The 56,416-nt window shown below is 69.3% G+C and carries 51 protein-coding genes (1 of these 51 cut by a window edge); 25 read left to right on the top strand and 26 right to left on the bottom strand.

All coding sequences use genetic code 11. The annotated features are described in order from the left end of the window. Both M8C17_RS11360 and M8C17_RS11355 read left to right on the top strand, forming a co-directional pair. On the top strand, positions 1–35 hold the 3' end of the coding sequence (locus M8C17_RS11360) for a right-handed parallel beta-helix repeat-containing protein (RefSeq protein ID WP_252416404.1). The gene continues 2,563 nt to the left of window position 1, outside the view; only the last 35 of its 2,598 coding nucleotides appear in the window; its start codon lies off the left edge, out of view; it ends in the stop codon at positions 33–35. 109 nt (positions 36–144) lie between these two features. After that, the gene (locus M8C17_RS11355) at positions 145–2,760 is read left to right on the top strand and encodes a right-handed parallel beta-helix repeat-containing protein (protein WP_252416403.1); all 2,616 of its coding nucleotides are present in this window, start codon (positions 145–147) and stop codon (positions 2,758–2,760) included. A gap of 239 nt (positions 2,761–2,999) precedes the next feature. Here M8C17_RS11355 and M8C17_RS11350 read toward each other — a convergent pair whose 3' ends face one another. Beyond that, a complete protein-coding gene (locus M8C17_RS11350) occupies positions 3,000–3,779 on the bottom strand; it encodes an SDR family NAD(P)-dependent oxidoreductase (protein ID WP_252416402.1) in 780 nt (259 codons plus the stop codon). 128 nt (positions 3,780–3,907) lie between these two features. Between M8C17_RS11350 and M8C17_RS11345 the strand changes: the two genes are divergently transcribed. Further along, positions 3,908–4,546, top strand: a complete 639-nt coding sequence (locus tag M8C17_RS11345; protein ID WP_252416401.1) for a TetR/AcrR family transcriptional regulator — start codon at positions 3,908–3,910, stop codon at positions 4,544–4,546. A 488-nt stretch (positions 4,547–5,034) separates the two neighbouring features. On the opposite strand, the gene M8C17_RS11340 is transcribed toward M8C17_RS11345, so the two are convergent. Next, positions 5,035–5,970 carry a cyclase family protein gene (locus M8C17_RS11340; RefSeq protein WP_252416400.1) on the bottom strand — a complete coding sequence of 312 codons (936 nt, stop codon included), beginning with the start codon at positions 5,968–5,970 and terminating at the stop codon, positions 5,035–5,037. A gap of 166 nt (positions 5,971–6,136) precedes the next feature. Between M8C17_RS11340 and M8C17_RS11335 the strand changes: the two genes are divergently transcribed. After that, a complete protein-coding gene (locus M8C17_RS11335) occupies positions 6,137–6,448 on the top strand; it encodes an NIPSNAP family protein (protein ID WP_252416399.1) in 312 nt (103 codons plus the stop codon). 108 nt (positions 6,449–6,556) lie between these two features. On the opposite strand, the gene M8C17_RS11330 is transcribed toward M8C17_RS11335, so the two are convergent. The 4 genes from M8C17_RS11330 to M8C17_RS11315 form a co-directional block, all read right to left on the bottom strand. Then, positions 6,557–6,925 carry a YciI family protein gene (locus M8C17_RS11330; RefSeq protein ID WP_252416398.1) on the bottom strand — a complete coding sequence of 123 codons (369 nt, stop codon included), beginning with the start codon at positions 6,923–6,925 and terminating at the stop codon, positions 6,557–6,559. 206 nt (positions 6,926–7,131) lie between these two features. Continuing rightward, positions 7,132–7,995 (bottom strand): TIGR03620 family F420-dependent LLM class oxidoreductase, encoded by an 864-nt coding sequence (locus tag M8C17_RS11325; protein ID WP_252416397.1) that lies wholly within the window; start codon positions 7,993–7,995, stop codon positions 7,132–7,134. A 154-nt stretch (positions 7,996–8,149) separates the two neighbouring features. Beyond that, entirely contained in the window at positions 8,150–8,674 is a 525-nt protein-coding gene (locus M8C17_RS11320; RefSeq protein ID WP_252416396.1) for a hypothetical protein, read from the bottom strand. 141 nt (positions 8,675–8,815) lie between these two features. After that, positions 8,816–9,283 carry a cupin domain-containing protein gene (locus M8C17_RS11315; protein WP_252416395.1) on the bottom strand — a complete coding sequence of 156 codons (468 nt, stop codon included), beginning with the start codon at positions 9,281–9,283 and terminating at the stop codon, positions 8,816–8,818. A gap of 111 nt (positions 9,284–9,394) precedes the next feature. Between M8C17_RS11315 and M8C17_RS11310 the strand changes: the two genes are divergently transcribed. Then, positions 9,395–9,871, top strand: coding sequence for an Rrf2 family transcriptional regulator (locus M8C17_RS11310; RefSeq protein ID WP_252416394.1), 477 nt, complete (start codon positions 9,395–9,397; stop codon positions 9,869–9,871). Between the two features lie 72 nt (positions 9,872–9,943). Here the strand turns inward: M8C17_RS11310 and M8C17_RS11305 are convergent, their stop codons facing one another. Further along, on the bottom strand, positions 9,944–10,786 hold the full coding sequence (locus M8C17_RS11305) for a PhzF family phenazine biosynthesis protein (protein ID WP_252416393.1): 843 nt from the start codon (positions 10,784–10,786) through the stop codon (positions 9,944–9,946). Between M8C17_RS11305 and M8C17_RS32285 the strand changes: the two genes are divergently transcribed. After that, entirely contained in the window at positions 10,751–11,050 is a 300-nt protein-coding gene (locus M8C17_RS32285) for a hypothetical protein (protein ID WP_374558264.1), read from the top strand. The genes M8C17_RS11305 and M8C17_RS32285 overlap by 36 nt on opposite strands. Before the next feature lie 44 nt (positions 11,051–11,094). Here the strand turns inward: M8C17_RS32285 and M8C17_RS11300 are convergent, their stop codons facing one another. Then, entirely contained in the window at positions 11,095–12,213 is a 1,119-nt protein-coding gene (locus M8C17_RS11300; RefSeq protein WP_252416392.1) for an NAD(P)/FAD-dependent oxidoreductase, read from the bottom strand. On the opposite strand from M8C17_RS11300, the gene M8C17_RS11295 reads away from it, so the two are divergent. Further along, a complete protein-coding gene (locus M8C17_RS11295) occupies positions 12,154–12,969 on the top strand; it encodes a TetR/AcrR family transcriptional regulator (protein ID WP_252416391.1) in 816 nt (271 codons plus the stop codon). The two genes, M8C17_RS11300 and M8C17_RS11295, sit on opposite strands and share 60 nt — an antisense overlap. 17 nt (positions 12,970–12,986) lie before the next feature. Here the strand turns inward: M8C17_RS11295 and M8C17_RS11290 are convergent, their stop codons facing one another. The 3 genes from M8C17_RS11290 to M8C17_RS11280 all read right to left on the bottom strand — a co-directional run bounded on the left by M8C17_RS11290 (position 12,987) and on the right by M8C17_RS11280 (position 15,425). Beyond that, on the bottom strand, positions 12,987–13,952 hold the full coding sequence (locus M8C17_RS11290) for a CU044_5270 family protein (RefSeq protein ID WP_252416390.1): 966 nt from the start codon (positions 13,950–13,952) through the stop codon (positions 12,987–12,989). A gap of 18 nt (positions 13,953–13,970) precedes the next feature. Further along, a complete protein-coding gene (locus tag M8C17_RS11285; RefSeq protein ID WP_252416389.1) occupies positions 13,971–14,540 on the bottom strand; it encodes an RNA polymerase sigma factor in 570 nt (189 codons plus the stop codon). A 78-nt stretch (positions 14,541–14,618) separates the two neighbouring features. Beyond that, positions 14,619–15,425 (bottom strand): inositol monophosphatase family protein, encoded by an 807-nt coding sequence (locus M8C17_RS11280; RefSeq protein WP_252416388.1) that lies wholly within the window; start codon positions 15,423–15,425, stop codon positions 14,619–14,621. Positions 15,426–15,531: 106 nt separating this feature from the next. On the opposite strand from M8C17_RS11280, the gene M8C17_RS11275 reads away from it, so the two are divergent. The 3 genes from M8C17_RS11275 to M8C17_RS11265 all read left to right on the top strand — a co-directional run bounded on the left by M8C17_RS11275 (position 15,532) and on the right by M8C17_RS11265 (position 16,717). Continuing rightward, complete coding sequence (locus M8C17_RS11275; protein ID WP_252416387.1) at positions 15,532–15,924, top strand: hypothetical protein; 393 nt, start codon at positions 15,532–15,534, stop codon at positions 15,922–15,924. Positions 15,925–16,041: 117 nt separating this feature from the next. Further along, positions 16,042–16,329 (top strand): hypothetical protein, encoded by a 288-nt coding sequence (locus M8C17_RS11270; RefSeq protein ID WP_074310625.1) that lies wholly within the window; start codon positions 16,042–16,044, stop codon positions 16,327–16,329. A 175-nt stretch (positions 16,330–16,504) separates the two neighbouring features. Next, complete coding sequence (locus M8C17_RS11265; RefSeq protein WP_252416386.1) at positions 16,505–16,717, top strand: DUF1737 domain-containing protein; 213 nt, start codon at positions 16,505–16,507, stop codon at positions 16,715–16,717. A 178-nt stretch (positions 16,718–16,895) separates the two neighbouring features. On the opposite strand, the gene M8C17_RS11260 is transcribed toward M8C17_RS11265, so the two are convergent. Further along, positions 16,896–17,681, bottom strand: coding sequence for an ATP-grasp domain-containing protein (locus M8C17_RS11260; protein ID WP_252416385.1), 786 nt, complete (start codon positions 17,679–17,681; stop codon positions 16,896–16,898). Positions 17,682–17,959: 278 nt separating this feature from the next. Here M8C17_RS11260 and M8C17_RS11255 point away from each other — a divergent pair, with 278 nt between their 5' ends. Continuing rightward, positions 17,960–19,291 carry a low temperature requirement protein A gene (locus tag M8C17_RS11255; RefSeq protein WP_252416384.1) on the top strand — a complete coding sequence of 444 codons (1,332 nt, stop codon included), beginning with the start codon at positions 17,960–17,962 and terminating at the stop codon, positions 19,289–19,291. Between the two features lie 34 nt (positions 19,292–19,325). Here M8C17_RS11255 and M8C17_RS11250 read toward each other — a convergent pair whose 3' ends face one another. Then, positions 19,326–20,261 (bottom strand): hypothetical protein, encoded by a 936-nt coding sequence (locus M8C17_RS11250; RefSeq protein ID WP_252416383.1) that lies wholly within the window; start codon positions 20,259–20,261, stop codon positions 19,326–19,328. A 347-nt stretch (positions 20,262–20,608) separates the two neighbouring features. Between M8C17_RS11250 and rph the strand changes: the two genes are divergently transcribed. From rph to M8C17_RS11235, 3 genes are all read left to right on the top strand, one after another. Then, a complete protein-coding gene (gene rph, locus M8C17_RS11245; RefSeq protein WP_252416382.1) occupies positions 20,609–23,206 on the top strand; it encodes a rifamycin-inactivating phosphotransferase in 2,598 nt (865 codons plus the stop codon). A gap of 100 nt (positions 23,207–23,306) precedes the next feature. Then, positions 23,307–23,930: a hypothetical protein gene (locus tag M8C17_RS11240; RefSeq protein ID WP_252416381.1), complete on the top strand. Its 624-nt coding sequence runs from the start codon at positions 23,307–23,309 to the stop codon at positions 23,928–23,930. Positions 23,931–24,034: 104 nt separating this feature from the next. After that, positions 24,035–25,471, top strand: a complete 1,437-nt coding sequence (locus M8C17_RS11235) for a serine/threonine-protein kinase (RefSeq protein WP_252416380.1) — start codon at positions 24,035–24,037, stop codon at positions 25,469–25,471. A gap of 90 nt (positions 25,472–25,561) precedes the next feature. Here the strand turns inward: M8C17_RS11235 and M8C17_RS11230 are convergent, their stop codons facing one another. Continuing rightward, positions 25,562–26,539 carry a glycoside hydrolase family 11 protein gene (locus M8C17_RS11230; protein ID WP_252416379.1) on the bottom strand — a complete coding sequence of 326 codons (978 nt, stop codon included), beginning with the start codon at positions 26,537–26,539 and terminating at the stop codon, positions 25,562–25,564. Between M8C17_RS11230 and M8C17_RS31860 the strand changes: the two genes are divergently transcribed. Further along, positions 26,538–26,666: a hypothetical protein gene (locus M8C17_RS31860; RefSeq protein ID WP_256482527.1), complete on the top strand. Its 129-nt coding sequence runs from the start codon at positions 26,538–26,540 to the stop codon at positions 26,664–26,666. The genes M8C17_RS11230 and M8C17_RS31860 overlap by 2 nt on opposite strands. Before the next feature lie 397 nt (positions 26,667–27,063). Here the strand turns inward: M8C17_RS31860 and M8C17_RS11225 are convergent, their stop codons facing one another. The 3 genes from M8C17_RS11225 to M8C17_RS11215 all read right to left on the bottom strand — a co-directional run bounded on the left by M8C17_RS11225 (position 27,064) and on the right by M8C17_RS11215 (position 30,077). Next, positions 27,064–28,323: a nucleotide disphospho-sugar-binding domain-containing protein gene (locus tag M8C17_RS11225; RefSeq protein WP_252416378.1), complete on the bottom strand. Its 1,260-nt coding sequence runs from the start codon at positions 28,321–28,323 to the stop codon at positions 27,064–27,066. 139 nt (positions 28,324–28,462) lie between these two features. Next, the gene (locus tag M8C17_RS11220) at positions 28,463–29,401 is read right to left on the bottom strand and encodes an NADP-dependent oxidoreductase (protein WP_252416377.1); all 939 of its coding nucleotides are present in this window, start codon (positions 29,399–29,401) and stop codon (positions 28,463–28,465) included. Between the two features lie 37 nt (positions 29,402–29,438). Beyond that, on the bottom strand, positions 29,439–30,077 hold the full coding sequence (locus tag M8C17_RS11215; RefSeq protein WP_252416376.1) for an HD domain-containing protein: 639 nt from the start codon (positions 30,075–30,077) through the stop codon (positions 29,439–29,441). 408 nt (positions 30,078–30,485) lie between these two features. Between M8C17_RS11215 and M8C17_RS11210 the strand changes: the two genes are divergently transcribed. Together M8C17_RS11210 and M8C17_RS11205 are read left to right on the top strand one after the other, a co-directional pair. After that, the gene (locus M8C17_RS11210) at positions 30,486–31,475 is read left to right on the top strand and encodes a GlxA family transcriptional regulator (RefSeq protein WP_252416375.1); all 990 of its coding nucleotides are present in this window, start codon (positions 30,486–30,488) and stop codon (positions 31,473–31,475) included. A 282-nt stretch (positions 31,476–31,757) separates the two neighbouring features. Next, positions 31,758–32,453: an alpha/beta hydrolase gene (locus M8C17_RS11205; RefSeq protein WP_252416374.1), complete on the top strand. Its 696-nt coding sequence runs from the start codon at positions 31,758–31,760 to the stop codon at positions 32,451–32,453. Between the two features lie 79 nt (positions 32,454–32,532). On the opposite strand, the gene M8C17_RS11200 is transcribed toward M8C17_RS11205, so the two are convergent. After that, a complete protein-coding gene (locus M8C17_RS11200; RefSeq protein WP_252416373.1) occupies positions 32,533–35,298 on the bottom strand; it encodes an AAA family ATPase in 2,766 nt (921 codons plus the stop codon). Between the two features lie 302 nt (positions 35,299–35,600). Between M8C17_RS11200 and M8C17_RS11195 the strand changes: the two genes are divergently transcribed. Next, positions 35,601–36,827, top strand: a complete 1,227-nt coding sequence (locus M8C17_RS11195; protein ID WP_252416372.1) for an MFS transporter — start codon at positions 35,601–35,603, stop codon at positions 36,825–36,827. An 81-nt stretch (positions 36,828–36,908) separates the two neighbouring features. Here the strand turns inward: M8C17_RS11195 and M8C17_RS32145 are convergent, their stop codons facing one another. Beyond that, positions 36,909–38,414, bottom strand: coding sequence for an LPXTG cell wall anchor domain-containing protein (locus tag M8C17_RS32145; protein ID WP_252416371.1), 1,506 nt, complete (start codon positions 38,412–38,414; stop codon positions 36,909–36,911). Between the two features lie 223 nt (positions 38,415–38,637). Between M8C17_RS32145 and M8C17_RS11185 the strand changes: the two genes are divergently transcribed. Further along, positions 38,638–38,934: a DUF6582 domain-containing protein gene (locus tag M8C17_RS11185; protein WP_252416370.1), complete on the top strand. Its 297-nt coding sequence runs from the start codon at positions 38,638–38,640 to the stop codon at positions 38,932–38,934. A 16-nt stretch (positions 38,935–38,950) separates the two neighbouring features. On the opposite strand, the gene M8C17_RS11180 is transcribed toward M8C17_RS11185, so the two are convergent. The 3 genes from M8C17_RS11180 to ligD all read right to left on the bottom strand — a co-directional run bounded on the left by M8C17_RS11180 (position 38,951) and on the right by ligD (position 41,943). Next, the gene (locus tag M8C17_RS11180) at positions 38,951–40,276 is read right to left on the bottom strand and encodes a carbohydrate-binding domain-containing protein (protein ID WP_252416369.1); all 1,326 of its coding nucleotides are present in this window, start codon (positions 40,274–40,276) and stop codon (positions 38,951–38,953) included. A 178-nt stretch (positions 40,277–40,454) separates the two neighbouring features. Further along, entirely contained in the window at positions 40,455–40,910 is a 456-nt protein-coding gene (locus M8C17_RS11175; protein WP_252416368.1) for a hypothetical protein, read from the bottom strand. 70 nt (positions 40,911–40,980) lie between these two features. Then, entirely contained in the window at positions 40,981–41,943 is a 963-nt protein-coding gene (ligD, locus tag M8C17_RS11170; protein WP_305884687.1) for a non-homologous end-joining DNA ligase, read from the bottom strand. A gap of 423 nt (positions 41,944–42,366) precedes the next feature. Here ligD and M8C17_RS11165 point away from each other — a divergent pair, with 423 nt between their 5' ends. Next, positions 42,367–42,849: a trans-aconitate 2-methyltransferase gene (locus tag M8C17_RS11165; RefSeq protein ID WP_252416367.1), complete on the top strand. Its 483-nt coding sequence runs from the start codon at positions 42,367–42,369 to the stop codon at positions 42,847–42,849. Between the two features lie 129 nt (positions 42,850–42,978). Continuing rightward, the gene (locus M8C17_RS11160) at positions 42,979–43,434 is read left to right on the top strand and encodes a DUF4383 domain-containing protein (protein WP_252416366.1); all 456 of its coding nucleotides are present in this window, start codon (positions 42,979–42,981) and stop codon (positions 43,432–43,434) included. A 111-nt stretch (positions 43,435–43,545) separates the two neighbouring features. Here the strand turns inward: M8C17_RS11160 and M8C17_RS11155 are convergent, their stop codons facing one another. Then, the gene (locus M8C17_RS11155; RefSeq protein ID WP_252416365.1) at positions 43,546–44,061 is read right to left on the bottom strand and encodes a hypothetical protein; all 516 of its coding nucleotides are present in this window, start codon (positions 44,059–44,061) and stop codon (positions 43,546–43,548) included. Between the two features lie 152 nt (positions 44,062–44,213). Here M8C17_RS11155 and M8C17_RS11150 point away from each other — a divergent pair, with 152 nt between their 5' ends. Next, positions 44,214–44,927 carry an ANTAR domain-containing protein gene (locus M8C17_RS11150; protein WP_252416364.1) on the top strand — a complete coding sequence of 238 codons (714 nt, stop codon included), beginning with the start codon at positions 44,214–44,216 and terminating at the stop codon, positions 44,925–44,927. 80 nt (positions 44,928–45,007) lie between these two features. Next, the gene (locus M8C17_RS11145) at positions 45,008–45,763 is read left to right on the top strand and encodes a GAF and ANTAR domain-containing protein (RefSeq protein ID WP_252416363.1); all 756 of its coding nucleotides are present in this window, start codon (positions 45,008–45,010) and stop codon (positions 45,761–45,763) included. 67 nt (positions 45,764–45,830) lie between these two features. Here M8C17_RS11145 and M8C17_RS11140 read toward each other — a convergent pair whose 3' ends face one another. The 3 genes from M8C17_RS11140 to M8C17_RS11130 form a co-directional block, all read right to left on the bottom strand. Next, on the bottom strand, positions 45,831–46,619 hold the full coding sequence (locus M8C17_RS11140; RefSeq protein WP_252416765.1) for an RNA polymerase sigma factor SigF: 789 nt from the start codon (positions 46,617–46,619) through the stop codon (positions 45,831–45,833). Positions 46,620–47,143: 524 nt separating this feature from the next. Continuing rightward, entirely contained in the window at positions 47,144–48,337 is a 1,194-nt protein-coding gene (locus M8C17_RS11135) for an endo-1,4-beta-xylanase (protein ID WP_252416362.1), read from the bottom strand. Between the two features lie 375 nt (positions 48,338–48,712). Then, positions 48,713–50,101: a serine hydrolase gene (locus tag M8C17_RS11130; protein WP_252416361.1), complete on the bottom strand. Its 1,389-nt coding sequence runs from the start codon at positions 50,099–50,101 to the stop codon at positions 48,713–48,715. Positions 50,102–50,173: 72 nt separating this feature from the next. Between M8C17_RS11130 and M8C17_RS11125 the strand changes: the two genes are divergently transcribed. Together M8C17_RS11125 and M8C17_RS11120 are read left to right on the top strand one after the other, a co-directional pair. After that, positions 50,174–50,587, top strand: coding sequence for a VOC family protein (locus M8C17_RS11125; protein WP_252416360.1), 414 nt, complete (start codon positions 50,174–50,176; stop codon positions 50,585–50,587). A gap of 205 nt (positions 50,588–50,792) precedes the next feature. Further along, the gene (locus M8C17_RS11120; protein ID WP_252416359.1) at positions 50,793–56,402 is read left to right on the top strand and encodes a GH92 family glycosyl hydrolase; all 5,610 of its coding nucleotides are present in this window, start codon (positions 50,793–50,795) and stop codon (positions 56,400–56,402) included. The last annotated feature ends 14 nt before the right edge of the window (positions 56,403–56,416 follow it).

The raw sequence follows: 56,416 nt of genomic DNA, 5'->3' as shown, positions 1-56,416 counted from the left end.
ACCAAGCGGGTGTCTTCATCAAGCCGCTGTACTGACCGATCCGGTCACGGCGGCCACGCTTCTCGTCGGGGCGTGGCCGCTGTGTCGCGGAGGCCGTTAGGCGACTACGCCAAATTCGATCATCTTGCTTGCGGGGAGCGCTTTATGAACATCCGACGCTGGGCGTGGTTCGCGGTCGTAGCACTGATCGGCGGGGCGGCTCTGGCTGGGCCGACGGTACCGGCCGCAGCCGGTACCGCGCCGGCCGCACCGGCGGCCACGGCCGGTGATGAGCTGCACGTCAGCGAATCCTGGTGTCAGGGAATTGGCGACGGCAGCGTCCAACGGCCGTTCTGCACCATCTCGGAGGCGGCCGCAGTGGCCGGCCCAGGCCAGACGGTCCTGGTGCAGGAGGGGGATTACCACGAGAAGGTCCGGTTTACCCGGTCCGGCACGGAGTCCGCGCCCATCACCTTCCGGGCGGTGAACGTCAACTACCGGATGGCGCGGGTCGGTGCGTTTGGCGTGGCCGCCACGGCCGGTGCAAGCAGCCAGTCCATTCTTGACCTCACCGGTGTGCATGACGTGACAGTGGAGGGTCTAGTCCTCTTCGGGGTCGGATATGCCGACGCCGTCACGGTGCGGGATTCCGAGCGGGTCCGCCTTGACAAGCTCACCGTCCAGACCGGCAGCTACGGCCCCAGCGGTGTGCGGATCAGCGGCACGTCGAACCGGGTGACCCTGAGCCGAAGCTACATCTACAACCCGATCGGCGCGTCGGTGGCCATCGATCCGGGCGTCACCGACACGACGGTCACCGCCACCCAGCTTGACGGGTCCGGCCTGGTCGCGGCGGACGCGCCCGGCCTCACCCTCACGGGCAACACGTTCCACGTCGACTGCCGCCGTGGCATCGATCTGGCCGGCAGCTCGTCGGGTGCCTCAATTCGCAACAACATCGTCGTCACGACCCGCCAGCGCCATGTCTGCAAAACTCCGGCGGACGCCGTCGGCATCCGGTTGTCCGCCGCGTCGGCGGCGGGAACCAGCACCGACTACAACCTGTTCGACCCGACCAGCGGCGGGGCGCCCTACACCTGGGCGGGCACCGAACACCCGACCCTCGTCTCGTTTGTCGCGGCGACGGGGCAGGGCACCCACGACCTCTCGGCCGATCCGAAGATCGTCTGGGCCGGCGGAATGCACCGGATCTACCTGGAAACCACAGACGGTTCGCCGGCCCGGGACTCGGCTGATGCGAATGCCCCCGGTGTCCTGGACACCGACATGCTCGATGGGTCATTCGCCGACGATCCAGCCGTCGGGAACACCGGCACCGGAAGCGGATACCGTGACCGGGGAGCAGTGGAGGCTCAGGGGCCGGTCACCCAGGACCCGCTCCGCGTCGAGCGCAAGGTCGGCGGAGGCCCGTTCGACGTGGTCGCGCGGTCGGGTGTGCACTCCGCCTGGCCCGTCGAGAGGGTGCGGACCCAGTACGCCTTTCTCCTCGACGGCGAGAAATTCTGGCGGGTGAGCACCTCCGCCGCAGCGGAGTACACGCTGCGGCGGGCGGGTAACGCCTGCGTGCAGGTGCAGGCATCCCAGACCGATTTCCGGATGCACAGGTCTTACGAACAGCCGGTCTGCACCCAGGTCGGCGCGCGTTACGTACCGGTGGCGCCCACGCGGGTTCTGGACACCCGGGCCCGGATCGGGGTGCCCGACATCCGGCCGGTCGCCGCTTTCGGGCGGGTCGAACTGCCGATCGGCACCCTCGGTGGCGTCCCGAACACGGATATCAGCGCGGTCGTGCTCAACGTGACGGTGACCCAGCCGACGTCCGTCGGCTTCCTGAGTGTCTTTCCGGGCGGCGACGGCAGCGACGCGTCCAGCGTCAACTTCGTGGCGGGGGAGACGGTGCCGAACCAGGTCACCGTACCCGTCCGCAACGGGTCGGTCATGTTCTACAACGCCAGCTCGGGCACCGTCCATCTGGTCGCCGACCTCCAGGGCTTCTACGCCGCGACCGGTTCCGGCTACGCATCGACACCACCGACGCGGGTCCTCGACACCCGGGACGGCGGAGGAACCCCCGTCCCGGCCAAGGGCACGAGAGCCCTCGACCTATCCGGCCGGGTGCCCGCCACCGCGACCGCAGCAGTGCTCTCCGTGACAGTCACCGCGCCGACCACCAGCGGTGTGCTCACCGTCTATCCGTACGGATCGGCGGCGCCTACCGCGTCCAGCCTCAACTTCGTGGCCGGGCAGACCATCCCCAACCTGGTTACCGTGCCGGTGATGAACGGTCAGGTCAGCATCTTCAACAACAGCTCCGGTACCACCCACGTCATCGCGGATCTGGCCGGTTGGTTCAGCCCGGACGCGACCCACACGTTCGTCCCGATCACGTCGAAGCGGATCGTCGACTCCCGCTACGGCACCGGTCTTTCCGGCCGGGCTCCGGCTCCTCTCGCCCCTCGGGAGACCGTCCGGTTCGCGCCGTTCCGCAGCGATGTCGTCTGCAACCCGGCCTGCCCTGCCCCCGCCGCGCTGCTGGGCAACGTGACTGTCACCGCGTCGACCACGCCGGGCGTGCTCACCCTCTACCCCGGTGGTGGGCAGCGGCCCACCGCCTCGAACGTCAACTTCGTCGCCGGGGAAACCGCGTCGAACGCCGCCGTGGTCGCCGTGGGCTCCGGCGTCGACCTCTTCCACAACAGCGGGGGTACGTCCCACGTCATCGTCGACCAGTCCGGCTACTTCATCGCCGCCGCATCGTGACCTGATCTCTCCGTCTTCAGATCTACCTACCACGGCCATCGGGTAGAACGCCCATCCCTGCTCAAGGAATGGCGGGGCCGCCTTCATCATGCGGTCCGCAATGATCTGCGGGGGATGCCGTCGACGACGGCAACCCCCGCATCGTCGGGCGGGGTCACAGCGAGCCGGGCGCTGCGGGCACCCACAAAACCCCCGCTGTCAGGGCCTGGCTCGCGAAACACCCAAACCGTCTCCAAGTTTCATGCGGCTTCCTTCTGTAAAGCGGGGCCGAGGAGCAGTCCGCCGTCGATGACGTACTCGGCGCCGGTGACGAAGGCCGCGTGCGGCGAAATGAGAAACAACAGCAGCGCAGTGATGTCGGCGGGCTGCCCCAGCCGGGGGACGGCGAACGGCTCGGGCGAGTAGAAGTCGGCGATCGGGGCGGCGCTGCCGGCCGCCGGCTCGGTGATGAACGGGGTGGCGACAACGCCGGGGTGGATGGCATTGACGCGGATGTTGTCGCGGCCCAACTCAAGGGCAGCGGTCTGAGTGAGCCCTCGGACCGCCCACTTGCTGGCGACATAAGGCGCGTAGAAGGCAGTACCGCCGATGCCCATGGTGGAGGCGATGTTGACGATTGCTCCTCCCCCCGCGCGCCGCAGCGCCGGTGCGGCCGCCTTGATGCCGAGGAAGGTGCCGGTGAGATTGATGTCGAGGATGCGAGCCCACGTAGCCCGGTTGGTGGACTCGATGAGGGCCGGCGGGTTCTGCACCCCGGCGTTGTTGACCAGGACAGTGAGCGCACCGAAGGCCTTCTCGGTCTCCGCGACGGCGGCGGCCCACGACTCCTCCTGGGACACGTCGAGGCAGACGAAACGCGCCCCATCTCCCAACTCGGCGGCGAGGCCAGCACCACGCTCGGCATTGATGTCGCCGATGACGACGTTGGCGCCTTCGGCATGCAAGGCGCGAACGTGGCTGGCTCCCTGCCCGCCGGTGCCGCCGGTCACGAGAACGGTCTGATTGGCGAAGCGGGACAACAGATCCTCCGAGTACGTACGAGGGACGACAACCCGTAGAACCGGGTGGTGAGTCGCGCGACTCACCACCTTGACGCTACGCCGCCGAGAGTGGTGAGTCAACCCACTCACCTCGCTATGATGGGCGCATGACCCCAACGCCGTCGGCCTATCACCAGCGCGTGGCGCAGGAGAAGCGCGCGCTCATCGTGCAAGCCGCTACTGAGCTTTTCCTGCAGTTGGGCTACGACCGGGCATCACTAGCGCGTGTTGCCGAGAGCGCCGGGGTGTCGAAAGCGACGCTGTTCAAGCAGTTCCCGACTAAGGCGGCATTGTTCGATGCCATCGTCATCGACTCGTGGGCCGAGAACGAGGTCGCCGACGTGCCGCCCGCCGGTGACCTGACGGCTGGCCTGACGGTGCTCGGCCGGCGCTACGCGACGCTGTTGAGCCAGCCGGAGATGACCGACCTGTTCCGCATCGTCATCGCCGAACTGCCACGCTTTCCCGAACTGGCCAAGGCACATTTCTCACGCGGCAAACTGCCATACTTCGAGTCCGTCCGGATCTACCTCTTGACCGAGCGCGACGCGGGAGCCGCGGACATCGCTGACCCGGAGATGGCCGCTACGCAGTTCCTCGGGATGATCTCCAACTACCTGTTCTGGCCGAGCCTTTTGCTCCCGGACTGGACGGTGACCCCTGCCCGCACGACCGCGGTTGTGGACGAAGCCGTCCGCACCATGGTTGCCCGGTATGGCACCGATGTTGACCGCCCGGGCCCGTGAGTTCGTTACCGCATCTGCCGCCGACCGTGCGCGCTGCCCCTCGGCGCCCCGGTCGCGTTGACTAAACGTCGGCCTTGCACTGCTCGATGAAGACGTGCCGAAGCGGAGCCCCAAGGCGCCTGGGCGACGCCAGGGCCACCGGCCCGGGATCGGGGGAGCAGGGTGGGAGCAACCGGGTGTCCTGAACGGCGTTGAACTGCGTCCAACGGCATCGAACGGGGCCCAACTCACCCACCCCTGCCTCCGGCTCCACGTTGCCGCAGGTCAGAGTCGGTGCGGCGTCCTGTTTCACACCCAAGAGGTCGCTGGTTCGATACCAGCATCGCCCACGCAGGTCAAAGGCCACTTCCCGGAAACGGGAGGTGGCCTTTCTGCTGTCGTGCGGCAGCTTCGTACAGCAATCGTTGTGTGCGGGCACTACCGGGACTGTCGTGCACCTGACGGACGTGCTGAGGATCCAGGACCTTCGCCAGGCGTGTGCACCGCGGTCAGAATGTGGCGAGCGGGTTGACCGGGCTGCCGGACGTACCGGCGAAACGGACCGGCGCGACTGCGAGGTGGAAGTCCCACTGGCCGAGCTCGGCAGCCGTTGTCGCGCACATCTCCAGGTCGCAGTTGTCGAGCATCCACAGACCCATCGCGACGAGGCTCACGGCGTGGACGGGCATCAACACGTCTTCGTACCCCGACGGCTGAACGTCCTGAGGGGTGTCGGCGCCGATCAGCGCGACGTCGCGTTCGTGTAGCCACGGCAGGCAGGACGCGTGCCAGCCGGCCTGCGTGAAACCGCCGGACTCGCCGGCCTCGTGCCGGAAGCGGCCATAGCCGGTCCGCAGGAGTACCGCATCGCCGGACCGCACCCTTACACCCTGGCGACGCTCGGCCTCCTCGAGGTCGTCGGGAAACACACCCTGCCCCGGTTCCAACCACGGCACACCGCGGGCCCTCGCGACGTCCAGCAGAACACCACGCGTGATGATTCCGTTCGCCGCCGCCGTGACGGCCGCCCACGCCGAACCCGTCGCGGCGTCGACCAACGAGTGCGACCGCCCGTTGTACATCGTGCCGTCCCAGTAGATGTGGCACGGCGAGTCGACGTGGGTGAGGGTGTTGCCGTGGAACGTGATGCCGAGCCGCTCGGACGAGAAGCCCCAGCGCCGGTCGGCGTGGAAAGCGGTCGGCATGTTCTCGGCACCCGGCATGTCGGCGGCGCACGGGCACGTCGTCGTCGACCGCTCCATGTCTCGCGGTACGGCAACCTCCCATGCGCAGGACACGCTCCTGCCGTGGCGCACGGCCCGCGCCGCCGCCAGCCGGACGTCGTCGGTGATGTGGTTCAGGGTTCCGAGCTCGTCGTCGTCGCCCCACCGTCCCCAGTTCGACAGCGTGTCGAAGTACCCGAGCACGTCGTCCTGCGTGGGCATCGGTCGCCCTGCCGTCATCTCAGCATCGCCCCCTCCGTCACGCGGCGGCTGGTCAAACTCACCGCAGCCCCAAGTGTCTCTGCCAACCGGCGACGACAGCGTAGTGTCTGCCGCCGACCGTGCGGTCGTGTGCGATTGTGGGAGCACCGGCCCGTATGGTGGCGCCATGATCACCTGCGTCGTGCACTACACCATCGACCCCGCGCAGATCGAGGCGTTTGAACGCTTCGCCCGTGCGTGGATGCGGCTGGTGGCCAAGCACGGTGGTGTGCACCACGGCTACTTCCTACCCGCCGAGGGAGCCAGCGACCGGGCCGAGGCGCTTTTCAGTTTCGAGAGCCTGGCAGCCTACGAGCGTTACCGCGCACGGTTCGGCAATGACCCGGAGTTCGTCGAGGCTGACAGCATCCGCGACGACTCGGGTTGTGTCGTGCGGTACGAGCGAACGTTCATGCGCCCGCTCCTGCCGACTGATTGAGCGCGCATCCGTCCGCCGCGATCCGTGTGTGGTGTGGACCCGATGTCGACGCTGTTGATGATGGTGACCGTCTCTCCCGTCACTGGCTCCCGGGCCAGAACCGACTCGTCACCTGTCAGCCTGGCGAAGCATCGCGTCTGTTTCGGGATCGGGCATGAGCTCCCGAACCTCTTGCGCGCAGCGGCAAGAGTCGGCAACTTTGGCAGCCCACGTCAGCGCCTCCTCGCGTGAGGAGACGTCGACGACAACGAACCCGCCAATGACCTCCTTGGTCTCCGGGTAAGGGCCATCGGTGACCGTCCCGTCCGTGGCCACGACGCTCGCCCTCTGGCGTTCGAGTCCAGCGCCGAACACAAAGACGCCGGCGTTCACGGCCTCCTGGACCACCGCGTGCGAGGCCTTGCCCACGTCGGGCCAATCCGCGTCGGGGATGTGGTCCATCGCGCCGTCATTGAACGAGATCAAGTACCGCGTCATCCCATGACTCCCTTGTCACTGCCCGGGCGGCTCGACCGGCGGTATAAGCCAGCCGTTCCTTTCGCAGAGTTTCCCAGCCGACTGTCTGGCACGGGAAGGCGTGGCCGGTGGCAGTTGGCAATCGGGGCCAAGATAGATCCACCAGCCACCCTCAGAGCCGATGGCAGCGCTGTGGGAGGGCGGTCGAACTCCCAGGGGACAAACGGTCAGATCAAGACCGCGGCGAGAGCGCGGAACGCGTCGGCGGGGAATGCCGTGACGTCGCCGCCGTTGAGTACCTGGACCGCCACCTCGTCCGCGCCGGCCTGGTAGTGCTTCTCCAGTCCGACCGCGACCTTTTCGGCCGTGCCCCACGGGATCAGGGCGTCGACGAGGCGGTCGCTGCCGCCTCCAGCGAAGTCCTCGTCGGTCCAGCCGAATCGCCGCAGGTTGTTGGTGTAGTTCGGCAGTGCGAGGTATCCGCTCGTGTATTGCCGGGCCGTGGCGCGCGCGGTGGTGGCGTCCGCTTCGAGCACCACTGCGACCTCGGGAGCGAGCAGCCGGTCGGGTCCGAGTGCCGCTCGGGCCTCGGCGGTGTGCTCGGCAGGGACGAAGTACGGGTGCGCCCCTGCTGAACGGTCGCGGGAGAGCTCGAGCATCCGCGGGCCGAGCGCGGCCAGGACCCGCCGCTCGGGAGGTAGCCCGGCAGCGTCGAGACCGTCGAGGTACTCCACCATCTTTGAGTACGGCTTGCGGTAGGCGGTGCCGCCGCCTTCGACCAGTACCGCGTGGCTGGCACCGAGACCGAGCAGGAACCGGCCGGGATGGGCCTGCTCCGCGTCCTGGGCGAACGCCGCCACCTCCGGCGGCGACGAGTGCCAGATGCTCACAATCCCCGACGCGACCCCGATACGCGTGGTGCCGTCCAGGATCTCCCGGAAGCGTGGGGCGACGTTCTCCTCGAAGCCGCCGGAGAACCAGAGCCGTGAATAGCCGAGTTCCTCCAGCTCGGTCGCGGCGTCGATGGCCGCGCCCTGACTCTCGCTAGCAAGGAAGAACGGTTGCCATACGCTGACGAGTCGTTGTGCCATACCGGAACACTACGCATCAACTCCTGTAGGAGCGCGGCGCCGCACCACCACACCGGTACCTCCTTGGGTGCCAAGATGATTGGTAAGCGTCTCGTCCGCAGTCTGAACTGAGCTGATCAGGGAGTGTCCGTCGCCCAGGACCGACTGAAGTCGGTCAATGCTTGCGGCGTAGTTCGCGCAACACGCCGTGCCGGCGTGCGGCCCACGCGAGGCGCCGGACGCTCGGGTGCCGTACGAACAGCACCGCCGCCCGGCGGATCAAGCCGAACCGGTTGTCGCTCACCTGGTTGTCAATCGCCTGCCAGATCAGCTCGCGCACCTTGGCGTTGTCCAGCACCGCCCGTATCTCACGTCGCACCGTGGGATCCTCGGCCGCCGAAGCGATGGCGGCAGCCAGGCCCGGCCGGTCCGCAAGCGGCTCGACCACCGCCGCGACGAGCGGCCTCCGCACCTCGTCCTGTTCAAGCAGCAGCAACACAGCTTCCCGGATCTCGATCGTGTCCAGGCCGGACCGCAGCAGGCTCAACAGGCTGCGCTCAACCTCGCGGTCATGATCCGGGACGGACAGCGTGGCCAGCAGCGCCGCGACCTCGTCGAGGTCGATGAGGTGTCGCACTCCGGTGCGGAACTCCGGCAGCTCCCACGCAACCTGCAGAGCCTTCACGAGGTTGCGGTTCATGAGCCATCCGCTACCCGGAACCGACAGGCGGCGAAACCCCGCGACCTATCCGGTCCAACGCATCAGCCACGAGCCGGGCTGCCAAGGTGAACCATGGCTCGCCCAGCCCGCGAGTCTCCTGACGTGCCGTCACTCAGCCAGTTACCCGCGTCGGCCCGCCCACACCGGGCTGTCCACGTAGTGGTTGTCGTAGCGGTCCTGGGTCTCGCCGACTTCCTGCCAGGTGGCTTCGCCCTGGTGCACCTTGTCGAGCAGCCGGTAGTAGTCGAACCGGGGCTTACCGGGGGTGATCACGACGAGGAAGTCGACGTCCTGGCCGTCGGCGGGGGCGAAGGCGTGCGGGGTGTTCGGCGGGACGAAGAGCGCATCTCCCTTGTGCAGGGTGTGCAGTTCGTCGCCGACGAGCATCTCGAGGGCGCCGTCGAGCACGAAGAACAGCTCGCCGGAGTGGGTGTGCAGGTGCGGTGGCGCGCCGGCGGTGCCGTGCTTGAGCAGGGTGCGGTTGCTGGTCAGGGCGCCGCCGGTGTGCTCGGGGTCGAGGAGCAGCGTGATCACGCTGGCCGGGTCACTGTCGAGAACCTCGGCCTGGGCTGCGCGTACCAGTGTCATTGTCGGCTCCTTCGTTGATCGCTTGGTTCTAGACACTAGATGTCCAGGATCACTCGGCGCCAGTACTTATGGCGGGCGCCACAAATTTGTGGACATGTAGAGTCCAGGACTATGCGGATGAGTCAGGGCGTCGAGTGGGCCCTCCACACGTGCCTCAACCTGAGCTGGCTGGACACTCCGGTGCCAACCGGCACCCTGGCGGCGTTCTACGAGCTGCCGCCGGCGTACCTGAACAAGCAGCTCCAGGCCCTGGTCCGGGCCGGGATCCTGACGTCGACCTCGGGGCCGCGCGGCGGCTTCCGGCTGGCCCGGGCGCCGGAGGCGGTCTCCCTGTTGGACATCGTGGTCGCGATCGAGGGCCCGGAGGAGCTGTTCCAGTGCGACCAGATTCTCCGCAAGGGGCCGGGGGAGCACGGCGGCGTGGACTATCGACAGTCCTGCGCGTTCGCCCAGGCCATGCGGGGTGCCGACCTGGCCTGGCGGCGGGAGCTGGCCGGCAGGACTGTGGCTGACGTCCGGGCCGACGTCGAGCACGGGCACCCCGAGGCCGCGGCGAACACCCGGACCAGGATCGCGGAGCTGCGCTAGGTGAGACAGACGAGCGGCCGCACAACGTGGTCGCGTGGCGCGGCACTCCCCTTGTACCGAGGAGCGGGGTCCCTACCCGGCGAGGACAACGGCGGTGCCGGTGACCGCGATGCCGGTTCGGGGTTCGGCGGGGATCCCGACGGTCAGGACGCTGGGACGGCCCAGGTCCTGGCCCTGGTGCACGGTGACGGTCAGGGGTGGGGCGACCAGCCCCAGCTCCCGTAGATAGCCGCCGAAAGCGGCGGCTGCGGCACCAGTGGCGGGATCCTCCACGATGCCGCCGGGTGGGAACGGGTTGCGCGCGTGAAATATCCGGGGGGACTCACGCCACACCAGGTCGATGGTCGTCCAGTCGCGCTGCGCCATCAGCGTGGCCAACGCGTTCATGTCGTAGTCCAGTTCGGCGAGCCGTTGTCGGCTCGCCGCGGCCACGACGGGATGCCAGGCGCCGGCGAAGGCGACTCGGGGCGGCAGCGTCGCGTCGAGGTCGCCTGGTGCCCATCGCAGCGCCTCGAGCAGCGCCGCCAGATCACTGGCAGCGATGGGCTTGGTCTGCGGTTCCACGCTGATCAGCGTCGCCGTGGTCGTGCCGTCCGGCGCCGAGGCGGTGGAGACCTCGACCAGCCCGGCCCGAGTGTCGAAGTGCAGGACCCCGGGGCCGTGCCGCTCGGCGTAGGCGGCGGCCGAGGCAATGGTCGCGTGTCCACAGAACGGCACCTCGGCCAACGGGCTGAAGTAGCGCACCTCGAAGCGCCGATTGCCGCGAGGCACGAGGAACGCCGTTTCGGAGTACCCGATGTCAGCGGCCACCCGCAGCATCTCGGCGTCACCGACCCCGGTGGCGTCGAGTACGACACCGGCCGGGTTGCCGCCCGCCGGATCGGCGCTGAACGCGGCGTAGCGCAGAATCTCCATGATCACGACCGTACCGCCCGCTGTCGCCGTCCAACCTGCGCCACCCATCGCGACCGGCGGAGGGTTGTCGTCGACGCCGTCACCGTTTCGCTGTCGGAGCGTCCCCTGCTCGTCGTCAACCTCAACGAAGGGTACGAGACAGGTCCGTTCAGGGCACTGCCACGGCAGGTCCAGGCGATCGAGAACAACCTGTCGATCGCCAACATGGACTTCCACGAGTTTGCGCGGTCGGCAGGACCGGACGGCGTCTTCCGAGGCTTCTGAGCGCGCCGCCCCCGCAGGCACCTGCGCACTGACCAGGCTTGCGGCTAGGAGACCTCTTCGGTGGGCCGTGGCGTGAAGAAGCGGACGATGTCGTCGGCTGCGGTGGGGGACAGCATCATTGCCTGGACTCGTGCGGACATTTCGGCGATCGGGTGGGTCCTGGTGAACATCGCCTCCTCGTACCTCCGGATCGCCGAGTCGGGGTCGGCGGGGCCGGCGGCGAGTTCGGCGGCGAGTTCGGCGGCGTCGAGCATGGCTTGGTTGGCGCCCTCGCCGACCGGCGGCATGAGGTGCGCGGCGTCACCGATGAGGGTGATGCCGGGCTGGTGGGCCCAGCGCGTATCGGTGGGCATCGCCTCGATCCTGCGGGGGGTCGGCGGGCCGTCCCCGGCTTCGATGAGTGCGGTGAGGTCTGGGTTCCAGCCGTCGAACATGTCCAGCAGAGCGCGCTTGCTGCGGTAGGTGTCCATGGGGCGATCGTCAGCGCGTAGGGAGATCCCGACTCGGATGCTGCCGTCGCCGAGGCGTTGGGCTGCCAGGATCTGGTTCACGCCGATGCACCAGAGGTTGCCGGGGCCGACCAGATCGGCGAGATCCGGGTGGCGGCGGTCGGCGTCGCTGATGCCGAGCTCCACCAAGGTGGCCACGGGGGACAGTGTCGCGTCGGTCAGCAGCGACCGGACGACCGAGCGTGCGCCGTCCGCGCCGATGAGCACGTCGCAGTCGGCGCTGTGGCCGCCGTCGAACGTCAGCCCGAAGCCTCCGCCGGGTCGTGGCGTCGCCGCGACGAGCCGGTGCTGCCACACGACGGTGTCGGCGGGGAGTGAATCGAGCAGAAGATCACGCAGTGCGCTGCGGTCGATCTCGGGGCGTCCGGAGAACGAGCCGGGTTGTGGCTTGTGGTGCACGAGGATGCGTCCGGCCGGGTCGAGGATGCGATGTTCCTCCCCCTCCGGCCGTGCCCCGGACCGGAATCGGCCGGCGAGACCCGCCGCGGCCAGGGCCTTCTGCCCGGACTCCGGGTGCAGGTCGAGCGATCCGCCCTGCGATCGCGCGGATCGGCTTGCCTCACGTTCGTACACCACCGCGCCGATGCCGTGCCGATGCAGGATCCGGGCCAGTGTCAGGCCGCCGAGGCCACCGCCGGCAATCCCGATACGCATCATCATCTCCCTTACCGTACGCTGTATCTTATGGATACGCCGTACGGTAGCGCGTCGCTGCCCGTCTGGGAACGGCCCGAGCCCCAGCCGCGGGTGGCGCCGGTGCGGCTGAGCCGCGCGAAGATCGCCGCCACGGCGATCCGGCTCGCCGACGCACACGGCCTCGACGGGCTGTCGGTACGAAAGATCGCCAAAGAGCTCGGCGTCGGTCCGATGCGGCTCTACGACTACGTGACCAACCGATCCGAGCTGCTCGATCTGATGGTCGACACCGTGTACGCCCAGATCGCCGAGGCTGGCCAGCACCCCGAGTGGCGCACCAGGGTGCTGGCCCTCGCCCAGGCGACCCGCAAAGCCGCCCTCGCCCACGAGTGGTTCGCCGACCTGCTCGGCGGGAGGCCACACCTCGGACCTCACGCGCTCGCCGTGGGCGAATCGACCGCGGCGGCGCTCAGCCAGGCCCCCGGCGTGCGCGGCATCGACGATCTCCAGCGGGCCGTGGGCGCCCTCAACGCGTACATCGTCGGAGCGCTCCGAAGGGAGATCACCGAGCGACGCACCGCCCGCTCAACCGACACCGACGTGTCCGCTTGGCAGGCCGCCCTCGGGCCCTACCTGACACGCATGCTCGAGACAGGCCGCTATCCCACCGTCGCCCGGCTCGTCATCGACGGCGCCCACCTCAACGCCGAGGAAACCTTCCACCACAACCTGATCACCATCCTGGACGGCATCACCAGACATCCGCACACGTGACGCGGGCCCATCACTGATCAGGGCAGTTGGCCCGGCCGGTCGACGATGGCGACCCGGAGTGGCGCGGCGGCTGAATAGAGCGACTCCTTGCCGTTGCGCACCACAGACAAGCGGGTGCCGAGGTAGACGTGGGTATCCCGGTCGAAGATGAAGTCGTTGTTACCGCCGATCACACCGGGCATTCGAATCGCCACCCCATGCCGGCCGGCGGCGTCCACCACGTCGCCCGATATGACGACCGCTCCGGGCTCCCGCGCCAGCAATTCGAACAGCGCCGCCAGCGCTCGGGGCGGCACATAGCCTCTGAGCATCGACCGCGCGGTGGTGTACGCCATGCTTTCGTCCCCGTAGACGGCCTCCTCATCGGCTCCTTCGGGGAGATTCAGGTCGACCGGGTGTTCCCGGAGGTGTCGAAGCAGCTCGTCCGGGTCGGTGGGCAGATCGCCGTGGTACGCGGGCGACGGGAGTTCGTCGAGTTCCTTGTCGGGATTTGCGGGATCGTTCGGGCGGAGCACCTTCAGTTCGCTCCACCCGTTCGGATCGGTCCCTGGCCGGTAACGTGCCTGCGTGTGCGCCACTCCGCCGGCCGACTGCCAGATCTGCGTCCGTACGGTGGTGTACGGGCCGCTGTCCGGCAATTCCCGCGTCGTCGCCAGGACTTCCGTGAAGACGTACTGGTCGGGTCGGGCGGTGAGCTCGGGCTGCTGCCGGGCGGCATCGGCCGCCATACGGAGGATCTCCGACGCGCTGGCCGTAGGCGGCCGCTGGTTGCCCACCCTCATCGTCTGGACCGCCAGAGCACCGACGGTCAGTGCGACTGCCAGCCCGAATGCTCCGGCGATGCGCCAACCGTTCAGGAACCGGGTACGGCGTCCGACCGGACGGACCGCCGGAACCACCTCGGACCGCCGGACGACGTGTGCCGTCAGATCCGTGAGGAGTTGCTCCTCGAAACCGTGCGGCGACTGCTCGATCTTGTTCATGGCGTCATCTCCGTCTCGTCAGGCGAGGGTGGTGGCCGGGTAGGCGAGCACGGCGCGGACGGCACGACGGGCACGATGCAGGCGGACCCGAGCCGCGACCGGGGTCATCCCGAGCGCGGTCGCCGCCTCCGCGACGGTGAGGCCGTCCACGGCGACGAGCTCGACCAGCGCCCGGGTGCCCTCGGGTAGCTCGCTCAGCGCTCGATGGGTACGGCGGGCCGCCGACTCGGCGTCGATCCGCTCCTCGATGCGGGCGATGTCGTCAGGGCCCAGATCCCGTCGTCCGGCCAGTCGGCCGGTCACCCGCAGCCGTTGGGCCGCCCGACGCCGTTCGTCGCCGATGACGTTGCGGGCCACTCCGAACAGCCAGCCGATCTGGCTACCCCGGTCTGGCCGGTAGCCGGCCGCCGATTCGATCACCGCCAGGAACACGTCGGCCGTCAGGTCGGCGGCCAGGTGTGGGTCGTCGACCCGCCGTGCCACGAAACGGCCCACCGCCTCCAGGTGCCGCCGGTAGAAGACCTCGAAGGCCACGGGGTCGACTCCGATGCCGGAGATGTCACCCTCCGCTGGGCTGGGGTCATTCACAGGCCGTCCTCTCTCGTAGCGGCTACACCCCTACTTCGTCAGACGGACCGCCGGTGTTACCGAAGCGTCCGGACCGGCTCAGTTCCTCCCGATGGGCTGGTTCCGGATGAGAGTCAGCAGGGCAGCATGCGTCTGCTCGTCGGCCGCCACGACAAGGCCGTCCACATCGGCGCGGATCGGCTGGCCGTCGATCCCGGTGACCACACAACCGGCGGCCTGACAGAGGGCGATTCCAGCCGCGAAGTGAACGCTGTCGCGCAGGTGGTGGCCATCCGTGACGTAGGCGGCGCGGCGACCGGCAGCGACCCAGGCCACGGCCAGGGTGGTGGAGACCACGCGCGGGCGGAACTGTTCGATGAAGCCCTGGTCAGCGAGCATCCGGGCGGCCAGGAAAACGTCCCTGTTGGGAAACGGCGGGTCAAGATTGACGTCGACCAGCCTCGACTCGGCCGACGGTTCGAGTCGCTCGTCCATCTCACCGCGCCGGACATACGCGGCGGTGCCGTCGGTCCAGAAAACCTCACCGCTGAACGGATCCGCCGAGGCGGCCACGGCAACGTGCGTCCCGGTTCGCAGAGCGACGTTCACCGAGGCAAGCATGTTCCGCGCGGCGTAGTTCAGTGTTCCGCACAACGGGTCGACCAGCCACGTACGTCCGTTCTCGCCATTTCCCGTGCGCCCGCTCTCCTCACCCAGCACGACGTCCTGCGGGCGGGCCGCGCGCACGACGGCGAGGATGGCCTGCTCAGCCTCGATGTCGGCTGTGGTGGCGAAGTCGCCTACGGTCTTCTGGAAACGTGTCAGCGGTGAGCCGTATCGAGAGCGGACGACCGCAGCTCCGGCTTCCGCCGCCTTGATGACCAGCGCCTGGTCCGTGATCGACATGCTCGAACGATAGTTGCCGTAGGGGTTACCGAGCACGGCCGCAAGCGGTCGAAGTTCGCCGATACGGCTCCTGCGGAGACCATGTCGGATGACCAAGACTGAAGCGATGTCGACAGGTATCGGAGGCGCGCCACGCACCCAGGTGGCAATCACCGCTCTGCTCATCGTCGCCGGCGTGCTCATCCTCTTCGTCCCCGCCGGTGACGAGGGTCCAGTCCTCGTGCCGGTCAGCGAAGGTCACGGACTGTCCGCGGTGGACGGCGTCGGCGCGGTACTGCTGGCGGTGGGCGGTACCTGGCTGGAAGTGCTCGTGGTACGGCGCCTGCCGTACCTCGCCCTGCCCCCACGGGCCCTGTTCGGGCTCGGCCTGCTGGCCGGCCTCGGCATGGGGCTTCTGATCGCCTCGGTCTTTTCGGGATTCTTCTGGTGGTGGGCAGTCGGCGCCACCGCACTCGGCGTCGCCGTCCTCGTCCTCGTGCCCCTCACCGCACGCCGCTGAGGCTTGGTCAACCCAAGAGGGGCACGAGCAGATCAAGGCCACTCCCCGTGGCCGTTCGCGTCACCGCGCAGGTGTCGTGGCGCCAACGAACGCAAATCCGGGATAGGCTCGACGTATATGGCTACCTATCGCAGCGCCTCAGTGCTTCTCTCCTCAGACGGCACCAGGACCCCCGGCACCGCCGCGCTCTTCGCCGAGCCCGCCCGCAAGGGTGGGACCCCGCCGTGGGCCGGCGACTTCCGACCCGCCAACAGCGCCGGCAACGGCCCCAAGAACGCGGTCGGGAAGACCTTTACCTTGGAGCTGCCCGACGGCAGCACCGGCAAGGTCGTGGTCCAGAGCCTCAAGAGCGGTAAGGGTGGCGTCGTGCTGGCGTTGATGGGCGAGGACGCACCCCCCTTCTGATCGGGAGACTGATCACCGCCGACGCCATCGGCTGAAGACAGCCGGTGTGCGACCCTGCGATGCGATGCGATGCGATGCGATGCGATGCGTTCGGATGGTTGCCGGGCGCATTGCCTCACCCGTCGCTGGTCGCCACGACTGTTGCTCAGGCATGACCGAGCGGCACAATGCGACGGTGTCAGATCATTCCGAGCAGCTCGGCTACCGGCTCATCACCGGACCCGATGACGCTGACTTCTGTGCCCGCGTCAGCGGCCTCCTCGACCAGGGCTACCGGCTGTACGGCTCCCCAGCGCTGGCCTTCAACGGGGAACGCGTCATCGCCGCTCAAGCGTTGGTCCTGCCGAACGTCGCCGTGCCCGGGCCGGCCGAGGGCAGCCCCAGGTAGGGACGGGGTTTCCGCCCGCGCGAACGAGATGGCCGTACGTGCTCCGGGGGTCTGATGGCCGGCGCGGTGGAACCTGTCGTCGGTGAGCTGCGCGGCGGCGATGTCGGCGAGTCACCAGCGGGTTGCAAGGAACTCCGAGAGCAACGACTGCTATGGGCGAAATGACCGCCCGGAGGGCTCACCCGAGCGTTGGTGAGTCGAGGGGTAGTTGGGGCGGCTCAGGACGTCGGATGAACTGTCGGTCCCGCGCGCTGACCGAGGCCGTTGGACCGGCCGCTCGGAGTACGACATCGAGGACCAGATCTGGGTCTGAGACGTAGGCTCCGCTGGCCCACGCTGCGTTTGCCTCGATCACCCCCCACTTGCCGTTGATCAGTCCGACGTCAACCACGATGGCAGAGGGCAGTGTGTGCCCGTATCCCGCAAGGAGGTCGGCGCCGAAGGCCAACGCGTCGGTCGACGGGGGGCCGAGGTGTAACCGGCCGTGCGTGGCGTACTGGCTGCCCGCGTGGACGACACCGTCGAGCAGGTGTAGCCGGTACTCGGCCGTGAATTCCACGATGTCGCTGACGAGCACGGGAGTCCGTCGGTAGACAGCATCCGGGCCAGGCAGACGGGAACCGTCTGTGTAGATCATCGCGGGGATGCTCTTGTCGTTGGGTGACTTGATGAACGCCGGTCGGCGGAGTTCGTACGCCTCGCCGATGGCGACCAGGGTGATCTCCCGGCGGGTTAGTTCGCGGGGGAGCACGGTCAGCCAGCCAGGTCCAGCCTCCAGCGGCGCGATCCCGAGCAGCGGTGCGACAACGTCGGCGAAGCCGGGTCCCCCATGAAGGTGATCAGCCTCCATCCCGGCGGGTACTTCGAAGGTGCGGAGCTGGACGGTGCGTAGTCCGCGTCCACGAGCGGCGTCGCGCACGCTCTTAGCCGAGGCTGTCAGGCGCGGCGGCAGGACAAGTGTCACGGCCGATGATCCTGCCCCGAAACCCCGCCACCGCTACAGCGGTTATCGGGCGCTCCGGTGCTGCCGGCTTCGAATGGCGATCATGCGCTCGTGCTCGCGGCCTGCGGAGCCCGAGGAGTCACTACGGAGATCGGCTGAGGCGCTGGTCTTTCATTCGGATGGGCCTTGGTGACTCGCGCGTTTGCCCTCGTCGGCAGCGGGAAGGCAGCGCGGCGCAGTGCAGGCTCGCCAGCGAGGAGGCGCAGTGACCGTTCCGGTAGCACTTCGGCTCGTCGCCGATGGCCGTACCTGACTCGACCGCGTCGGGTCTACCGGCCAGATCTCTGCGCCCCGGGCTGCGGCCGGTCACCGAGAAGACGCGGGTCACCACCGCGGAGATCTTCTTCGACCTGGTCTTCGTCTTTGCCTTCATCCAGGTCACCACGCTCATGACGGCGGAGGACAGCCCCTTCGGCATAGTGCACGGGCTGCTGGTCCTGACCATGATGTGGTGGTCCTGGTCGCTCTTCGCCTGGCTCGGAAACCGGGTACGCGCGAACTACGGACTGTCCCGACTGGTGCTGCTGGCCGTGACGCCGGTGATGTTCGGGCTCGCGGTCAGCACCCGCGAGGCGTTCACCGACCTGCCCGGCGGGCTGTACTCACCCCTGGTCTTCGTCGCCTGCTTCGTCATCCTGCGCGTGTTGTACCTGGCGCTGCGCTGGTACGCCTCTCCCGCACTGTGTGGCCGGGACATGGTCGCGCTCGTCACGCCGATGCTGGTCGCCATCGTTCTGCTGCTGGCGGCGGCGCTGCTGCCCCGGTCCGGCCTCGACGAACGGACGGTGCAGATCGGTCAGGTTGTGCTCTGGGCGGTAGCCGTCGCCGTGGACTACGGGATCGGCCTGGCCGTGCGGGTCACCGAGCGCGCCATCTTCTCCGCGCGTCACTGGACCGAACGGCACGGCCTGATCATCATCGTTTCTCTGGGCGAGGTGCTGGTCGCGGTCGGCATCGCGGGAACGGACCTGCCCAACACCACTGGTCTGATGGTGGCCTCGGTGCTCGCTGTCGTGGTTGCCGGCGCGCTGGAATGGATCTACTTCGACCTCTCCGCGCTCGTCGGCGAACACGCTCTGCGCGAGGCCGGCCCGGCCCGCCGGGTGGTCCTCGCCCGGGACGCCTACAGCTACCTGCACCTGCCGATGATCGCGGGTGTGATCCTGCTGGCGGTCGGCCTGAAACACACCCCCTCGCTGATCGTCGCGGCGCACACCTACCGTCACGGCGACCCGCTCGACACGGTTGGCCGGTACGCCATGTACGGCGGGGTTGCCCTTTTCCTCGTGGCACACGCGGCCTTCCAGTGGCGGCTCAGCCGCACGGTACGTGTGGTCGTCTGGCCCCGCCTCGTCGCGGCCGCGGTGCTGCTCGCCATGCTGCCGGTCACCGGCCGCATCTCGGCCGCGCGGACCCTGGTATGGCTGGCGGTCGTGTGCCTCGTCGCCGCGGTGGTCGAGTTCATGGTCAGCCGTGGGCAGCGGCACCGGCTCCGCAGGGCGCTTGCCGAGGAGGCGGAGGAAACCGGGTCCGAGCGGGGCGAGCCTGGCCTCGGCGGGCCGTCCGGGTGACCACGTCGCCACCTACCAGCCGGAGTGGAACCTGTCACCGGCCGCAGGCTTTGCACGCGCCGCGGGTCCGCAGGTGGTAATCGCACGATCCTGCGAGAAGGCCGAGCCCGAGGATGCAGTACGCCGACATCGCCACCCAGAGAAACGTGTCGGAGAACTGGCTGATCGATCCCGATGTCAGCTGCACGAGCCCCATGCCGAAGTAGGCCACGATGCCCGCCCCGAGCCCGAAGCCGGGCACCAGCAACAGCAGACGAGGGATCCTGCGGCCGGCGAGCAGCGGCACCCACTCCGGCCAGATCTCGCCCCAGCGGTGTACCAGTGCCAGCGGCAACAGCACTCCGGCCAGCAACAGGCCGATCTCCAGGCCGATCACCGAGGCGTCCTGGGTAAGGCCGTCGAATCCCACCATGGCCTGGGCGGCGAAGCGGGTGACGAGGCCGGCTACTGCGGCGTACGCGGCCCAGCGCGCCCACCGAGCAGGTGTCGAGCGCCGGTGACCCGGTCGGAGCGTCCGGCAGCAGTCCGGACAGTCGCCCCGGGTGCGCCGCTGATAGCGGGCGGTGGCCAGACCGAGCAGGACCGCTCCGGTGGCACAACCGAGCCGGCTGGAGAACGCTACCGGGTCGAAGTACGGGCCGACGGTGAACAGCAGGAAGCCCACCAACTCCGGCAGCAGGATCCCGGCAGCCGCGACCAGTGCCCCGACGAATGTCCAGGCGACTGCCGCAAGCACCGGCCGCCATGTCGCCACCCGGTTCAGAGCAACCGCCAGGACACCCGCCGCCACGCACAACGCCACCGACCGCCAACCGGTGAAACCGAGCAGGTCCGACCCGAACGGCCCGAACTCCGGAGCCTCGCCGACGGTCCACGCCAGACGCACGCCCCCGTATGCCACGGCCCAGCCGAGCAGTGCGTACGTCAGGCTGTGGCCCGTCCTGCGAGCGATCGATGCCGATGGCGTCATGCACCCGATCCTCCCGGCGCCCCGGCCCGGGCGGCCCCCGCCGGCAGGGGAAGGCACTCCCTCGCAGGAGGGAGGGCTGTTCCCATGATCACTGGGGAAAGGCAGACGGTAGTCGGCGGCGCGCGCTCTGGGAGTCGAGGAGCCCCGGATGTCCACGGAGCGCAGGAGCTTTTACGCGATCGTCGGCCTGCGGACGACACATGGCGAAGGCAAGGAGATCCTCTCCTTGCCACTTCTAACGTATAGCGCACCGGGGGGCTTGCGGCAAGACCCCTGTTGTGGCGCAGAATCGTCGGCCGAGGCCACGACCTGCGGAAAAGGGGCACCGACGTGCGCGAGGTATCCGAATGATCGAGCAGTACGTGTTGGATCTTCAAGACGTTGACGAGACGCAGGTTGCGGTCGTTGGCGGCAAGGGCGCGCACCTGGGTGCGCTGTCGCGGATCGACGGTGTCCGCGTACCGGCTGGCTTCTGCGTGACGACGGACGCCTTCCGGCGGATCATGGCGGAAGCTCCCTCGATCGGCGATCTGCTCGATCGGCTGTCGCGCCTGAACCCGGACGACCGGGAGGCGATCCGCACGCACAGTGAGGAGATTCGCCGGAGTATCGAAGGGACCGCCGTCCCGGGCGATCTCGCGGCGGCGATCACCGGCGCGCTCGCCCGGCTCGGCGAGCAGGCCGCCTACGCCGTCCGGTCGAGCGCGACGGCAGAGGACCTGCCGACGGCCTCCTTCGCCGGCCAGCAGGACACCTACCTGAACGTCATGGGGCCGACGGCGGTCCTGGAGCACGTCCGCCGATGCTGGGCGTCGCTGTTCACCGAGCGGGCGGTGACCTACCGCCTGCGGAACGGCTTCGACCACCGGACCGTCCACATGGCCGTGGTCGTGCAGCGGATGGTCTTTCCGCACGCCTCCGGAATCCTGTTCACGGCCGACCCCGTCACCGGCAACCGGAAGGTCGCCTCCGTGGAGGCCAGCTTCGGCCTCGGCGAGGCCCTGGTCTCCGGCCTGGTGAACCCGGACGTCTACAAGGTCCGCGACGGTGAGGTCGTCGCCAGGACGGTCGGCGCCAAGCAGCTCGCCATCCACGCCTCGCCGTCGGGCGGAACGCAGGAACAGGCGATCGACCCAGAGCGGCAGGAGCAGCCGGCGCTGACGGACGCGCAGGTCGTGCGGCTCGTGCGGCTCGGCCGGCGGATCGAGGCGCACTTCGGTCGCCCGCAGGACATCGAATGGTGCCTGGTCGACGATGACGTCCAGATCGTGCAGAGCCGGCCGATCACGACGCTGTTCCCCATCCCCGCGGCGCGTGACGCGGAGAATCACGTCTACCTCTCAGTTGGCCATCAGCAGATGATGACCGACCCCATGAAACCCCTCGGGCTCTCGTTCTGGCAGATGACGACCCCCGCGCCCATGGCCGAGGCCGGCGGCCGCCTGTTCGTCGACGTCACCCAGAGGCTGGCCTCGCCGACGAGTCGCGCCGGCCTCCTGGAGCTCGCGGGAAGATCCGATCCACTGACCGGGGACGCGCTGCAGACGATCATCGAGCGCGACGGCTTCATCCGGCCGCTGGATGACGAGGGTTCCCCCGCGCCACTGGTTGGCGGCGCGCCGACCTCGATCGAGACCGATCCGGCCATCGTCACCGAACTGATCGGGCGCAGCGAGGCATCCATCGCCGCCGCGAAACGTGACATCCGGACGAAGTCCGGTGAGGCCCTGCTCGACTTCATCCGGGCGGACATCCAGGAGCTGAGGCGGATCTTGTTCGATCCCCAGAGCCATCAGGTGTTCATGTCGGCGATGGAGGCCACGTGGTGGCTCAACGAACAGCTGGAGGCATGGCTGGGCGAGAAGAACGCGGCGGACACGCTCACGCAGTCGGTGCCCCACAACGTCACGTCCGAGATGGGGCTCGCGCTCCTGGGCGTCGCCGATGCCATCCGCCCACATCCGGACGTGGTGGCATTTCTCGAGCACGTCGACGACGAGGGGTTCCTGGACGAGCTGCCCAAGCTCGCGGGCGGGCGGGAAGCCCGCGACGCCATCGAGACCTGGCTCGACAGGTACGGCATGCGCTGCGTCGGCGAGATCGACATCACGCGGCCGCGGTGGAGTGAACGCCCCTCCACGCTCCTGCCCATGATCCTGGGCAACATCAGGAATTTCGAGCCCGGAGCCGGCGAGCGGCGCTTCGAACAGGGGCGGCAGGAGGCGTGGAAGAAGGAGCAGGAGCTGCTGGAACGTTTGCGGGCACTACCGGACGGCGAGCGCATGGCCGAGGAGACGAAGCGGATGATCGACCGGGTCCGGACCTTCATCGGGTACCGGGAGTATCCGAAGTACGGCATGGTCAGCCGCTACTTCGTCTACAAGCAGGCCCTGTTGGCAGAGGCCGAGCGTCTCGTGCAGGCCAACGTGCTCGCCGAGAGGGAGGACACCTTCTACCTCACGTTCCAGGAGCTCGACGACGTCGTGCGCACGAACCGCGTGGATGACAAGCTCATCGGCCGGCGCAAGGACGAGTTCAGGTCGTATCAGGCGCTCACGCCGCCCCGGGTGCTCACGTCGGAGGGCGAGGCCGTCGCCGGCGCGTACCGGCGCGACGACATGCCGCCGGGCGCGCTGATCGGCCTGCCGGTCTCCGCCGGGACCATCGAAGGGCGGGCCCGCGTCATCCTGGACATGGCACGGGCCGACCTCGAACCGGGCGACATCCTCGTCACCGCTCACACGGACCCGAGCTGGACGCCCCTCTTCGTCGCCATCGCGGGCCTCGTGACGGAGGTCGGAGGGCTGATGACACACGGCGCGGTGATCGCCCGCGAGTACGGCCTGCCGGCGGTGGTCGGCGTGGTCGATGCCACCCGGCTCATCCGGGATGGACAGCGGATCCGCGTGCACGGTACCGACGGGTACGTGGAGATCCTGCCGTGAACGGGCGTCAACGGCCGTGTCGGGGAAGTCTTCGCAGGTCAGGACCGTAACGATCTAGGACTGTCGATCACTTGGATCTTGTCGTACTAGTCTTCCCCGCATGGCCTTGCGACCGGACGAGTTTTTTGAGCATGCAGTCGCTGTCGCGGACAGCGAACGCCGACTTCCCCTGGCACGCATGACGGGATGGGAGATCAGTCCGTTCGAGCCGGACGGGCTTCGCGTAGCGCCGTTGCGTCCGCCGGTGCTCCCGGAGCCCGCCCGGCACGGCGAGGATCCGTCGGAGTGCGACGCCTGCCGCAACCGGGACGAAGGGATCTGGTTCAACGACAACTGGCGGCTGGTCCGGATCCCGGGAGTGGGCGTCCCGCTGGTGCTCATGCTGCATCCGCGCGATCACTACGACATGGCGGATCTGCCTGATGAGATGGCGGCCGAGCTGGGCCTGTTGAGTACGCGCATCGTCCGCCACATGCAGGCACTGCCGCACATCTCGCGGGCCCACGTCTACCGCATCGGAGATGGTGGCGCCCACCTGCATGTCTGGTTCTTCGCTCGGCCCGAGGGGCAGGCCCAGTTGTTCGGGTCGTGGCTGGTCGTCTGGGACGACCTGCTGCCGGAGTATCCAGCGGACGTCGCAGAAGCTGACGCTGACATCGTGGCGGACGCCCTGGTGGCGAGCCACGGAGGCCACCGGTCTCCTACCAGCGAACCGGCCGCCTGACTGGCCCGCTCCACGACCCGTTGTGTGCCGTGATCCGCTGGAGGCGGCGGCTGCGGACGGTGCTGCGTGCTTGAGATCGGCGAGTACGGGGTACCGAAAGCTTCATGCCGAGTGTGGGGCAACTCGTCGGAGACCGATACCGCCTGGTCGAGAGCATCGCCAGTGGCGGTATGGGCGACGTGTGGCGGGCGGTTGACGAAACACTGGACCGCTGCGTGGCCGTCAAGATGCTGCACCCTCGCCTGGTCTCCGACGCCGGCTTCGGCGAGCGGTTCCGCCGTGAGGCGCGCGCGATGGCGGCCCTGCGTCACCCGGGTATCGCCCAGGTCTACGACTACGGCGAGGCGTCCCGACCCGGGGCACCGGACCTCGCCTACATCGTGATGGAGTGCGTGCAGGGGCAGCCGTTGTCGGAGCGGATCGCCGAGGTTGGCCGGTTGGACCCGGCCGAGGCGATGTCGGTCGCCGCGCAGACCGCCCGCGCCCTGCAGGCCGCCCATGACGCCGGCGTCGTGCACCGTGACGTCAAGCCCAACAATCTGATCATCGAGCCCGACGGGCACGTCGTACTCGTTGATTTCGGCGTTGCCGTGACCCAGGAAGCGGCAAGCCTGACCGGAACGAACCAGGTCGTCGGCACCGCCCTGTACATGGCGCCCGAGCAGGTGTCCAGGAACGAGACCACGCCGGCGATCGACATCTACGCGCTGGGTGCCGTCATCTACCACTGCCTCGCCGGCAGACCGCCGCACCAGGGTGACAACGCCGTCGCGGTGGCGCTGCGGCACCTCGAAGACGAGCCGCCGCCGCTGCCGGAGGGCGTCCCGACGGAGGTACGGCAACTGGTGGCCACCGCCATGGCCAAGGAGCCCACTCGGCGGTTCCCGACGGCCGGGGACATGGCCACGGCGGCGCAGGCCCTCGCGGACCAGTCCGACCGACAGGTGCGGGCCGCTACCGCTGTGACCGTGACCGGGCCGCTGACCGCTCAGCCGGCCTCCCGGCGGTCGGCTCTCGGCGGTGCGATGAGCCGAGCCGGCGGTCCCGGACACAAAGCGCTCGCGGTGCTTCTCGGATCGATGGCCGCGGTGGCTGCCGTCCTGGTGCTCGCTGATCCCACCGGCATGATGCCGGGCCAGACCGGGCGACCGTCGGCGCCTCCCGCGGTGCCATCCGCGGTGCCGAGTTCGGTGCCGCCGTCAAAGGGCGGACCTGGCCCCGGCGCAGGTGGCGGCGAAGCGGCCACCCGCGATTCTGCCGGTATGCCGGCTCCAGCGTCCGGAACCCCGAGCCCGACGGCCACCCGTCCAGCAGCAGGGGAGGGGACGGCGAACCCCTCCACGCCCTCAGGCGAGACCAGTGTGGATGCGCCCGAGCCCACCACGTCCGAGAGCGCACCTCAGGAACCGACGGCGACGCCGACGGGCGACACGACGGCGGAACCGACCGGGGAGGCGACGGAGGAACCAACGGCGGACCCGACCGAGGACCCGACGGCGGAGGAATCGTCAGCCGGAGGGACCGCGGCACCGCGGGCGTAGTCGACGACGGCCGAAGGAGCTACCCGCAGACCCGGTGTGGCGCGACGGCCGAGGCCGCCGCGCCACAGGTTCGGTGCCGGTTGGTCGGCGTCAGCCGGTTCGGCAGGTGACCGTCGGCCAGGTCCAGTTGCCGTTGGCCATGATCGTTACCCCGAAGTTGTTGCCGCTGCCGTTCGGTCTGGCGGTGACGGTTCCGCTCGTGCCGGTGACGGAGGCGTTCCAACTGTTCTGCACGCTCTGGCCGCCGCCCAGGCCGAGGGTGACGACCCAGTTGCTGGCGCCGCTGACCGCGACGTTGAGGTTGAACCGGTCGTTCCACTGCTGCCCGGCGGACAGCGTCGCGGTGCAGTTGCCGCCTGGCGGGTTGCCGGTGGTCGGCCCCGGGCCGGGGGTGCCGCCACTGCCTTCCCTGACGGTGATGTCGGAGCTCCCGCTGCTCTGGTAGCCCTCGGTGGCGATGATCTGGTAGCTGTGGTTGGTGCCGAGGTTCAGGCCGGCGCGAGCCCAGGCGTCGAAGTGGTTGGCGGTGGTGATGGTGCCGCCGGTGCGCTTCTGCTGGCGGACGCTCCAGTACTGGTAGAACGTTTGGATGCCGTCGATGGACGGCTGGTTGACCCGCTGGGTGCGGTAGAGGTCGTAGGTGCCGCCGTCGCTGGTGACGGAGCCCACCCGGGTGGCGCCGGTGCTCGGGTTGTAGGTGCCGAAGTTCTCCACGACGTAGTACTCGATGAGCGGGTTCCGCGTCCATCCGTACAGGGCGAGGTAGCTGTTGCCGTTCGGGCTGTAGGTGCCCGAGTAGCTGATCGTCCTTCGGCTGCCGGTGGCCCAGCCCTTGCCGCCGACCCAGTTGTTGGTGCCGCTGCCCCACTGGCTGGAGTACCGGCCGTCGGCGCGCAACGTCATGCTGGCGTTGCCGCTGTCCTTCCAGAACGAGAAGAAGAATCCGTTGTGCGTGCCGGTGGTGTTCGAGCTGACGGTCCGGTCGGCCTCGGCGTACGCGTTGGTGGCCGTCACCGTGCCGGCGACGGCCAGCACTGCGGCGCACGCGGCACCGAGGAGCAGCCGCATGCGGCCGCGCCTCCTCGGTCTGGTGGGGGTGTGGTTCATGTCGGTCATGTGCGTGCTTCCTCCTCGTGACGGCTGGCGGGAGGCCAGCAGCGCGGTACGGCCCGGCGGGCTGTCGGTGGCCAGGTGACGGGTCGCCGGGCATGGCGTCGTGCCGCGCGTGGTGGTGGTTGACCGGTCGTCCTGCGCGACGACCGGAAGGGTGGGTCACGGTGGATCGCATTGACGGCGATAGAACGCTGTCGATGGGGACCGTATTGACCCAGCCGTCGCCTTGTCAACAATTTCCGGAAACATTGTGGCAACCCCGCGCGGTGGCAGGTCTCTTGCAAGAGCACATCCAGCCAGGCCAATAGTCATGCCGGGGTTGGTCAGTAGCTGGGGCGGTCGCACGGGAGTGCCGGTTGGAGGACCATCGTCCAGCCCGACCAGCCGAAAGTTACGATGATTTTCCGGACCGGGTGATGTCGTCACCGGGAGGCTGCGGTGGGAAGGGGTCTGGAGCAGGACGGTGGGTTGAACGCCCCTCAGCGGCGGGCGGACACATCGACGATGTCGGCGATCGCGTCGAACGGGTTGTACTGGCCGATCTCCTTGGCCATGATCCTGGCCTGGGATCGGTAGCCCGGGTCGTGCAGCACCGTCCGCACCGCGGCGCGCAACTCGGCCACCTCCGGCACGCGGGTGCGCAGGTTGACGCCGGTGCCGCTCCACTCGACGCGGGCGGCCACCTCCGGCTTGTCCTCGCTGGCACCGGCGACCACCAGCGGCACTCCGTGGTACAGGGCGGTCTGCACCCCGCCGTAACCGCCGTTGGTGACCAGTGCGTCGGCGTGTGGCAGCAGCCGATCGAACGGCACGAAGCTGGCCAGCCGCACGTTGTCCGGTACTTCGGCCAGGGCTCGGCGTACCAGCTCCGGCCCGTCCTCGCGTACGGTGGCGGCCACCACGAGGACGTCGAGGCCGGCGAGCGCACGCACCGTGGGGATGACCAGTTCGTTCAGATCGGTGTTGGCGACGGTTCCCTGGGTGACGACCACCACCGGACGGCCGGCCGACAGTTCGGGCCACCATGCCGGCTTCACGTAGTCGCCGCTGGCGGCTGGAGGAAGCGTACCGACGAACTGAACGTGCTCCGGAAGGTCGCTGCGGGGGTACTCGAAGCTGGGCACGGTCAACTGCAGGTAATGGTCGGTACGACGGAAAGGCGCGTCGAAAAGGTAGTCGGACATCGTCACGCCCACCGACTCGAGCGTCGCCTCGCCGAATGTCTGCAACTCGGCAAAGAGCCGGCGCACCTCAGCGTTCATCGCCCTGTTGCGGGCGCGTGCCTCCGCGCCTGGCGTTGGCAGGATGCCGGTGCCGAACGCGGGAGTGTCCTCGCTCTGGATCAGCAGGGGAACAGAGCCCAACGTCACGAGCGTCGGGCGTTCCGCCGGCGCCGTGGAGAGGCTGAGCACCGGTATCGACCAGAACCCGAGCTCACCGAGCACCACATCTGCGGGGAACGTCGCCAGCAGAGCCCGTAGACCCCGCACCTGCGCGGGCAGCTGGCCGAGGAAGAAGTTCTGGAAGTCGAAGGACAACTGGGCCGGTCCTGGTGGCAGCGCGGCCCGTGCCGGAAAGAGAGCGTCCAACGTGCGATCGTCGAGGTCGGCTTCCGGTGGTAGTGCCTGGAATCGCGCCCCGGTCGCCAGGGCGCGCTCCTCGAACCGGGATCCGGTGTAAACGACCACCTCGTGACCACGCCTGACCAGGTCCGCCGCGACGGTGAGGATGGGGCTCACATGTCCCTGAAAGGGGGTCGCTCCCACTATTACCTTGGCCATTCGTGTCTCCGCAATTCGAGGTTGTAGCCCGATCCGGCATTTCCGACGGTCTTGACCCAGGACACGGCCCGGCGCGCAACTGGCGTTCGCGCACTGGTCAGGAGTGCTGCGTTCCCTGCTCGTTCGCTACCTGAATGATCGTCTTGCCGGGCGTACGGCGGTGGCGGGAGAACGCGGACGCCGTTTCGGAGAGCGGTCGCACGGCGCCGACGATGGGGTTGAGCCGTCCGGTCCGGACGCGCTGGGCGAGGTCGGTCAACCGGGCGCGATCAGGTTCGACGACGAAGAAGATGGCTCGCCCGTCCCTGGGCTGCACGACAGGTGGCGTGGCGATGGTGACGAGGGTGCCGCCCGGGCGCACCAGTTCGGTCGATCGCGCGAGAACGTCGCCACCGATGACGTCGAACACCACGTCCACCTCGCCGACCTGCTGCAGATCGTCAACCTTGAGGTCGAGGAAGGCCTGCGCGCCGAGGCCGAGCGCGACATCACGGTCGTCGGCTCGGCCGGTGCCGATCACGCTGGCGCCCACCTCACAAGCGAGTTGGACGGCGATCGAGCCGACGCCGCCCGCGGCGCCGTGAATGAGGACGGTCTGGCCGGTCGTGAGGTGGGCGTGGTCGAAGAGGCCCTGCCAGGCGGTCAGACCGGAGATGGGCAGCGCGGCGGCAACGACGTGGTCGATGTCGGCCGCGAGGGGGGCGAGGTTGCGAGCCTCCACCGCGGTGTATTCGGCCAGGGATCCGTTGCGGGCCCAGTCGGTCAGCCCGAACACGCGCTGGCCCACGGTGAGGCCGGTCGTTCCGTAGCCGAGCTCGACCACGACACCGGACAGCTCGTGCCCAGGGATGCTGGGCGTCCGATCCCGGCCGGCGCGATCCGACCACGTTGCCGGCCAGTCGAGCTCTCCTGGGGTGAAGCCCGCGGCGTCCACGCGCACGATGACGTCGTTCTCCGCGGCGTGGGGATAAGGCATGTCGGTCAGGGTCAGGCCACCGACACCCGCGTCACGGTGGCGCGCGGTGATCGCTCGCATTCGCAAATCCTCTGTGTGTGATGTCCGGTCAGCTCGGTCAGCTCGGCCAGGGCGAGCCAACGATGCGCTCGACCGTCGTCGTGCGGCGAAAGTCGGGGATGAAGTGCTCGAGTATGTCGGAGTTCACGGTGCCGTTCGTGGTTTCGGGGCGGTTCTTGAGCCCCTCGAACTGGGCTCGCAGAAACTCTTTCTTGAAGTCCCCTCGCGGGTGGGCGGCCAGGATCTCGTCCAGCTGATCGTGTTCCAGTCCGTCCAGGCCCAAGCCGAGCACGTCGGTCAGGACGCCGAGCTGCGCGGTCGCGATTTCCGGTCCCATCCGATCAGGAACGCCCGGCGTGGTGTGCAGTGCAATTGCCGTCCAGACGGTCTCGGCGGCGACCATCGAGAAACCCCGGTCCAGAAGGAACTTGCGGGCGTGGTCGGCGCCATCGACCTCGAAGCGCTGCTCCACGTCGGAGAAGGGGGTCAGGAGGCCGGCGTCGTGGAACATGGCCGCCAGGTAGAGCAGCTCCGGGTCCGGTTTCACTCCGAGCCTGTGAGCGTGAATCAGACCGAAGAAGAAGACCCGCCGGGAGTGGTGATAGATGAGGGGGGTGGTCGTGTCCTGGATGAGCCTGGTCGCTTGGGCGACCGCCGCTGTCTCAGGAATCTCCAACCCCGCGATGACGTCTGGCATGACCTTTGACTCTCCGAAAACTGTGGTGGCCGTGGACCTGCGACCTCCATGATTCCCACCGATCGGCGGGCGGTGCCGCCTTTGTCCGGCCAGGAACCCCTCACATTCGGACCGAGTCGGCGCGTGGACCCGCGAATGTGCGTCCCCCGTCACAGTTGGTTCCGCACGGTGGCCTGATGTCCGGTTCGTCGCGCCGATTGCCACCGGTGGCTGCGGTCGGCCAATTTAGTTAACCAGCCTCTGCTACGGCTCCGGCTTCAGATGAACAAACCCGCGTTGCCGCACTCGGTAGGGCAGCAACCGCATCACCAGGGGCTTGCAGCAACCCCGCCCGGGATGCCAGTGATCGCCCGTTACGGTGTGCTACCAATGGACGGTGTCCATGCTTCCCGCGCTGGGACCGGAGTGGTGACAGCCGGCCCCCATCGCGTCGCGATCCTCGTCTACGACGGAGTGACGTTACTGGACGTCGCCGGTCCCGCTGAGGTTTTCAAGGAGGCGAACCGGTTCGGTGCCGACTACCGGATCGTGCTGCTGTCGCCCACCGGCGCGGGCGTCACGTCCAACCTCGGGATCCGGGTCGCGGTCGACGGCGCCGTCTCCTCGGAGCCGCCCTCCGACACGTTCCTGGTGGCCGGGTCCGACCTCTATCCGCGCGCCCCCGTCCCCAGCCACCTGGCGGACGCTGCGCGGACACCGGCGGCTGTGGCCGGCCGGGTCGCCTCGATCTGCACCGGAGCGTTCGTACTCGCCGCCGCCGGCCTCCTCGACGGCAAGCGCGCGACCACGCACTGGCAGGTCACGCACGAACTCGCCTCCCGCTGTCCGACGTGCCGCGTCGAGCCCGACGCGATCTACGTGCGCGATGGCACCACGTACACCTCGGCAGGGGTGACGGCCGGCATCGACCTGGCGCTCGCCCTCGTCGAAGAGGACCACGGGGCCGACCTGGCGCGCGACGTCGCCCGCGCCCTCGTGGTGTACATGCAGCGCGCGGGCGGGCAGTCCCAGTTCTCCGCGCCGTTGCAGGGGCCGCCGCCCCGCTCGCCGGCTCTCCGCACCATCACCGACCTGGTGACGGCGAACCCCCGCGGGGAGCATTCGCTCGGTGAACTCGCGAAACACGTCAACGTGAGCACTCGGCAACTCACCCGGCTCTTCCACCACGAACTGTCCACGACGCCGGCGCGCTACGTGGAGAACATCCGGTTCGACATGGCCCGGGCACTGCTCGACCAGGGACACAGCGCGACGCAGGCCGCGGCCCTCGCCGGGTTCCCCAGTTACGAGAGCATGCGTCGGGTCTTCGCCAGGAAGCTGTCGATCAGCCCCGCCGCCTACCAGCGTCGGTTCAGCACGGCCCGCCGCGCCAGCGGACAGGTGCCCCTCGGCGGCTGACCGGGCCGCCCCGCCATGTCGGTCGGCCTGGTGTCGACGTCGACGAATCCATGCATGGCCGGAGCTACGCAAGGTTCCGGCCAGTACCCGCCCTTCCAGGCGTCGATCTCCGCGCGAGGTGCAGTCACATGACTGATGCAGCAGGAGACCGCGCAGCGCCAAGCTCGTCGGCGGGCGCATGAGGGCGCCAGGTACGTCGGCGCCGCTGCCAACCGATCGGGCACGGCCTGGTGCACCAGTTCATGAGTCAGCTCGCCACATCACACGTACTCGGAGGTTCTTTTGTCCCTGCCATCACTCGTCCTCGTTCCGGGCGCCTGGCACAAGCCCGAGCACCTGGCGCTCCTGACGGACGAGCTGCGGAATATCGATGTCCATACCGTCGCGCTGTCCAGCAGCGGTGACGACCCGGAGAAGCTGGGTGACATGTACGAGGACGCGGCGCTCATCGGGAAGGCCGTCGCCGAGATCGGCGGCCCCGTCGTCGTCGTGGCCCACTCGTACGGCGGCATCCCCGCCAGCCAGGGCCTGGTCGGTGCCCACAACGTCCGGCGGATGGTCTATCTCGCCGCGTTCCAGATCGAGGTCGGCGAGTCTCTGCTGTCCAGCGCGGGCGGTACCCCCGCACCCTGGTGGAAGATCCACCACGGTGTCGGTGCCGGCGACTACGTGGAGCCGGTGGATCCCGCGACGGTGTTCTACGGCGATGTCGCCCCTGACATCGCACGACGGGCAGTGACGCAGCTCGGATACCACTCCTACACCTCGAAGACTCAGGAGCAGACCGGGGCCGCCTGGCACACCATCCCCAGCACGTACGTCGTCTGCGAGGCCGACAACGCCCTTCCGCCGGTCGCGCAGGAGTACTTCGCCACCCGAGCTGGCCGGGTCGCGCGGATGGCCACGTCCCATTCCCCGTTCCTGTCCCAGCCAGCAGCGCTCGCCCAGCTGATCAGGGACGAACTCGCCTCCGCGTGACGAGTTCTTCGCGTCCGGCGTGGGCCGGTGGTGGCCCGCGCCGCACGCGGCGACGCCGTGCGTCGAGGTGACGTCGACCTCACTGATGCCGGTGTGGGCGGGTCTCGTCCATGACGGTGAGGGCGTCCCTCAGGCCCGCCCGTGCGGTAATGCCCAGTTTGGGGAAGATGCGGTAGAGGTGCGCACCGACGGTCCGCGCCGAGAGGAACAGCTCCTCGCCGATCTCTTTGTTGGTCATGCCGGTCGCGGCCATCTGGGCGATGAGATGTTCCCTGCCGGTCAGGGTCGCGTGTCCCGGCTGGGTGGCCGGCCCGGTCCGCTGGCCGGCTGCCCTGAGTTCTCGGCGGGCGCTTCGCGCCCACTTCTCGGCGCCGAGGCGTTCGAACGCGGCATGGGCCCGGCCGAGGTGTTCCCGTGCGGCACGCCCCGACCTGATCCGTCTGAGGTGTTGGCCGAACAGAAGCTCGACGCGGGCCTGATCGAACGGCCACCGGTCGGCGTCCGGTGTGGCGAGTGCCCGGTCGAACAGGCTCGTCGCCGCGTCGTCGGCGGAGACGAGCGCCTCGGCGGCCGTCACCAGCATGTCGAGCCGGCCGGAGACCGTCTCCAGCCGCGCCGCACGAGCCGCGGCGACGTGCGCCCGGGCCTCCGCGTGGCGGTTGGTCCGGACGGCGGCCTCGACCACGTCGAGCACCATCCAGATCGCCACCGGGCGGAAAGCCGGGATGGTGCCGGCGGGGCTCGCCGACGTCGCCTCCCGGTATGCCTCCTCGTAGTCCTGGGCGCCCAGTGCGAGCAGGGTGCGGGTGTAGTGGCAGAGATGACTCACCACGGCCACACCTCGGGGTACGGCCCAGTAGATCAGCTCGTCGGTGATCCGCCGCGCGGTCTCGTCGTCGCCGCGCACGGCGGCGAGGGTGGCGATCCAGTGATCGATGGCCCAGCGGAAGAGCCGCAGTCCCTGCTCCTTGGTGAGGGACAGTGCCTCGGCCAGGTACCGCTCGCTGTCCCGCCACTGGCCCAGGAAGTAGGAGTCGAGCGCCAGCAGGGTCAGGGCCTGCGTCATGACGTTCGTGTCGTCCGCGGCGCGTCCCCGCTCCAGCGCGCGGTGCAGGGCGGCACGACAACCACCGAGCCGGTCCACCCAGGAACCGGCGAGGCCGATCAGGACGATCTCGCCGGGGGCGTCGACCTGATCCAGGCTCTCGACGAGTCGGTCGAGCTGTCGGTACGCGGCGTCGCCGGCGTTCGCCGGATCAGAATGCGTGTGCCGCATCAGCACGACGATGTCGAGGCCGGGGTCGTTCAGGCGTGACAGGACCGCGTCGAAGTCCGACCAGAGATGGCTCCGTCCGCCGAAGAAGCAGACGTACAGCAGGGTGAGCAGGGCCTCCCTGATCTGGAAGACCGGATGCGACTCCGCGCTCACCGCGTCCAGTGCGCCGGAGAGGATGCGGTGAGCCGTGTCGACGTCACCGTCGGCGTTGAGGATGACGAACGACGTGGCCATCGCCATGTCCAGGGACCGCTGATGCCCAGCGTCGAGCTGACGCGCCTCGACTAGCGTGTCGCCAGCCCCCGCGATTCCGCCGCCCAGGCGAGCACCGATGTAGGCCGCCGCGGCCAGGCGACGAGCCTGCTGCGTGTCGGCGGGGCTGAGCATCGAGGCGTTCGTGAGCGCGGTCACGGCGCCCACGATGTCGCCCCGCCGGACCAGCCGATATCCCGCTTCCTCCAGCGAGACGGCTGCCCGCTCGTCGGGCCCGGCACTGCTCTGCGCGAGATGCCACACCCGCCGGTCCGGGTCGTCACGCAGACCGTCGGCCAACCGGCGGTGGGCCCGGCGCCGCTGCGCGGCCGTGGAAGCGTTGACGACGGCCGACCGGGTCAGGGGATTGGAGAACAGCAGTCGCGTGCCATGCTCCGCGATGTGGACGAGTCGAGCGCGTTCGGCGGGTGCCAACGTCTCCAGGAGCCGCTCACCGGCCACGACCTCGAGGACGCGGAGGTTCCCGGTGGCCTCGAGGGCGGCGAGCAGCAGCGACTCTCGCGTGGCATCCGGCAGGTCGTCGATGCGGGACGAGAACGCTGCCTGTAGCCGGCGGTTGAGCGGGACCACGGAGAGGTCGAGCGTCGGACTGGCGTGACCCCGGCTGGCGAGGGCCAGCGGCAGTTCGACGAGGGCCAGCGGGTTCCCGGCCGCCGTCGCCAACACCCTTCCCCGGACTGCGGGCGTCAACCCGGGATGGCGGGCCGTCAGAACCTGTGCCGCCGCTTGCTCGTCGAGAGGGGTCAATACGTATTCGTCGAGTCGTGCTCGCTCGAAGAAGCCTTCGGCCGCCGGACGCGTCGACCCGAGGAGGCCGACGCGCGTTCCGGTCAGCCGCCGGGCCAGGAGCGTGAACACCGCGGCGCTCGACCGGTCGAGCCACTGGACGTCGTCGACGAGGACGAGGATCGGCGAATCGCGGGCCAGGGTGAGCAGCAGATTCCGCAGTGCTTCGGTGACCGCCATCCGGTCAAGTGCCGTGGACGTGTCCGGATCGAAAAGGGCTTTCAGGATGTCGGCGTAGGCCCCTTCGGCGTTGGGGACCGATTCGGCGATCGGGCTCAGAATCTGTTTCAACCCCGCGAAGCTGATGTCCGCTTCGAACTCGACCGCGGTCGCCTCCAGGACGCGGCCGCCCTCTGCCGCCCAGCGCCGGGCGGCGTATCGCAGCAGCGTGGTCTTGCCCAGGCCAGGGTCCCCGACGATGATCAACGATTTTCCGGATGTGCGTGAGTGATCGCAGAACTCGTCGATGACCGCAAGAACGTCGCTTCTGCCGACGATGTCTGTCGTCATTCCCCGTCACGCTCTGCGTCGTCGGACTCGGCCGCGTCGACGGCCTGGCTAGGGAAGGATCATATCGGCTGTTCGGTACCGGTCTGCCCAGCGATCGGTGGCACGACAGCGACGGCGCGGTCATGACGTCCGGTCGGCCGTCGAGGCGTTCCCGCAGGTAATTCGCGTCACCTCGGCCACCTCTCGTTGAGTCGACGGCAACACGCGAGGGGCACCATGGGCCCGAGCCCCGCCTCCCATACCGCCGTGGAAGTCGGTCCTGTCGCAGGGCGGCGCCGATCATGACGAGCGGAGACACCATCGTGAGCACCACCGAGGCCGTACCCGCCCGGCCGAACGCGCCCGGCGCACGCCGTCCGGCCGGGGCGGCGCTGTTCGCGCTGGCGATCGGCGGCTTCGGCATTGGTACCACCGAGTTCGCCACGATGGGGCTGCTGCCCCAGATGGCCGACGAGTTGCGCGTCCCCATCCCGGTGATGGGGCATGCCATCACGGCGTACGCGCTGGGTGTCGTCGTCGGCGCGCCGGTCATCGCGGCCCTCGCGGCCCGGGTGCCCAGGCGCGGGCTGTTGCTCGTGCTCATGGTCGCCTTCGTGGTGGGCAACGCGTTGACCGCTCTCGCGCCGGGGATCTGGTCGCTGGTCGGCGCCCGCTTCCTGACCGGTCTGCCGCACGGCGCGTACTTCGGCATCGCCGCCGTCGTGGCGGCCGGGCTCGTCCCGCCGGACCGCAGGGGGCGGGGGGTGGGGCGGGTCATGGTCGGGCTGACCGTGGCCAACATCATCGGCGTACCGTTCGTCACGCTCGCCGGTCAGGTGTTCGGCTGGCGCGCCTCGTACGCGCTGGTGGCCGGGATCGGCGTCCTGACGATCCTCGCCGTGCGCCGATGGGTGCCGCACGTCGCCGCGGTGGACGGGGCCAGCATCTCCCGGGAGCTGGGTGCCTTCCGCCGGGTCCACGTGTGGATCGCACTGCTCACCGGCACCGTGGGCTTTGGTGGCATGTTCGCCGTCTACAGCTACGTCGCTCCGACCCTCACGGACGTAGCCGGAATGCCGACCCGGGCGGTGCCGTGGGTCCTCGCCGTGTTCGGCCTGGGTATGACCGTCGGCGCGCTGCTCGGCGGTCGGCTGGCGGACCGGTCGGCGCTGGGCACGCTCATCGGCTCGCTCGTCGCGATGACCGCGGTCCTGGCGCTCTACGCGCTCACCGCCTCGTCACCGGTCGCCGCCGTGCTGCTGATCTTCGCGATCGGGCTGGTGTGCCAGGTGCTCGGCGCCGGGCTCACGATCCGGCTCATGGAAGCCTCACCGGACGCGCCCGCGCTGGCGGCGTCCTCGAACCACTCCGCGCTCAACCTGGCCAACGCGATCGGTGCGTGGCTGGGCGGCGTGGTGATCGCGGGCGGCCACGGGTACCTGGCGACCGCGTGGGTCGGCGTGGTGTTGTCGGTCGCCGGGCTGTTGTTCGTGGCCGGCTCGGTGCTGGTGCCGCGCCTGGCGCGTGGGCCCGTTGCGGGTCGTGCCTGACCCCAGGTCGCCCAGCAGAGGTGCGGGAAGCCCTGGCCGGAGCATGTCCGACCAGGGCTTCCCGTTGAGCCAGTCCCGGCGTCAGGCGACGAAGCGGGTACGGCGGCGGCGCGTCACCACGAACAGGGCGGCACCCGCGGCCAGCAGAACGGCGGCGGCGCCACCCAGCACGATGCCGGACTGGCCGGTGATCGGCAGCGACGGGCCGTCGTCGCTCCCGCCGCCCCCGCCGGCGCCAGCGCCGCCGACCGGGTTGACGACCAGCTTGGCCACGTCGTTGTCCGGCGTCGCGTCCGGGGTCGAGGACTTGGCCGTGACGGTACCGGTGAGTTCCCCGGCGGCGTCGACCCGCAACCCGAAGTCCCACGTCACAGCCTCGCCCACCTCGAGCGGGTGGACGTTCGTCCGGCAGACGTAGCCGGTGTCCGCCTTCGTGCACCCGGCGGGCACCGTCGTGACGGTGGTGCCGGCGGGCGGCGCGACGGTGACGGTCGCGGCCGGCTCGGTGATGCCGGAGGCGTACGCCGGACCCAGGTTCTTGACGCCGAGCTTGGCGGTGACCGTGGTGCCCACGGCGGCCCGGACCTGCCCGCCGACGGCGCTCACGTCGGACCGGTTCGTGCCCTCGACCGTGAGGATCACGCTCTGCGTGTCCAGGAAGAAGGAGTCCTCGGTCTGGGCGCCCTGGGCACGCAGCCCCGAGGGCTTCTGGACGAGGCGGAGGGTGCCCTGCGTGCCGCGGGTCGGCTTGGTGGCCTGGACCATGTCGAAGTTGTCACGCCCGTCGATCGGGGTCGACCACGCGAAGCTGGCTCCGGCCACGCCCGGCGCCGGCACCTGCGGCCGCAGCTGCAACGGCAACTCCTCGGAGAGCACGTACTCCTGCTGCGGAGCCAGCGTCGCCTCGAAGTGGCAGTACGCGGCGAAGGTGCCGTAGTCGCAGTTGTCGTAGCGCTTGGGCACGGTGAACATGGACTCGTAGAAGAAGAAGAGGTCCACGCCGTTGATCGCGTTGCCCCCGGTGTTCTTCACCGTGAGCGGGTTCGTGAAGGTGTCGCCCGGCTTGACCTTCTTGGTGATGATCGGCCCAACCTCCAGCGCGACCTTCTCGCTGATGGTCACCTTCGAGGTCTTGGTGAAGGTCTGGTCCCGACTGGTGACCTTCACGCTCACCTCACCCTCGTCGCCGACCTTCGCTGCGGCCTCCGGCCGGAAGGTGAGCGTGGTGATACCCGCGAACAGGTTCTCCGAGGAGAGGGTGTCGAAGCTGCAGGTGATCCTCGTACCCGACTGCTCGCACGGGCTGGAACCCTCGAACGTGAGCTTGGCCGTGGCGACACCCGCGAGCTTCGCGGTGTCGATGGTGACCGCTACGTCGTTCAGAGTGAAGTCGGTGTCGTAGTTGTAGAGGTAGACGGACTGGGTCTTGCCGAACGAACCGGGCACCAGTGCGGTGTGGTCCAGGCGCAGCTGCGTGCCCTTCGGCAACGCGACCGCGGAGACCGGTGCGACGGCGTTGGCACCGAGCACACCGATGGCGCAGGCGCCGAGCCACGCGGCGGCGCGCAGCAGACGTGAACGACTCACGAGCGTTCCTCCCCCGTTGATGAACGGGGGTGATCATAGCGACGCGACGCGTTCGGGTGGGGGTACCTGAATTCCCTACCCCGCCGTCTGGGGGCAACCGCGGCCCCGGCCGACGTGTCGTCCGGCCAAGAAAGGAGGTACGGGAGGCTGGGAGTGCACCCTGCCTCGGTCGAAACGTCCGGCACGGGGGTGCTGCCGGGTGGCCAGTGGGTAATGGTGGGCGATGACGTCGACCTGGAAGCCCCACGAGGAGCACGGCAGTCTGTCCGAGAAAGAGAAGCGCGAGCTGCCGGAGAGCGTTTTCGCGTTTCCGGGCAAGCGCAAGGAGCCGCTGACCGACGCGGCGCACGTCCGTAACGCCCTTGCCCGGTTCGACCAGGTCCAAGGCGTCGACGACGACGAACGTGACCAGGCATTCCAGAACATCCTCGCCGCGGCCGCGCACTACGGCGTCGACGTCGCGGAGACCGACTGGCACCAGTTGGGTCGGCTACCACACACGCCGAATCCCGCTCACTGAGCGTGCGACGCGTACGTCAGCGGACCACGCCGATGCCGGTGAACGACCGGTCGTACTCGGTGAACGACTGGTTGTTGTAGGGCGCGTAGATCCAGGTACGCAGCGAGTTGGCCGCCGTGTCGACCTCGACCAGGCGTACCGGATTCGTGGTGTTGGAGTGGAACGTCTGGAGGAACGTGTAGATCTTGTTCCCGTTGACGCCGGTGTCGACCCGGTTGCCGGCGACGCCGACGTGACCGGAGAAGACGAACCGGATGTTGGCGTGCTGCTTGATCAGGTTGTCGAAGAGGTACTGCGGGCTGGTCGCGCCGTACGAGGCGCTCTGCTCGATGGCGCCGTTGCCGTCGATGTAGTCGTGCGTGACGACGATGACGTTGTGCCGGGGGTGGGCGGCGACGACGCTCCTGGCCCAGGTGACGGCCTCGACCCGGGGCCACAGTTCGAGGGTGAGGACCATCCACTGCACCCCGCCGGCCTCGAAGGTCGAGTACGAGTTGTCGACCTTGCCGGCCTCGAACTGTCCCTTGACCGCGCCGTACTGGCCGACGGTGAAGAACTGGTTGAACACGGTGGTGTCGCGCACGAGTTCCCGGGTGCGGGCGGGGTCGCGGGCGGAGCCGCCTACGCCGGTCGCCTGGGTGTCGTGGTTGCCGATCGCCAGCGAGTACGGGATGCCGGCGGTCTCGATCGGGCGCATCGCTTCCCGGGCGATGACGTACTGGGAATGGTCGGGGGTGTCCCAGTTGACCACGTCACCCGAGGAGGCCACGAAGCGCAGGTCCAACGCGGAGCGGTTCTGCACCAGCCAGTCCGTACGGTTGCGGAACCGCGTGTCGCTGCTGCTCAGCACCTCCTGCTGGGTGTCCGGCATGACGGCGAAGCTGAACTTCGGGTCGGTCGCGCCGGGGGTCTCCATCCGGGCGTACGCGATGTGGACGTTGCGGTCGCAGGGCTCGGCCCGGAAGTCGTTGATGAACTGGATCTTCACGGTGTGCTGACCGGCGCCGACCGCGGCGCCGACCGGGTAGGTGCCGTAGCTGGTCGCGCTGACGATGGTGGTCTGGCCGACGCTGACCCCGTCGACCGTCACCCGTACGGTCGGCCAGCCCTGGCAGTTCTCACCGATGGCGCCGATCAGGACCCGCCCGGAGCCGGTGATGCTGGTGGTGGCGTAACTGGAGTTGCCCCAGAGCGAAGCGTGCGTGCCGGAGGCCGGCACGGGAGTACCGGTTGCCGTACGGATCGCTCCCTCCACGACGGCGAACTGGGAGGGCTCGGCGGCGTTCGCCGCACCGCCGACGAGTGCTCCCCCCACCACCGCGAGCAGCGTCGCGACGATCACGGATCTGGATCTCCTGATACCCACCGCTTGGTCCTCCCTTGACGGCATACGCCCAGAGCTGGGCATCCGCATCGTAAGGAAGATCAGTACGATGTGCGTGAATGCGTCAAGGACACTTCGAGTACCCGAGCTGGACTCTACGTATCGCGCATCCAGCCCACTCCAGGGCTGACCACCGTCAGCGGCGGTACGTGATCCGGAAATCGAGGCGCCAGTCGACGCCGTCCTCGGACCGCTCCCACAGCGCGTCGATGGTGTCGCCATCCGGGCTCAGCGTCCCGGTGAAGCGCTGGTTGAAGCCGGGTGAGTCCCGCCAGAGCCGCCACACACCGTCGGCGAGAGCCATGCGGTAGACGCGGTGGACGCCGCGCGCGTCGGCGTACAGCATGGTGAACTCGTCGCCGGCGTCGTCGAGCCCGATCAGCGACGTCACCGGCAGCGGGTTGTTGTCCCGCCACGCCTGGGGTGCGGTGGCCGGCAGCGGGTCGGCGTCGGAGATCTGCCGGAGGAACGCGCCGTCCTCCACCCAGGAGAAATCGGTCCACCCGACACCCAGGTCCTCGACCTCCGGCTGCACCGTCCACCGGCCGACGAGCGCGTCGAGCCGTGCGAGCGCGGGATGGCGTTCCGCCATGTCCGTACCCCCTTCTGCTGGCGACGGCCCCACCGTAACGCCGCGAGCGCGTCCGAGCGGCAGTGCCGGGTCAGTGTCGTAGCCGGATCTCGGCTGGTTCGCGGTCGCTGCGCAGCCCCTTCCAGGAGGGGTGCCGCAGGCGGTGGTCCGGCGTCCAGGACCGGAAGGTGACGTCCCCGACCAGGGCCGGATCGACCCAGACCGCGCCGCGGGCGTGTTCGCGTGGCACGGGGGAGCCGAACGGCGGGTCCGGTCGGCGGAGGGGATTCAGGCGCTGGAGGAGGTCGCGCAGCGCGGACTGTGTGAACCCGGTGCCGACGTGCCCGATGTAGGTCAACCTGTCGTCGGCGTCGTACATGCCGAGCAGCAGGGAGCCGATCGTGCCTTCCCGCCTGCCGGCTCCGGGTTTGTAGCCGCCCACGATGACTTCGACGGTGTCGTTCAGGGGCACCTTGACCCACGCCGGTGAGCGACGGCCGGGCTCGTACGCCGAGCCGAGCTGCTTGGCCACGACCCCTTCGAGACCGAGGTCGGCGGCCGCGGTGGCCAGGTCCCGGCCGGCGTCGCCGGTCCAGTAGGGCGGTGTGTCGATGCTCGTGCCGCTCAGCTCCAGCTGCTCCAGGGCGCTGCGCCGCTCGGTGTACGGCAGGTTCGTCAGGTCGCGCCCGTCGAGGTGCAGAAGATCGAAGACGTAGATCCGGACCGGAGTCGTGCCGACCAGGGCGGCGGACGGCGCGCGGACGTGCATCCGGTGCTGGAGTGCCGAGAAGCTGGGCCGGCCCTTGCCGTCGAGCGCCACGATCTCCCCGTCGAGGACCGCCTTCCGGCCGGTCAGCAGGTTCGCGAGTTCGTCCAGCTCGGGATACGCGCGGGTGATGTCGCGATCGTTGCGGCTGAGCAGCCGCACGCCGTCGGCGACGTAGCCGATTGCGCGCACCCCGTCCCACTTGAACTCGTACGCCCAGCCGGGGCCGTCGGGCAGTGCGCCGCTGGTGGCGAGCATCGGGCGCACGAGGGCCGGCATCCGGGACATGCCTCGATCATGACCAACCCGTTGCGCCGAGAGGAGGGCTTCGGGCATTCCCGGCCCGGGTGGCCGCAGCGTGCCGGGCGGTGGCGGCCCGCGACGGCGGGATAGTCTTTGGGTGCCACGTTTCTGCCCGCCCCGCTGAGGGCAATCGCGCGCTCGGCGGCCCACCCGCACGACCCCACCCGCGAACCCACTCCTCCTTCGCCCAGGACAACGCGAACGGCGCCACCCGGAAAGGTGCAGTCAGGTGTGTGCAGGGTCAACTCGGTGCCACTCGGAGGCTTCCGTCATGGCTGAGCGGGTGATCTCGTGAGATGCACGCTCCCCGTCCGGAGGACGAGCCTCGCCGGCGGCAGGCCCGTCCCGGTCCACGAACCGGCGCGGACGACGGCGACCGCGCATCGGCAGCGGTGGGCGGTGGACACGATGGCCGTGGCACCGGACGACCACGTGCTGGAGATCGGGTGCGGCCGGGGAACAGCGGTCTCGCTCGTCGCCGAACGACTCACCACCGGCACGATCGTGGCGATCGACCGCGCGGCGACGATGGCGCGGCTCGCATCGGAACGCAACGCGGGTCACATCAGCTCCGGCAGGGCCGAGATCCGCGGTACGGGGTTCGAGTCCGCCGATCTCACCCGGCGTCACTTCACCAAGATCTTCGCGGTGAACGTCAGCCTGTTCTGGCTGGGCACCGCACCCGAGCAGATCGAGCGGGTCCGGGACCTGCTGGCTCCGGGAGGCGTGCTCTACATCTTCGGCGAGCGGCCCACGTCCGCGAACGCCGAGGGGAACGTCGTGTCGACGGAACGGCTGCTCCGCGCACACGGGTTCGACACCACGAGATCAACCGTGGCCCGCGGGCAGAGCCGTCTGTTCACCTGCGTCACCGGTACACCGACACCGTGAGATCGGCCTCGTAGGCGCGCGGATCGTCGTCCTCCATCACCTGCGTGCCCTCCTCACACCGAGTGGCTTGTTTGCGGCCGTCCGGCAGGGGCACAAGACCGATCATCCCGTTCGATGGAGGTATGTGAGATGGCCACCAGATCCGTTCCCGGCACCGGGACCACCGGCAAGCACCCTGTGCGTACCGCCGCCCAGGTGGTCGGTGCGGTGTTCCTGCTGGTCGGGATCCTCGGCTTCATTCCCGGTATCACCAGCAACTACGACACGATGGCGTTCGCCGGGCACGAGTCCGAGGCGAAGCTGCTCGGGCTGTTCCAGGTGTCGATCCTGCACAACCTGGTTCACCTGGCGTTCGGCGTCGCCGGCCTCGCCCTGGCCCGCACCATCTCCGGTGCACGCACGTACCTGATCGCCGGCGGTGCCGTCTACCTGGTGCTCTGGCTCTACGGTCTGGTGATCGACCACGAGAGCGGTGCCAACTTCGTGCCGCTCAACGGTGCCGACAACTGGCTGCACCTGTTCCTCGGCCTCGGCATGATCGCCCTCGGAGTGGCGCTGACCCGACGCCCGAACGACCACCGCTGACGTCGTACCCGGCCGGTCGCCCCGATGCGGGGCGGCCGGCCGTGTTCGTCCAGGCCTTCGAAACGTACGGACGGCCTCGTTCGGGACGCTCCGCCCGCTCGCGGTCGACAGTCAACGGGGCAGGGGCCCGACGTCGCTGTGTCGACCCGGACGCCGGGCGGCGTGTCGCTGACCCGGGCCGGGGCCGTGCCGGCTGGCCAGCACGTCGGCCACCGCGCCGGTGACGAACCCGTAGACGGCCTTGTGCAGGACGTCGATGGCAAGCTCCCGACGGGGCCAGGTCTGCGGTGGCGCGCCGACGCCTGTGGCGTTCTCCAGGATCTGGTCGTTGGTGAGCCGCACGACGGTGAACATGCCCGAGGCCAGGGGCCCGCGCATCCCCGCGTTCGCCATCACCGCGCGCAGGACGCCCAGCACGGCGCCCTGCCCGTAGTGCATGCCCAGGTTCAGTGCCTGCGGTTGCCGCCGCGGCCGCTCCGGCAGGCCGGTCAGTCGTTCCAGCACCCTCGCCGGCACGTAGGAGTCGGGGCGGCCGGACACCCGCTGTTCGATCTTCTCGCCGAGCGTCATCACCGCCGCACCGACAAGACCGGCGACCAGACCCTGCGGCACGGCACGTGTGAGCATGTCGGGCCTCTACCCCCGTACCCACTGTTCATGCCCGGCGGGCGCGGGGCGCACGACGCCCTCGGGACGAGGGTGTGAGGCTCGGGAGATCCGGGTACGGCGACGGACGTACCGCCCGTGGGACAGATGTGCCAGACGACAAGGAGATCGCTATGGGACAGCCGTCACCGAGCCCGGAGAGCGCCTTCGCCGAGCTGGGCGGCATCAGGCTGGACGAGGTCGACCTCGACGGGATGTTGCAGCGGATCGCCGAGCTGACCACGCGGACCGTGCCGGCGGCCCGCGACGTCTCGGTGACGCTGGTCCGGGGCGCCGAGGCACGGACCGTGGCCTTCACCAGTGATCTCGCCCGCGACCTTGACGACTGGCAGTACGAGCACGGCTTCGGCCCCTGCCTGGACTCCTCGCCCAGTGGCGACTCGGTCAGCGTGCCGGACACGACGTCCGAGACGCGGTGGCCGGAGTGGGCGGGGTACGCCCACAGTCGAGGTGTCGGTAGTTCCCTGTCGATCGGCCTGCCGATCCAGGAGGCCGTCGTGGGTGCCCTCAACGTCTACGGCGTGGAGACCCGCGCCTTCGACGAGGAGGCGACCGCCGTCGTGGAGCGGTTCGCTTCGTACGCCGCCGTGGCCCTGGCCAACACCCACCTCTACGACAGCGCGGCCACCCTCGCCGAGCAGATGCGGGAGGCGATGCGCAGTCGGGCAGTCATCGAACAGGCCAAGGGAATCATCATGGGGGAGCGGCACTGTTCCTCGGAGGAGGCGTTCGCGCTGTTGTCGAAGATCTCCCAGGACACCAACCGGAAGGTTCGTGACGTTGCCGAGGCCCTCGTCTCCCGGGCGGTCGGCACCAGTCGGGTCTGATGCGTTCGTTCTCCTGGTTTCCGACCTGTTCCGCGGGGGCACCGACCGGTGAAGAGACCCCCGCGGACGGATTCTGGGGCATGGCCTCCGGGCGGCCCCTGTGGAGCAAGGAGAGTGCGGAGTTGTCGCCGTGGCCCGATGATTCCCTGTCAGGCGAACTCGCCAGTGGCCTGGTGGCCCTGGCCGGTCTCCCGGACGTCTCACCGGCGGTGCCGGGGCTGCTGGCGCGGCTGGTCCATCTGACCGCCGTCCTGGTGGATCCGGTGGACTACGTGTCCGTCACGGTCGCCCGCCACGGCCGACATCTGACCCGGGCCGCCAGCGACCCGGCCGCCGAGGCGGTGGACCTGGCCCAGTACGCGCAGGACGACGGACCCTGCCTGACGGCTCTGCGCTCCGGTGGGCCGGTGGCCGTTCCCGACATCGCTCAGGCCTTCGTCTGGCCCCGCTTCCGGGACGTCGCCTGGCAGGCCGGTGTGCGGGCCTCGTTGTCCATCCCGCTCTTCGCCGGCAGCGGTGAGAGTGTCGCCGCGCTCAACCTCTACGCCCGAGACGCCGTCGCGATGGGGATCCTGATCCAGCACGTCGACGCCTGCTACCGGTCGGGCGGTGACACGCCGTCGTCCCCGCCACTGGACGCGGGCAGCCAGCAGCTCGTCGCCGGCGTGGACGGTGCGCTGCGCACCCGGGACCTCATCCAGCGGGCAATCGGCGTCCTCATGGGCCGAGAGGGTCTCTCCGCCGCCGCGGCCTACCGGCACCTGGTGGAGGAGACGCCACCAGGGGCACCGTTGACCGCGACGGCCGTGAGCATCGTGCGGCAGCTCCAGCTCTGAGCAGGTCACCCGGTCCAGTCGCCGTTGCCGCCCCGGCGTTGTCCCGCCGGGGCGACAGGTCGGCGTTCTACTGGGCGGTGACCAGGTGCACCCGTAGCTTGGCCAGCGCACGGGTCAGCAGCCGGGAGACGTGCATCTGTGAGACGCCGACCTGCGCGGCGATCTCCTGTTGGGTGAGGTTCCCGTAGAAGCGCAGTGAAACGATCTTCTGCTCGCGCTCGTCGAGGGCGGCGAGCGCCGGGACGAGAGCCACCCGCAGCTCGGCGAGAGCCAGCTCGTTGTCCTCGCCGCCGAGCATGTCGCCCAGCTCCGTCGAGCCGGTGCCGTCGCCTACGGGGCTGGACAGGGACACCGCGTTGTAGGCGCGCGCCCCCTCCAGACTCTCGAGGACCTCTTCCTCGGTGAGGCCGAGGTGGTCGGCGATGTCGGTGACGGTGGGGGAGCGGCCCAGCGTCTGCGTGAGGCTGCTGTTGGCCTTGCCGATGGCCATCCGCCGCTCCTGCAACCGTCGTGGGACGCGGATGTCCCAGGTGCGGTCGCGGAAGTGGCGCTTGATCTCTCCGACGATCGTGGGGATGGCGTAGCTGGTGAAGTCGATGCCCCGCGTCCAGTCGAACTTGTCGATCGCCTTGATGAGGCCGATCGCGGCGGTCTGCATCAGATCATCGCCCGGTTCGCCGCGGCCCTTGTAGCGCCGGGCGAGGTGGTGGGCCAGCGGTAGCCAGGCCTCGATGGCCCGGTCCCTGGCGGCGGGCCGGGCAGGATGATCAAGTGGTAGCGCGGCCAGCTCCGTGAGGAGTTGGCTGGCCGACGCCTCGGCTGCGCCGCTCTGGTCGGCCTCGGCGGCCGCCGACATGGATGGGTGGGTACTGGTGGTGGTCACGAGGGTCCTCCGCTGTCTCGTTGCGGGGTGTCGTTCAGGGCGCGGCCACGGCCACCGAGGGTGTGCCGGGGCAGCGCTGGCGCCCTGAGGGATGCGAGCTGCGCTGTCGTTGTCGCCAGGGGAGACGCGGCCAGCGTGGGGGCGATGCCGTCGCTTGCGCCGGATCGTGTCGGGCGTGCCGGCCCCGACGATCTGCGGCGCGATGAGCGGGGCTGGCGGCATAACCTCGCCGGCCCTGCGGTAGATGGATCGCCTGCCACGTGCCGACCTCCCGAGGTGCGGGAATGTGTCGGGCACGTGGCTTGACCCAGAGGGAAGCCTAGAACGGTTCGCGGAATCCCGCCACCGGGACGGATCACAGGGTGGACGAGACCCGCGGCCTTCGTCGGCCGGGCACCTGACGGAACGCACGAAGGGGCCGTGTGGGGCGTGACAGCCCCACACGGCCCGGGTGTGGTTTCGGTCAGGCGACTGCGCGGCTCAGTCGAACCGGCGGGTCAGTGGCGCGGCCTCGGCGCGACGCGCGGCAGGACGTACGGCGGCCCGGCGAAGATCAGGTCGGACTTCAGCTCCTGGTACGCCCGCTTGGGTTGGTAGTTCTCGTCGTAGATGGTGGCCATCCCCTGCGGCGGATCGTTGAACCACCCCGGCACCCAGGAGTGCCGGTCGGTGAAGCCCCAGACGGTGTACGACAGGCAGCTGCGTACGGCGAGGCAGGCCTTCATCAGCACGCTGAAGTTGGCGGCCGCCGCCTGAAGCCTGGGGTTGATCTCGGCGGAGTTGCCGGCCTGGACCCCCTCGGTCAGCTCGCTGCGGACGTCGACCTCGGTGAACGCGGTGGCGACGCCGAGCGCGGCGAACTTCTTCAGCGCCGCGGTCACCTGGAGGGTGTCGTAGTTGCCGTACTGGGTGCCCAGGTGGCCCTGGGAGCCGACGCCGTCGATCGGGACGCGCTGCGCGAGCAGGCCCTTGACCATGTCGTGGACGAACTGTGTCTTGTCGTCGGCCGGGTTGCCCGAGCCGAACGCCTCAATGTTGTAGTCGTTGTAGAACAGCAGCGCCCTGGGGTCGGCGGCGCGCGCCCAGCGGAACGCGTCGGCGATGTAGCCGGGCCCGAGGTTCTGCGCCCAGAAGCCCTTGTAGTGCAGGGTCGACGGGGTGTCCCAGGGGTCGCTGACCGCCTCGTTGACCACGTCCCACTGCCAGATCTTGCCCTTGTACCGGTTGACGACGGTGGTGATGTGCTTGCGCAGCAGCTCGCGCAGCTCCTGCTTGGTGATGGAGCCGTCGGCGACGCCACTGGTCAGCCAGGCGGGCAGTTGGTTGTGCCAGACCAGGACGTGGCCGCGCACGCTCTGCCCGTTGCGTTTGGCGAACTCGACGAGCTGGTCGGCCGCGGCCCAGTCGTAGGCACCGCGGGTGGGCTCCAGGCTCTCCCACTTCATCGCGTTCTCGGCGGTGACCGAGGAGAACTCCGAGGCGGCCAGCCTGCGATACTCCGGGTCGTTGGCGTCGTTGAGCGCCGCCAGGTCGACCGCGGTGCCGACCTGGAGGCCGTGGCGCAGGCCGAGAGCGCCCAGGGTCTGTGCGGTCGGGTCGTAGGGCCGGTTCGCAGTGGCCGGCAGCGTGTTCACCGCCGCGGCGGTCGCGACCGCGACCGCGCCGACAGTGATCCACCGTCTGAGCTTCATCTGCCTTCCCTTCGGCATCGATCGACAAGAGTCGATCATCGATTGGAGGGTGCGGCCCCGGTGCTGATGGGGCTGGGAGCGGGAGTCGGCGCCGGGCGCCATGGAGGTTCGCGATGACCGTGGGTGGCGCCGGTAGCTCCGGACAGAGACCGGAAACTTGCTCGAAACATTAAGGGGATCGATGTCCCTCGTCAACCACGAGGACTTCCGGAAATTCCTCGGGTGAGCTGCGGTGCCCCGATCAACCCGGGACCGAAACTTTCGAAGAGTGGCTGTCGCAGTCGTCCGCTCCAGCCTGGACGCCGGCCGGTGGACCGTGGAGGCCGTCGGAGGAGTCGTAGGCGCGGGAGGGCTCAGCTCTCGGCAGGCCGCGGCCTATCGCCCACGGGGCGGCGGCGACGGTGTGGCCGACCCCTGACGCCCCGATCGCTGTGGGCCGGTGGTGGTCTGCTGGGTGTGCCAGCGGGCCACCTCGTCGGCGGCGGCGACGCGTACCGGGTCGGGGTTGGCCCAGCTCCAGTTGGGGTGGGCGCGGTTGGTGAGAAGGACGAACACGAGCCTGCGGGTCGGGTCGACCAGGAGCGAGGTGCCGGTGAAGCCGGTGTGCCCGAAGGTGCCCGCACGGCTGAGCTGGCCCATGAACCACGGCTGGTTGAGCACCACGCCGAGTCCGTGGTCGGAGGTGCGGCGGGGTCGTTCGGGGTCGACGGCCGGCAGCCCGGCGTTGGCGTTGGTCAGCATCCGGCGCACCGTGCTCTCGGCCAGGATCCGGCGTCCACCGTAGGTGCCGCCGTCGAGCAGGAGCTGACCGATGACGGCGACCTCCGCGGCGGTGCTGAAGATCCCCGCGTGCCCGGCGATGCCGCCGAGGTGGTTGGCGACGTCGTCGTGCACGACCCCGCGCAGGAGGCCGCGCGAGGAGCGGGCGTCGGTGGCGACCATCCGGGCGGCCCGTTCCGCGCTGCTGATCCAGGTGTTCGGGTTGAAGCCGGTCCACCTCAGGCCGAGCGGGTCGGTCAGGCCGCTCTTGAGTGCCTGGTCGAGGCGTTGGCCGGTGACCTTCTCGACGAGCTTGCCGGCGACCATCAGGCCGACGCTGGAGTAGCGGAACACCCGACCGGGCACGCTGCCGCTGACCAGCGGGGTGGCCAGGACCGCCTTCCACTTCTCGGCGAGGGTGGGATAGCCGGTGACGCTGGCGCCCACGGGCAGCCCGCTGGTGTGCGCCAGGAGCATCGCCACGGTGACGGCCGACTTGCCGGCGCCGGTGAACTCGGGCAGGTAGCGCACCACGGGGGCGTCCAGGTCGAGGCGACCCTGCTCGACCTGCTGGAGGACGAGGATGGACGTGTAGACCTTCGTGATCGACGCGAGGTCGAAGATGGAGTCGGGGCGCATCCGGACGCGCTGCGCGGCCGGCAGGAGCACCGGCCCGGCATCGAAGCGGAGCGCCTCGCCGACGGTCGCCTGCCCGCTCGTCTGCCCGCCGGTGAGGGCGAGCGCCACGGCGCCGGCGTACGTGGGGTGCGAGGGGTTCTGGCTGGTGGGCTGCAGGTGGACGTTGAGGACGCCGGTCAGGCGTTGGGTGAGCGTCCTGGGCGTACGCACGATGCGGCCGGCGGAGCCGCCCTGACCGGCCACGGGCTCAGTCGGGGTCTGCCACGAACCCGCCTGCTCCGCCGGGGTCTTCGCCTGGCAGCCGGTGAGCGCCACGGCGGCGGCGGAGAGGCCGAGGCCCAGCATCGAACGACGATCGATACGCACGGCAGGATCATGCCATGTCACGGTGCCTCCGCTCGACGGGCGAACGGCCACGCCGTGCGTGAGGATGCGGAGATGGCTGAGTATCCGCATCTGCTGCACACCGTCATCGACACCACCAACACCCGGGAACTGGCCGAGTTCTATCGGCAGCTGCTGGGGCTGCGATACCGCAACGGCGACGAACCTCCTGCCGACGGCGCTGCGGACGACGCCGACTGGCTCGTTCTCGTGGACGCGAGTGATTCCCCCCAGCTGGCGTTTCAGCAGGTGGAGCGTCTGGAGCGTACGACGTGGCCCGAGCATGACGTCCCGATGCAGATGCACCTCGACCTCACCGTGTCCAGTGTCGAGGAGTTGCAGCGGCAGCGGGAGAGGGCGGAGTCGCTCGGGGCGCGCCTGCTGCTCGACCGGACGGACGACTCGGACGAGCCGCTCTACGTCCTCGCGGACCCGTCGGGCCATCCGTTCTGTATCTTCGTCGGCTGATCCGAGGCGACGCAGGTTTCGCTCCGATCAACCCGTTGACACGGCCGTGGTCCGCCCGGAACTATCAGCGACAGTCCACCGGCTCCTCCTTCGTTCGTCACGAACCCTCATGACAACGATGTCAGGACCGGCCGCAGCAGTCCCGTTCCACTCTGCCCAGACGTTTGACGTACTCGACCCGGTTCGAGGCGAAAGGCCCTGCCCTATGTCGCATTCCCCCCTCGCGCGCTCCACACGACTGCTCGCCGCGACAACCGCGGTCCTGCTCCCGGTGGGGTTGCTCGTCGCCGCACCCCTGGCCAGCGCCGCGCCCAGCGCGGCTGCGCCCGGCAACTTCAGCTCGTCGTTCGAGTCGGCCGACCCGCAGCCCGCCACGACCACCGTGGAGGTCGGCCCGAACGGAAAGCCGCTCCAGGGAAACCTGAGCGGAACCGTCACCACACTGCCAGGCAGCCTGCTCGACCAGGTCAGCGCGGTGACCGCGAGCGCCGAGAACCCGCCGAACGAGATCGCCGCGAACCTCAAGGACGGCGACTCGTCGACGAAGTGGCTGGTGTTCGCCTCGACCGGCTGGGTGACGTACCGGCTCGCCGAGCCCGCGAAGGTGGTGCGGTACTCGCTGACCTCGGCGGACGACGCACCGAACCGCGACCCCAGAGACTTCGTCGTGCAGGGCTCGAACGACGGCAGCACCTGGACCGACCTGGACCGGCGGGCCGGCGAGAAGTTCAGCGGACGGTTCGCCACCAACATCTACAACTTCACCAACACCACCGCCTACGGCTACTACCGGCTGAGCGTCACCGCGAACTCTGGTGACCCCCTGGTCCAACTGGCCGACTGGAACATCAGCGACGGATCGAACGTCAGGCCGCCGGCCACCCCGATGGTCAGCGAGGTCGGCGCCGGTCCGAACGGCGGCTACACCACGAAGCCCGAGGCCGGTTTCACCGGACTGGCCGCGCTGCGGTACGCCGGTGGCGCCGAAGGCGACGGCCGCGCGTACGGGACCAACAAGCTCTTCGACGTCGACATCCCGGTCGGCCCGGCGACCCGGCTGTCCTACAAGATCTTCCCGGAGTTCACCGGCCACGACGGCCGGTACCCGTCCACCTACACGGCCGTCGACCTGCACTTCACCGACGGCAGCTACCTGAGCGGCCGTTCCCCGGTCGACCAGCACGGCTACTCGCTCACCGCTGCGGGGCAGGGTGCGTCGAAGGTGCTCTACGCCGATCAGTGGAACGCGGTGCAGACCGACGTCGGCGCCCTCGCGCGCGGCAAGACGATCGACCGCATCCTGCTCGCCTACGACAACCCGCAGGCCACCGGTGAGACCCGGTTCCAGGGCTGGCTCGACGACGTGCAGGTGACCGGCTCGCCGGCGTCCATCGACGGCTCACGGCTGACCAACTACGTCGACACCCGGCGCGGCACCAACTCGACGGGTGGGTTCTCGCGCGGCAACAACCTGCCGATCACCTCGGTGCCGAACGGCTTCAACTTCTTCACGCCGGTCACCGACGCCACGTCCGACTCGTGGGAGTACCAGTACCACCGGGTCAACAACGCCGCCAACCTGCCGACGCTGCAGGGTCTCGCGATCTCGCACGAGCCCAGCCCGTGGATGGGTGACCGCAACCAGATGTCGGTGATGCCGGTGGCGGGCGACCGTCCTCTCACCGGGCCGCCCTCCAGCCGGGCTCTCGCCTTCAGCCACGACGACGAGACGGCGCAGCCGGACCTCTACCGCGTCGCGCTGCAGAACGGTCTGGTCGCCGAGATGTCGCCGACCGACCACGCCGGGATCATGCGGTTCACCTTCCCGTCCGGGCCGGCGACCGGAAGCCTCGTCTTCTACAACGGCACGTTCACCATCGGCGCCGACGGCACGTTCACCGGCTGGGTCGACAACGGAAGCGGCCTGTCGGCCGGCCGGACCCGCATGTTCGTGTCCGGCGCCTTCGACCGCGCGCCGACGGCGTCGTCAGCGACGTCCGCCACCTTCGACGTCACCGGGAACCGGGAGGTGACGATGCGCATCGCGACCTCGTTCCTCTCGGTCGACCAGGCCCACCGGAATCTCGACCTGGAGGTCACCGGCAGGACCTTCGACCAGGTCCACGCCGCCGCCACCGAGGCATGGAAGGACCGACTCGGCCGGGTGGAGGTGCAGGGCGCGACCGAGGCGCAGCTGGTGACGATGTACTCCAACCTGTACCGGCTGAACCTGTACCCGAACTCGCAGTCGGAGAACACCGGCACCGCCGCCGCGCCGCGCTGGCAGTACGCGAGCCCGGTGTCGGCCCCCACCGGCACGTCGACCCCCACCCGCACCGGCGCGAAGATCGTCGACGGGCAGATCTACGTCAACAACGGCTTCTGGGACACCTACCGCACCGTGTGGCCCGCCTACGCGCTGCTGTACCCGGACGTCGCCGCCAGGATCTCCGACGGCTTCGTCCAGCACTACCGCGACGGCGGCTGGATCGCCCGCTGGTCGTCGCCCGGCTACGCCGACCTGATGACCGGCACCAGCGCGAACGTCGCACTGGCCCAGGCGTACCTCACCGGGGTCAAGCTGCCCGACCCGCTGGCGGCGTACGACGCGGCGGTCAAGGACGCGACCGTCGCGTCCGGGCGAAGCGCGGTCGGCCGCAAGGGCATCGAGAGCTCGTTGTTCCTCGGCTACACGCCCACCTCCACCGGCGAGTCGGTCTCGTGGGCGCTGGAGGGCTTCATCAACGACTTCGGCATCGGCAACATGGGTGCGGCCCTGGCCAAGGACCCGGCGACGCCGAAGTCGGAGCGCGAGCGGCTCAAGGAGGAGTCCCGGTACTTCCTGGAGCGCGCCCGCAACTACGTCCACCTCTTCGACCCGAAGACGAAGCTCTTCCAGGGCCGCGACGCCGCCGGTAACTTCCTCGCGGGCGACCCGCTGGACTGGGGTGGCGTCTACACCGAGACCAACGGGTGGAACTTCGCCTTCACCGCCCAGCAGGACGGCCAGGGACTGGTCAACCTGTACGGCGGCCAGAAGGCGCTGCGCGACAAGCTCGACGAGTTCTTCTCCACCCCGGAGAAGGCCGACCGCCCCGGCGGGTACGGCGGCACGATCCACGAGATGCTCGAGGCGCAGGCGGTGCGGATGGGGCAGCTCGGCATGAGCAACCAACCGTCGCACCACATCCCGTACATGTACGCCGTCGCGGGTGCGCCGGCCCGCACGCAGGCGATCGTGCGCGAGATCCTGCAACGCCTCTACGTGGGCAGCGAGATCGGCCAGGGCTACCTGGGCGACGAGGACAACGGCGAGATGTCGGCCTGGTACGTCCTCAGCTCGCTGGGCATCTACCCGCTGCAGGCCGGGTCGGCCCACTGGGCCATCGGGTCGCCGCAGTTCAGCAGGATGACGGTCCACCGTACGAGCGGCGACATCGTCGTCAACGCGTCGAACAACAGCACCAAGAACGTGTACGTGCAGGGCGTCGAGGTCAACGGTAAGAAGCAGCGTGAGGTGTCCCTCGACGTGTCCGCGCTCGCCAAGGGCGGCACGATCGACTTCCAGATGGGCCCCAACCCGTCGTCCTGGGGCAGCGGCAAGAACGACGCGCCGCCGTCACTGACCAAGGGTGACGAGGCGCCCCAGCCACTGCAGGACACCACCGGCCCCGGCCTCGGCACCGCGACCGCCGGTGGCGGTGAGGACGCGTCGAAGCTGTTCGACGACTCGTCGACCACGCAGCTGACGTTCACCTCCGCCACGCCCCAGGTCGGCTGGGCCTTCCGGGGTGGCAAGCAGAAGCCGAGGTACTACACCATCACCTCCGGTGCGGCCGCCGGCGACCCCGCGGCCTGGCGGCTGCAGGGTTCCAACGACGGCATCACCTGGAGCACCGTCGACTCCCGCAGCGACGAGGTGTTCCCGTGGCGTAACCAGACCCGCCCGTTCACGATCAGCGATCCGGGCCGGTACGCGCAGTTCCGCCTCGCCGTGACGAAGACCGTCGGCGCCGCGCAGACGAACCTCGCCGAGATCGAGCTGCTCGCCGGAGGCGACCTCGAACTCGGTGGTGGCGACATCACGGTGACCGCCGCGGGCAGCGTGCACGCGACCTCGGGCGTACCCGTGTCGATGCCGCTGGCCTCCGTCACCGGCGGCAACGCCACCGGCTACAAGGCCACGATCGACTGGGGTGACGGCTCACCGGCCACCGAGGGCACCCTGACGCTGAGCTCGCGGGCTGTCTACAGCGTCAGTGGGTCACACACGTACGCCACGCCGGGACACCACCAGGCGAGCGTCACGGTGACCGACGGCACCGGTCAGAGCTCGGCGACGGTCGGCGTCGACGTGACCTACGCGCCGCCCTCCGGGCTCGCCGCCGCGTTCGACACCGTCTGCGTCGGCGACGAGGGCACCCTCGCGGCGAACTGCGACGCCAAGTCGTGGGCGTACTCGCGGGCCGCCCTGACGGCGGCCGGCGTGACCCAGGGCCAGCGGCACCAGGTGCCGGGCACGGCACTGAACTTCACGCTGCCGGTGATCCCCGCGGGTCAGCCCGACAACGCCACCGGCAACGGCAAGACGGTCGTGCTCAACCTGCCGGCCGACGCCAGGAGCATCTCGTTCATCGGCGCCGGTACGCAGGGCAACCAGAGCACCACCGGCACGGCGACGTTCAGCGACGGCAGCACCGCCAGCATCCCGATCCAGATGAGTGACTGGACGCTGGGCGGCAACGCCAACGGCACCCCGTCCTACGGCAACACCGTCGTCGCCAAGGCCGCGTACCGGCTGAGCGGTACGAGCCGGGACGGCGCCCAGCCGTTCCTGTTCGCCACCGCGCCGTACCAGATCCCGGCGGGCCGGACGCTCGTCTCGGTGACCCTCCCGACGCAGACCGGCAACCCCGGCTCGGAGGGAAGGATCCACGTGTTCGCCATCGCCGACGACGGCACGCCCGCCCCCGCGCTGGCGACCGTCGCCCCGGGCGACCAGACGGTCGACGCCGGTCAGGTCCTCTCGGCGAAGCTCGGCTCGGTGACCGGCGGCGTCCCCGGCGCCACCGGCTACCACGCCCGCGTCCAGTGGGGTGACGGCACGATTCCGGACGACGTCACGATCGGTCAGGACGGTGCGCTGAGCGGCCAACACACCTACGCGCAGGCGGGCACCTACACGGTGCACGTCACGGCGTGGGACACGCTGTCGAGCAGCACCCGGACGTTCACCGTGACCGTGGCGGGTGCCAACCGCCAGCCGGCGATCGCGGTGTCCGCGTCCACCACCACCGGTGACACGATCACCGTCAACGGCAGCGGGTTCGCTGCCGGCGAGCAGGTGACCGTCACTCTCGGCACCAGTCCGGCCCGGACCATGAAGGTCGCGGCGTCGGCGGCGGGAGCGGTACGAGCCTCGGTCGCGACGTCGGACGACGCGCAGCCTGGCCGGTACTCGGTCACCGCCACCGGCGCGTCCTCCCGGACCCCGGCGACGGCCACCGTCCAGGTGACCGAGCAGCAGGAGGTGCGGAGGTACGAACCGGCGGCGGCGCTCACCACGACGGCGGGACCGCGCGGCACCTCGATCACGGTCGACGGTTCCGGGTTCGCCCCGAACGAGACGGTCACGATCAACTTTGGTGACGGCCTCGCGGTCAGCACCGTCCGGGCGAACGGTGACGGCGTGATCTCCGGCGCTGCCGTCAGCGTTCCCGGGGCGGCGAAGGCCGGCTCGGCCAGCGTCACGCTGGCGGGCTCCACGTCGACGACGCGCGTTTCCCTGCCCTTCACCGTCACCGGTTCGAACTGATCCAGGGGTGACAG

The sequence above is a fragment of the Micromonospora sp. RHAY321 genome, from assembly GCF_023896955.1.
Lineage (GTDB): Bacteria > Actinomycetota > Actinomycetes > Mycobacteriales > Micromonosporaceae > Micromonospora.
The sequence above is the reverse complement of the archived record's forward strand: the minus strand, read 5'-3'. Positions and strand labels throughout refer to the sequence as shown.

Excerpts from the sequence above, each read along its gene's own strand:
- M8C17_RS11325 (WP_252416397.1), bottom strand. The coding sequence starts at position 7,995 with ATGGCACAACGACTCGTCAGCGTATGGCAACCGTTCTTCCTTGCTAGC.
- M8C17_RS11125 (WP_252416360.1), top strand. The coding sequence starts at position 50,174 with ATGGCTGAGTATCCGCATCTGCTGCACACCGTCATCGACACCACCAAC.
- M8C17_RS11175 (WP_252416368.1), bottom strand. The coding sequence starts at position 40,910 with ATGGCGGAACGCCATCCCGCGCTCGCACGGCTCGACGCGCTCGTCGGC.
- M8C17_RS11305 (WP_252416393.1), bottom strand. The coding sequence starts at position 10,786 with ATGGAGATTCTGCGCTACGCCGCGTTCAGCGCCGATCCGGCGGGCGGC.
- ligD (WP_305884687.1), bottom strand. The coding sequence starts at position 41,943 with ATGTCCCGGATGCCGGCCCTCGTGCGCCCGATGCTCGCCACCAGCGGC.
- M8C17_RS11220 (WP_252416377.1), bottom strand. The coding sequence starts at position 29,401 with ATGCGAGCGATCACCGCGCGCCACCGTGACGCGGGTGTCGGTGGCCTG.
- M8C17_RS11295 (WP_252416391.1), top strand. The coding sequence starts at position 12,154 with ATGCAGGATCCGGGCCAGTGTCAGGCCGCCGAGGCCACCGCCGGCAAT.
- M8C17_RS11235 (WP_252416380.1), top strand. The coding sequence starts at position 24,035 with ATGCCGAGTGTGGGGCAACTCGTCGGAGACCGATACCGCCTGGTCGAG.
- M8C17_RS11165 (WP_252416367.1), top strand. The coding sequence starts at position 42,367 with ATGGCCGTGGCACCGGACGACCACGTGCTGGAGATCGGGTGCGGCCGG.
- M8C17_RS11155 (WP_252416365.1), bottom strand. The coding sequence starts at position 44,061 with ATGCTCACACGTGCCGTGCCGCAGGGTCTGGTCGCCGGTCTTGTCGGT.
- M8C17_RS11340 (WP_252416400.1), bottom strand. The coding sequence starts at position 5,970 with ATGCCCACGCAGGACGACGTGCTCGGGTACTTCGACACGCTGTCGAAC.
- M8C17_RS11150 (WP_252416364.1), top strand. The coding sequence starts at position 44,214 with ATGGGACAGCCGTCACCGAGCCCGGAGAGCGCCTTCGCCGAGCTGGGC.
- M8C17_RS11275 (WP_252416387.1), top strand. The coding sequence starts at position 15,532 with ATGTCGACAGGTATCGGAGGCGCGCCACGCACCCAGGTGGCAATCACC.
- M8C17_RS11310 (WP_252416394.1), top strand. The coding sequence starts at position 9,395 with ATGCGGATGAGTCAGGGCGTCGAGTGGGCCCTCCACACGTGCCTCAAC.
- M8C17_RS11240 (WP_252416381.1), top strand. The coding sequence starts at position 23,307 with ATGGCCTTGCGACCGGACGAGTTTTTTGAGCATGCAGTCGCTGTCGCG.
- M8C17_RS11120 (WP_252416359.1), top strand. The coding sequence starts at position 50,793 with ATGTCGCATTCCCCCCTCGCGCGCTCCACACGACTGCTCGCCGCGACA.
- M8C17_RS11270 (WP_074310625.1), top strand. The coding sequence starts at position 16,042 with ATGGCTACCTATCGCAGCGCCTCAGTGCTTCTCTCCTCAGACGGCACC.
- M8C17_RS31860 (WP_256482527.1), top strand. The coding sequence starts at position 26,538 with ATGCGGCCGCGCCTCCTCGGTCTGGTGGGGGTGTGGTTCATGTCGGTC.
- M8C17_RS11330 (WP_252416398.1), bottom strand. The coding sequence starts at position 6,925 with ATGACGCGGTACTTGATCTCGTTCAATGACGGCGCGATGGACCACATC.
- M8C17_RS11280 (WP_252416388.1), bottom strand. The coding sequence starts at position 15,425 with ATGTCGATCACGGACCAGGCGCTGGTCATCAAGGCGGCGGAAGCCGGA.
- M8C17_RS11320 (WP_252416396.1), bottom strand. The coding sequence starts at position 8,674 with ATGAACCGCAACCTCGTGAAGGCTCTGCAGGTTGCGTGGGAGCTGCCG.
- M8C17_RS11255 (WP_252416384.1), top strand. The coding sequence starts at position 17,960 with ATGGCCGTACCTGACTCGACCGCGTCGGGTCTACCGGCCAGATCTCTG.
- M8C17_RS11290 (WP_252416390.1), bottom strand. The coding sequence starts at position 13,952 with ATGAACAAGATCGAGCAGTCGCCGCACGGTTTCGAGGAGCAACTCCTC.
- M8C17_RS11300 (WP_252416392.1), bottom strand. The coding sequence starts at position 12,213 with ATGCGTATCGGGATTGCCGGCGGTGGCCTCGGCGGCCTGACACTGGCC.
- M8C17_RS11200 (WP_252416373.1), bottom strand. The coding sequence starts at position 35,298 with ATGACGACAGACATCGTCGGCAGAAGCGACGTTCTTGCGGTCATCGAC.
- M8C17_RS11355 (WP_252416403.1), top strand. The coding sequence starts at position 145 with ATGAACATCCGACGCTGGGCGTGGTTCGCGGTCGTAGCACTGATCGGC.
- M8C17_RS11345 (WP_252416401.1), top strand. The coding sequence starts at position 3,908 with ATGACCCCAACGCCGTCGGCCTATCACCAGCGCGTGGCGCAGGAGAAG.
- M8C17_RS11160 (WP_252416366.1), top strand. The coding sequence starts at position 42,979 with ATGGCCACCAGATCCGTTCCCGGCACCGGGACCACCGGCAAGCACCCT.
- M8C17_RS11335 (WP_252416399.1), top strand. The coding sequence starts at position 6,137 with ATGATCACCTGCGTCGTGCACTACACCATCGACCCCGCGCAGATCGAG.
- M8C17_RS11135 (WP_252416362.1), bottom strand. The coding sequence starts at position 48,337 with ATGAAGCTCAGACGGTGGATCACTGTCGGCGCGGTCGCGGTCGCGACC.
- M8C17_RS11185 (WP_252416370.1), top strand. The coding sequence starts at position 38,638 with ATGACGTCGACCTGGAAGCCCCACGAGGAGCACGGCAGTCTGTCCGAG.
- M8C17_RS11250 (WP_252416383.1), bottom strand. The coding sequence starts at position 20,261 with ATGACGCCATCGGCATCGATCGCTCGCAGGACGGGCCACAGCCTGACG.
- M8C17_RS11140 (WP_252416765.1), bottom strand. The coding sequence starts at position 46,619 with ATGTCGGCGGCCGCCGAGGCCGACCAGAGCGGCGCAGCCGAGGCGTCG.
- M8C17_RS11145 (WP_252416363.1), top strand. The coding sequence starts at position 45,008 with ATGGCCTCCGGGCGGCCCCTGTGGAGCAAGGAGAGTGCGGAGTTGTCG.
- rph (WP_252416382.1), top strand. The coding sequence starts at position 20,609 with ATGATCGAGCAGTACGTGTTGGATCTTCAAGACGTTGACGAGACGCAG.
- M8C17_RS11230 (WP_252416379.1), bottom strand. The coding sequence starts at position 26,539 with ATGCGGCTGCTCCTCGGTGCCGCGTGCGCCGCAGTGCTGGCCGTCGCC.
- M8C17_RS11215 (WP_252416376.1), bottom strand. The coding sequence starts at position 30,077 with ATGCCAGACGTCATCGCGGGGTTGGAGATTCCTGAGACAGCGGCGGTC.
- M8C17_RS11315 (WP_252416395.1), bottom strand. The coding sequence starts at position 9,283 with ATGACACTGGTACGCGCAGCCCAGGCCGAGGTTCTCGACAGTGACCCG.